The 43,238-nt window shown below is 71.3% G+C and carries 42 protein-coding genes, 2 tRNA genes, 1 other RNA gene and 1 pseudogene (1 of these 46 cut by a window edge); 25 read left to right on the plus strand and 21 right to left on the minus strand.

From position 1 onward, the window contains the following. From ABD901_RS36415 to ABD901_RS36430, 4 genes are all read left to right on the plus strand, one after another. Positions 1-325: the 3' portion of a hypothetical protein gene (locus tag ABD901_RS36415; RefSeq protein WP_345134150.1), read on the plus strand. 155 nt of this gene lie to the left of the window's left edge; the window shows 325 of its 480 coding nt (coding positions 156-480); its start codon lies beyond the left edge, outside the window; its stop codon occupies positions 323-325. 101 nt (positions 326-426) lie between these two features. Further along, a complete protein-coding gene (locus tag ABD901_RS36420) occupies positions 427-1,353 on the plus strand; it encodes a peptidoglycan-binding protein (RefSeq protein ID WP_345134153.1) in 927 nt (308 codons plus the stop codon). After that, positions 1,350-2,000 carry an ABC transporter ATP-binding protein gene (locus ABD901_RS36425; RefSeq protein ID WP_345134156.1) on the plus strand — a complete coding sequence of 217 codons (651 nt, stop codon included), beginning with the start codon at positions 1,350-1,352 and terminating at the stop codon, positions 1,998-2,000. Before ABD901_RS36420 ends, ABD901_RS36425 begins: the two co-directional genes overlap by 4 nt. Then, a complete protein-coding gene (locus tag ABD901_RS36430; protein ID WP_345134159.1) occupies positions 1,997-3,163 on the plus strand; it encodes an ABC transporter permease in 1,167 nt (388 codons plus the stop codon). The genes ABD901_RS36425 and ABD901_RS36430 overlap by 4 nt, the downstream gene beginning before the upstream one ends. Before the next feature lie 160 nt (positions 3,164-3,323). Here ABD901_RS36430 and deoD read toward each other — a convergent pair whose 3' ends face one another. Then, the gene (gene deoD, locus ABD901_RS36435; RefSeq protein WP_345134161.1) at positions 3,324-4,031 is read right to left on the minus strand and encodes a purine-nucleoside phosphorylase; all 708 of its coding nucleotides are present in this window, start codon (positions 4,029-4,031) and stop codon (positions 3,324-3,326) included. Between the two features lie 67 nt (positions 4,032-4,098). Here deoD and ABD901_RS36440 point away from each other — a divergent pair. The 3 genes from ABD901_RS36440 to ABD901_RS36450 all read left to right on the plus strand — a co-directional run bounded on the left by ABD901_RS36440 (position 4,099) and on the right by ABD901_RS36450 (position 5,446). Then, positions 4,099-4,185: transfer RNA gene (locus ABD901_RS36440), tRNA-Ser, on the plus strand. Positions 4,186-4,603: 418 nt separating this feature from the next. After that, positions 4,604-5,074 (plus strand): DUF6232 family protein, encoded by a 471-nt coding sequence (locus ABD901_RS36445; protein WP_345134163.1) that lies wholly within the window; start codon positions 4,604-4,606, stop codon positions 5,072-5,074. Positions 5,075-5,242: 168 nt separating this feature from the next. Then, a complete protein-coding gene (locus tag ABD901_RS36450) occupies positions 5,243-5,446 on the plus strand; it encodes a DUF397 domain-containing protein (RefSeq protein ID WP_345134166.1) in 204 nt (67 codons plus the stop codon). Positions 5,447-5,450: 4 nt separating this feature from the next. Here the strand turns inward: ABD901_RS36450 and ABD901_RS36455 are convergent, their stop codons facing one another. The 4 genes from ABD901_RS36455 to ABD901_RS36470 all read right to left on the minus strand — a co-directional run bounded on the left by ABD901_RS36455 (position 5,451) and on the right by ABD901_RS36470 (position 7,724). Continuing rightward, positions 5,451-5,651 (minus strand): DUF397 domain-containing protein, encoded by a 201-nt coding sequence (locus ABD901_RS36455; protein ID WP_345134169.1) that lies wholly within the window; start codon positions 5,649-5,651, stop codon positions 5,451-5,453. Between the two features lie 70 nt (positions 5,652-5,721). After that, entirely contained in the window at positions 5,722-6,618 is an 897-nt protein-coding gene (locus ABD901_RS36460) for a helix-turn-helix domain-containing protein (protein WP_345134172.1), read from the minus strand. 285 nt (positions 6,619-6,903) lie between these two features. Next, entirely contained in the window at positions 6,904-7,188 is a 285-nt protein-coding gene (locus tag ABD901_RS36465; protein WP_345134175.1) for a hypothetical protein, read from the minus strand. A 263-nt stretch (positions 7,189-7,451) separates the two neighbouring features. Beyond that, positions 7,452-7,724 (minus strand): hypothetical protein, encoded by a 273-nt coding sequence (locus ABD901_RS36470; protein ID WP_345134178.1) that lies wholly within the window; start codon positions 7,722-7,724, stop codon positions 7,452-7,454. Positions 7,725-7,857: 133 nt separating this feature from the next. Between ABD901_RS36470 and ABD901_RS36475 the strand changes: the two genes are divergently transcribed. Then, the gene (locus tag ABD901_RS36475) at positions 7,858-8,394 is read left to right on the plus strand and encodes a dihydrofolate reductase family protein (RefSeq protein WP_345134181.1); all 537 of its coding nucleotides are present in this window, start codon (positions 7,858-7,860) and stop codon (positions 8,392-8,394) included. An 81-nt stretch (positions 8,395-8,475) separates the two neighbouring features. On the opposite strand, the gene ABD901_RS36480 is transcribed toward ABD901_RS36475, so the two are convergent. After that, a tRNA-Ser gene (locus tag ABD901_RS36480) sits at positions 8,476-8,560 on the minus strand. A 54-nt stretch (positions 8,561-8,614) separates the two neighbouring features. Here ABD901_RS36480 and ffs point away from each other — a divergent pair. The 4 genes from ffs to recR all read left to right on the plus strand — a co-directional run bounded on the left by ffs (position 8,615) and on the right by recR (position 13,410). Continuing rightward, an RNA gene (ffs, locus tag ABD901_RS36485) (signal recognition particle sRNA small type) lies at positions 8,615-8,708 on the plus strand. A gap of 91 nt (positions 8,709-8,799) precedes the next feature. After that, positions 8,800-12,057 (plus strand): DNA polymerase III subunit gamma and tau, encoded by a 3,258-nt coding sequence (locus ABD901_RS36490; protein ID WP_425556766.1) that lies wholly within the window; start codon positions 8,800-8,802, stop codon positions 12,055-12,057. Positions 12,058-12,483: 426 nt separating this feature from the next. Then, the gene (locus ABD901_RS36495) at positions 12,484-12,804 is read left to right on the plus strand and encodes a YbaB/EbfC family nucleoid-associated protein (RefSeq protein ID WP_345134242.1); all 321 of its coding nucleotides are present in this window, start codon (positions 12,484-12,486) and stop codon (positions 12,802-12,804) included. Positions 12,805-12,816: 12 nt separating this feature from the next. Next, on the plus strand, positions 12,817-13,410 hold the full coding sequence (recR, locus tag ABD901_RS36500; RefSeq protein ID WP_345134184.1) for a recombination mediator RecR: 594 nt from the start codon (positions 12,817-12,819) through the stop codon (positions 13,408-13,410). Here recR and ABD901_RS36505 read toward each other — a convergent pair. The 4 genes from ABD901_RS36505 to ABD901_RS36520 form a co-directional block, all read right to left on the minus strand. Then, positions 13,407-13,613, minus strand: coding sequence for a hypothetical protein (locus tag ABD901_RS36505; RefSeq protein WP_380137789.1), 207 nt, complete (start codon positions 13,611-13,613; stop codon positions 13,407-13,409). The genes recR and ABD901_RS36505 overlap by 4 nt on opposite strands. 176 nt (positions 13,614-13,789) lie before the next feature. Beyond that, on the minus strand, positions 13,790-14,485 hold the full coding sequence (locus ABD901_RS36510) for an HNH endonuclease family protein (protein WP_345134188.1): 696 nt from the start codon (positions 14,483-14,485) through the stop codon (positions 13,790-13,792). A gap of 84 nt (positions 14,486-14,569) precedes the next feature. Continuing rightward, complete coding sequence (gene leuA, locus ABD901_RS36515; protein ID WP_345134191.1) at positions 14,570-16,276, minus strand: 2-isopropylmalate synthase; 1,707 nt, start codon at positions 16,274-16,276, stop codon at positions 14,570-14,572. A 204-nt stretch (positions 16,277-16,480) separates the two neighbouring features. After that, complete coding sequence (locus ABD901_RS36520; protein WP_345134194.1) at positions 16,481-17,254, minus strand: hypothetical protein; 774 nt, start codon at positions 17,252-17,254, stop codon at positions 16,481-16,483. A 142-nt stretch (positions 17,255-17,396) separates the two neighbouring features. On the opposite strand from ABD901_RS36520, the gene ABD901_RS36525 reads away from it, so the two are divergent. The 4 genes from ABD901_RS36525 to ABD901_RS36540 all read left to right on the plus strand — a co-directional run bounded on the left by ABD901_RS36525 (position 17,397) and on the right by ABD901_RS36540 (position 22,193). Continuing rightward, a complete protein-coding gene (locus ABD901_RS36525; RefSeq protein WP_345134244.1) occupies positions 17,397-18,662 on the plus strand; it encodes an aspartate kinase in 1,266 nt (421 codons plus the stop codon). Between the two features lie 11 nt (positions 18,663-18,673). Continuing rightward, entirely contained in the window at positions 18,674-19,735 is a 1,062-nt protein-coding gene (locus tag ABD901_RS36530; protein ID WP_345134197.1) for an aspartate-semialdehyde dehydrogenase, read from the plus strand. Between the two features lie 381 nt (positions 19,736-20,116). Further along, the gene (locus ABD901_RS36535) at positions 20,117-21,631 is read left to right on the plus strand and encodes a DHA2 family efflux MFS transporter permease subunit (protein ID WP_345134199.1); all 1,515 of its coding nucleotides are present in this window, start codon (positions 20,117-20,119) and stop codon (positions 21,629-21,631) included. After that, positions 21,609-22,193, plus strand: coding sequence for an acyl-CoA-like ligand-binding transcription factor (locus ABD901_RS36540; RefSeq protein WP_345134201.1), 585 nt, complete (start codon positions 21,609-21,611; stop codon positions 22,191-22,193). The genes ABD901_RS36535 and ABD901_RS36540 overlap by 23 nt, the downstream gene beginning before the upstream one ends. 6 nt (positions 22,194-22,199) lie before the next feature. Here ABD901_RS36540 and ABD901_RS36545 read toward each other — a convergent pair whose 3' ends face one another. The 4 genes from ABD901_RS36545 to ABD901_RS36560 form a co-directional block, all read right to left on the minus strand. Next, positions 22,200-23,891 carry an FtsX-like permease family protein gene (locus tag ABD901_RS36545; RefSeq protein ID WP_345134205.1) on the minus strand — a complete coding sequence of 564 codons (1,692 nt, stop codon included), beginning with the start codon at positions 23,889-23,891 and terminating at the stop codon, positions 22,200-22,202. Further along, on the minus strand, positions 23,888-24,523 hold the full coding sequence (locus tag ABD901_RS36550; protein ID WP_345134207.1) for a hypothetical protein: 636 nt from the start codon (positions 24,521-24,523) through the stop codon (positions 23,888-23,890). The genes ABD901_RS36545 and ABD901_RS36550 overlap by 4 nt, the downstream gene beginning before the upstream one ends. A 381-nt stretch (positions 24,524-24,904) precedes the next feature. Then, positions 24,905-25,069, minus strand: coding sequence for a hypothetical protein (locus ABD901_RS36555; RefSeq protein ID WP_345134209.1), 165 nt, complete (start codon positions 25,067-25,069; stop codon positions 24,905-24,907). A gap of 11 nt (positions 25,070-25,080) precedes the next feature. Next, positions 25,081-26,721, minus strand: a complete 1,641-nt coding sequence (locus ABD901_RS36560; protein WP_345134211.1) for a DNA repair helicase XPB — start codon at positions 26,719-26,721, stop codon at positions 25,081-25,083. Positions 26,722-26,987: 266 nt separating this feature from the next. Here ABD901_RS36560 and ABD901_RS36565 point away from each other — a divergent pair, with 266 nt between their 5' ends. Both ABD901_RS36565 and ABD901_RS36570 read left to right on the plus strand, forming a co-directional pair. Beyond that, positions 26,988-27,182: a hypothetical protein gene (locus ABD901_RS36565; protein WP_345134213.1), complete on the plus strand. Its 195-nt coding sequence runs from the start codon at positions 26,988-26,990 to the stop codon at positions 27,180-27,182. Further along, positions 27,179-27,406 (plus strand): hypothetical protein, encoded by a 228-nt coding sequence (locus tag ABD901_RS36570; RefSeq protein WP_345134214.1) that lies wholly within the window; start codon positions 27,179-27,181, stop codon positions 27,404-27,406. The genes ABD901_RS36565 and ABD901_RS36570 overlap by 4 nt, the downstream gene beginning before the upstream one ends. On the opposite strand, the gene ABD901_RS36575 is transcribed toward ABD901_RS36570, so the two are convergent. Both ABD901_RS36575 and ABD901_RS36580 read right to left on the minus strand, forming a co-directional pair. Next, positions 27,403-29,772 (minus strand): helicase-associated domain-containing protein, encoded by a 2,370-nt coding sequence (locus ABD901_RS36575; protein ID WP_345134215.1) that lies wholly within the window; start codon positions 29,770-29,772, stop codon positions 27,403-27,405. The genes ABD901_RS36570 and ABD901_RS36575 overlap by 4 nt on opposite strands. Positions 29,773-29,849: 77 nt before the next feature. Next, positions 29,850-31,493, minus strand: a complete 1,644-nt coding sequence (locus ABD901_RS36580) for a glycosyl hydrolase family 18 protein (RefSeq protein WP_345134217.1) — start codon at positions 31,491-31,493, stop codon at positions 29,850-29,852. A gap of 174 nt (positions 31,494-31,667) precedes the next feature. On the opposite strand from ABD901_RS36580, the gene ABD901_RS36585 reads away from it, so the two are divergent. Continuing rightward, the gene (locus ABD901_RS36585) at positions 31,668-32,267 is read left to right on the plus strand and encodes an HAD family hydrolase (RefSeq protein ID WP_425556767.1); all 600 of its coding nucleotides are present in this window, start codon (positions 31,668-31,670) and stop codon (positions 32,265-32,267) included. A 71-nt stretch (positions 32,268-32,338) separates the two neighbouring features. Continuing rightward, on the plus strand, positions 32,339-32,737 hold the full coding sequence (locus ABD901_RS36590; RefSeq protein ID WP_345134221.1) for a cold-shock protein: 399 nt from the start codon (positions 32,339-32,341) through the stop codon (positions 32,735-32,737). Positions 32,738-32,809: 72 nt separating this feature from the next. On the opposite strand, the gene ABD901_RS36595 is transcribed toward ABD901_RS36590, so the two are convergent. From ABD901_RS36595 to ABD901_RS36605, 3 genes and pseudogenes are all read right to left on the minus strand, one after another. After that, complete coding sequence (locus ABD901_RS36595) at positions 32,810-33,628, minus strand: 1,4-dihydroxy-6-naphtoate synthase (protein ID WP_345134222.1); 819 nt, start codon at positions 33,626-33,628, stop codon at positions 32,810-32,812. A gap of 127 nt (positions 33,629-33,755) precedes the next feature. Then, positions 33,756-34,448: a futalosine hydrolase gene (locus ABD901_RS36600; protein WP_345134223.1), complete on the minus strand. Its 693-nt coding sequence runs from the start codon at positions 34,446-34,448 to the stop codon at positions 33,756-33,758. A gap of 980 nt (positions 34,449-35,428) precedes the next feature. Continuing rightward, positions 35,429-36,940, minus strand: a pseudogene (locus tag ABD901_RS36605) (MFS transporter); the annotation flags it as partial. A gap of 71 nt (positions 36,941-37,011) precedes the next feature. Between ABD901_RS36605 and ABD901_RS36610 the strand changes: the two are divergent. Continuing rightward, positions 37,012-37,863, plus strand: coding sequence for a DUF3027 domain-containing protein (locus ABD901_RS36610; RefSeq protein ID WP_345134225.1), 852 nt, complete (start codon positions 37,012-37,014; stop codon positions 37,861-37,863). Next, positions 37,850-38,551: a helix-turn-helix domain-containing protein gene (locus ABD901_RS36615; RefSeq protein WP_345134228.1), complete on the plus strand. Its 702-nt coding sequence runs from the start codon at positions 37,850-37,852 to the stop codon at positions 38,549-38,551. The genes ABD901_RS36610 and ABD901_RS36615 overlap by 14 nt, the downstream gene beginning before the upstream one ends. A gap of 203 nt (positions 38,552-38,754) precedes the next feature. On the opposite strand, the gene ABD901_RS36620 is transcribed toward ABD901_RS36615, so the two are convergent. Continuing rightward, a complete protein-coding gene (locus ABD901_RS36620; RefSeq protein ID WP_345134230.1) occupies positions 38,755-39,147 on the minus strand; it encodes a VOC family protein in 393 nt (130 codons plus the stop codon). A 60-nt stretch (positions 39,148-39,207) separates the two neighbouring features. Further along, positions 39,208-39,447, minus strand: a complete 240-nt coding sequence (locus tag ABD901_RS36625; RefSeq protein WP_345134245.1) for a DUF2530 domain-containing protein — start codon at positions 39,445-39,447, stop codon at positions 39,208-39,210. Positions 39,448-39,579: 132 nt separating this feature from the next. Between ABD901_RS36625 and ABD901_RS36630 the strand changes: the two genes are divergently transcribed. Genes ABD901_RS36630 through ABD901_RS36640 form a run of 3 tightly spaced genes read left to right on the plus strand, consistent with a single transcriptional unit; the run spans position 39,580 to position 42,216 of the window. Beyond that, positions 39,580-40,020 (plus strand): MarR family winged helix-turn-helix transcriptional regulator, encoded by a 441-nt coding sequence (locus ABD901_RS36630; RefSeq protein ID WP_345134248.1) that lies wholly within the window; start codon positions 39,580-39,582, stop codon positions 40,018-40,020. After that, on the plus strand, positions 40,017-41,321 hold the full coding sequence (locus ABD901_RS36635) for an MFS transporter (RefSeq protein ID WP_345134232.1): 1,305 nt from the start codon (positions 40,017-40,019) through the stop codon (positions 41,319-41,321). The genes ABD901_RS36630 and ABD901_RS36635 overlap by 4 nt, the downstream gene beginning before the upstream one ends. Before the next feature lie 34 nt (positions 41,322-41,355). After that, positions 41,356-42,216, plus strand: coding sequence for a maleylpyruvate isomerase N-terminal domain-containing protein (locus ABD901_RS36640; protein WP_345134234.1), 861 nt, complete (start codon positions 41,356-41,358; stop codon positions 42,214-42,216). Positions 42,217-43,238 lie beyond the last annotated feature (1,022 nt).

Below are 43,238 nucleotides of genomic sequence, written 5' to 3' on the forward strand. Positions count from 1 at the left end.
CGAGCACGGCGTCGACGTGCCCGATCCCGGGCCGGACGGCAATCTGCAGTTCGACGCGGGGGCCGCCGGCGACCGCAACAAGGCCGTGGCGGCGGCGTCGGCGTGCCAGCGGTACCTGCCGAACGGTGGCGAGCTGCAGAACCTCTCGCCGGAGCAGCTCGAGCAGGCGCGGGCCTTCGCCAAGTGCATGCGCGAGCACGGCATCGACATGCCGGACCCCGATCCGAACACCGGGTTGTCGGCGATCCTGAAGGGCGGCATCGACTTCAACAGCCCGGAGTTCCAGGCCGCCACGCAGGCCTGCAAGGGCGTGGTGCAGCGGTGAGGCGCTGGCTGGCGGTCGTTGCCGCGGCGGCCGTCTTAGGGGCTTTGGGCGTTTATCTCGGATTCAATCGGTCATCCGCACCAGCTGCGGCGCCCGCGCCGGTGCACACGGCGAAGATCACGAAGGGCACGCTGACCGCGACCGAGGACGTCGACGGCACGCTCGGCTTCGGCGACCCGGTGACCGTCAACGGCCGCATCCAGGGCACCGTCACCGCCCTGCCGGCCGAGGGTGCGACGGTCAAGCGGGGCGAGGCGATGTACCGCGTGGACGGCCGCCCGGTCGTGCTCTTCTACGCGACGGCGCCGTTCTACCGCCCGCTGCGCCCCGGCGACGAGGGCGCCGACGTGACCGCGTTCGAGGCCAACCTCGCGGCGCTCGGCTACAAGGGCTTCACCGCCGACGACGAGTACACGGGCGCCACCGCCGACGCCGTGCGCGACTGGCAGCACGACCTGGGCCTGGAGGAGACCGGAACGGTCGAGCTCGGCCGGATCGTGGTCGCGCCCGACGCGGTCCGCATCGGAGAGGTCAAGGCCCACCTGGGCGACGGCGCGGCCGCACCGATCCTGCAGTGGACCGGTTCGACGCGACTGGTGACGGTACAGCTGGACGTGACCGAGCAGCGCCTCGCCGCGGTCGGCGCCGCCGCCTCGGTCAAGCTGCCCGACGACACCGTGGTCGAGGGCAAGATCTCGGCCATCGGCGCCGTCGCGACGGCCACCGTGGTGAACAACCAGACCAAGGTCACCGTCGACGTCACGGTCACCGTCGCCGACCAGGCGAAGCTGGGCACCTACGACGCCGCCCCGGTGACCGTCACCCTCGTGTCGCAGCAGCGCGCCAACGTCCTCGTCGTGCCCGTGAGCGCCCTGGTGGCGCTGGCCGAGGGCGGGTACGGCCTGCAGTTGGTCACCGACGGCGTTACGCGCACGGTCGCCGTGCAGACCGGGCTGTTCGCCTCCGGCAAGGTCGAGGTCGCCGGCCCCGACCTCGCCGAGGGCCTGACCGTCGGGGTGGCCGGATGATCGAGCTGTCGAGCGTCTGCAAGGTGTACCCCGGCGGCGTGAAGGCCCTCGACGACGTCTCCCTGCGCGTAAAGCCCGGCTCCCTGGTCGCGATCGTCGGCCCGTCCGGCTCCGGCAAGTCGACGCTGTTGCATCTCATCGGCGCGCTGGACGTCCCGACGAGCGGCACCGTGCGCATCGACGGCCGGGATGTGGCGGCGCTGTCGGACGCCGGCCTGTCCCGCCTGCGCGCCACCACGATCGGGTTTGTCTTCCAGCAGTTCCACCTCGCCGCCGGCATGTCCGCCCTGGACAACGTCGCCGACGGCCTGCTGTACGCCGGCGTCGCCCTCGCCGAGCGCCGCCGCCGCGCCGCCGAGGCCCTCGAGCGCGTCGGCCTGGCCCATCGCCTGTCCCACCGCCCCAACCAGCTCTCCGGCGGCGAGCGCCAGCGGGTGGCGATCGCCCGCGCCGTGCTCGGCGACCCGCCGCTGTTGCTGGCCGACGAGCCGACCGGCAACCTCGACAGCGTCGCCGGCGCCGGCGTCATGACCCTCCTGCGCTCCCTGCACGCGGCCGGCACCACGGTCGTCGTCATCACACACGACCGCGACATCGCCGCCTCCCTGCCGGCGCGCTTCGCGCTGCGCGACGGGCGGCTGGTATGAAACCGGCCGACATCCTGCGCCTGGGCGCCATCGGCCTGCGCACGCGCCCGCTGCGGGTGGTGCTCTCCGCCCTCGGCATTGCGATCGGCATCGCCGCGATGATGTCCGTGGTCGGCATCTCCGCCTCCAGCCGCGCCCAGGTCGACCGCCAGCTCGCGGCGCTGGGCACCAACCTGCTCACCGTCGGCCCCGGCAAGTCGTTCTTCGGCGACGATGCTCATCTGCCCGACGACGCCGAGGCGATGGTCGCGCGCATCGCCCCGGTCACCGACGTCTCCGCGACGGGCCGGGTGCCGAGCGCGCACGTGTACCGCACCGACCGCATCCCCGCCGCGGAGTCCGGCGGCATCGCGGTCCTGGCGGCCCGCCCCGACCTGCCGTCCACCGTCGGCATGACCGTGCACGCCGGCACCTGGCTCACCGCGCCGACCTACCCCACGGTCGTCCTCGGCTCCCGGGCCGCGTCGATCCTGGGCCTCACCGACGGCGGCCTGGGCCTGAACGTCTGGCTCGGCAACCATTGGTTCACGGTTGTCGGCATTCTGGATCCGGTACCCCTGGCGCCCGAGCTCGACAGCGCGGCCTTGATCGGCTGGCCGGCCGCGTCGGACGTCCTCGGCTTCGACGGTCACCCGACCACGATCTACAGCCGCTCCCGCGACGACGCCGTGTCCCAGGTCGCCGACGTCCTGGCCGCGACCGCCAACCCGGAGTCCCCGAACGAGGTCCAGGTCTCCCGCCCGTCCGACGCACTGGCCGCGAAGCAGGCCACGGACCAGGCGTACACCGGCCTCCTACTCGGCCTGGGCGCCGTGGCGTTGCTGGTCGGCGGCGTGGGCGTGGCCAACACGATGGTCATCTCGGTCCTGGAGCGCCGATCCGAAATAGGCCTGCGCCGCGCCCTGGGCGCAACCCGCTCACACGTCCGCCTGCAGTTCCTGTCGGAGTCTCTCCTGCTGGCCACGCTGGGCGGCTCGGGCGGCGTCCTGCTGGGCCTTCTGGTCACGGAGGTGTACGCCGCACTGCGCGACTGGCCGGCGGTGCTCCCGCTATGGGCTCTGGCAGGCGGTTTGGCGGCCACTCTGGTGATCGGCGCCGTGGCCGGCCTGTACCCGGCAATGCGGGCCGCGCGTCTCTCTCCTACGGCGGCTCTTGCGTCGTGATGTACGGCGCTTTCGGCGTCGTGATGTACGGCGCTCGTCGTCGTGGCGTTCGGCGCTCTCGGCGTCGTGGTGTTTGGTGATCCGATAAGTCGGGCACTCCGTGCCACGACTTATCGGATTTATACCTTATTTCGCGTTTGTCTGATTCTTGGTCTGATACTCAGGCGATGATCGTCTGGAGCGCGACCTCGACCATCTGGCCGAACGTCTGCTCCCGCTCCTGCGCCGTGGTCCGCTCACCCGTCTTGATGTGATCGGAGACCGTGAGCAGGGTCAGCGCCTTCGCCCCGAACCGAGCCGCGATCGTGTACAGCGCCGCGGACTCCATCTCGACGGCCAGCACCCCGTAGTCGGCGAGCCGGTCGTACAGGTCGGGCCGGTCGGTGTAGAACGCGTCGGCGGCCAGGATCGGCCCGACCCGCATCGCGATCCCCTTGGCCGCGGCCACGTCGACAGCGGTCCGCAACAGACCGAAGTCCGCAACGGGCGCGTAGTCGATCAGCCCGTCGAACCGCTGCCGGTTCATCATCGAGTCGGTGCTGGACCCGATCGCCGCCACGACGTCGCGCAGCTTGAGCGAGTCCTGGATGGCCCCACAACTCCCGACCCGGATCAGCGCGTTCACGCCGTAGTCGTTGATCAGTTCGTGCGCATAGATACTGGCCGAAGGCATCCCCATCCCCGTCCCCTGGACGGAGACCTCGACGCCGTCGAAGGTGCCCGTGAACCCGAGCATGTTGCGCACGGTGGAGTAGCAGCGGGCATCCTTGAGGTACGTCTCGGCGATCCACTTGGCCCGCAGCGGATCCCCCGGCAACAGGACCCGCGAGGCAATCTGACCCGGCTCGGCGCCGATGTGCGTGCTCATACCCCAGATCCTGCCAAACCCCGAGCCCCCGCGCGGACGGGGTTAGGGGTCGGGTAATCTCTTCGGCGGTGGCGTGTCCGAGTGGCCTAAGGAGCACGCCTCGAAAGCGTGTGAGGGGGTAACTCCTCCCGGGGTTCGAATCCCCGCGCCACCGCACTCGGCCAGCTCGAACGCCCGGCCCGTCCCCGTGACGGCTCCCGGGCGTTCGGCGTTTCCGGCCCGGACTTCGCGGAGCGTCTGGTTGACCCCCTCTGCAGCCGCAGCGCCGTGCCCGCCGTTTCGTCGCGAGGTGGGCGCCCTTCGCCGGGCTGCTGGCCGAGCGGCAGCGCCTGTAGGTATTGGCTGCATTCGACGCAGCTCGCCCCGGCGCCAAACGATCTTCGGGCGCGAAAATTCCATTTGCGGGGGCGTGGGGTGTTCGGTGACGCTAACGTACGTCACCAGCGGGAACGTTCCCAATCCGGCAGTGGCACGGCCGGTGGGAGTTGCGCAGGTTGCGATATGGCACCTTGTGGCCTGGCGATCTGTGACGCAGCCGACTCATACTGATGACGAGGCTAAGGGGGGAACCGATGCCTAGCGTCTTCTACAAGCGTCACGGCGTCGTCATCACCGACGATGTCTATGCCGTGTGGGGCGCCGAGCCGCAGGTCTACGACCTGGAGGGGCTCGAGGATCTACGTGTCGAGTACGACGGGCGACCGACCCGGATCGTCCTGCTCGTTGCCGGCGCGCTCGTCACCGTGGGGGCGGTGGCCGCACTGTCCGTGGCCGAGGGGGCCGGGCAGTACGTCATCACCGCGGCCGTATTGTCCGTTCCGCTCACCGGTCGTGCCATCCGGATCTTCACGCCGGTCGCGTGGCATCTGTGCGCGCGGTACGCCGGCGCCGGTGTCACGCTATTCACATCGACCAACGCCTTATCCGTTATGCGCGTTCGCCGGAGTCTGATGCGCGCGTTCGCGGCCAGCGCCGCGAGCGTCGAGCGTCTGGACCGCTCCGGCTACGCCGAGGCCTACGGGAGGCTGAACTCCCAGCTCTGAGGACGAGCCTCGAACCTGCCCGCGGAACGGTCGTTCCGCGGGCAGTAGCCGTTGCCCGGTTTGCCAGGAATGTGCATTCATGGGCCAACTTTGCATACTCACGTGTCGTGCCAGCGACCGCTAACTATGCTGAGGGTCACGTCCTAGGGTTTGAAGGAGGTCAACCCGATGGCCGAGGAGAGTGCCCCGCTAGCCTGGCGCAAGGCGGCAGGCTGCGGCAACACAACGTGCGTCGAGGTCGCGATCACCGCTGATGGTGTCCTTGTTCGTGACTCGGAAGACCTCAGCGGTGCGCGCCTGAAATTCCATTCCGCGGACTGGCGTGCATTCATAGCGGGGTTGCGCATCGAAACCCTCACTCCGCCGCGCTGAACGACTACTGGAGGTCGAACCGGCCGGCTTTGATGCCGTCGACGAACGCGCCCCACGTGTTGCGGTCGAACGAAAGCACGGAACCGTCTGGATTTTTGGCGTCGCGCACAGCGATGCCTTCCAGGGCGAGGTCGGCGACCTCGACACAGCTCTGTGTGCCGCAGTAGGTGCTTTTGCGCCAGCCAGGCGTGACCGCTCTGTGCATTTTTCACCCTCTCTGAAAGGGGAGGCGGCCCGGGATTGAGCCGGCCTCCTAGCGGTCTTCGGATGCCCTCTTAGTCCGAAGAACCCTGCGCGGCCGGCAGGCTGCGCGCGGTAGCGGCCGCGGCGATCCTGCGTGCCGAATCCTCTTCGCCGATCGAGCTCTCCCACATGCGATCCCAACCCTCGCGATGGCGCGCGATCCGGATCGGGTCGTCGACTATCTCGTCTACTGGGCCGCTCTCTCGGTACAGCACCGCATGACTGTTTTCTTCGTCCGACAGGTACAGCAGGTCGTAATGACCGAACGGGGCGTAGGGGCTTTCCAACGGGTGGATTCGGGCGATAACCCATCCGTCTTCTATCGCCGCGCTGATCTCGGCCAGCTGCTCGCGTAGGGTTTCCAGTCCACCGACGCGGCGCAGCAGCACCGACTCGTCGAACAATACGTACATGGTAGGCCGCGGATTGCGCTCCCGGATCATCTTCCGGCGCTCGATCCGAATCGCCGCGCGCGCAGCGATCGTCTGCTCGGGGAAATCCTCCGAGAACTGCTGCATCGTGGCGAGGGCGTACTTCTCGGTCTGCAGCCAGCCGGGGATCACGGCGGGCGCGAAGCTCAGGATGGTGGACGCCTCGGCCTCGAAGCTGATCTGCTGGCGCATCGCGTGGGTCAGCAGTCCCTGGTACCGCTTGTCGTCCCACCATTGCCGCCGCTGCTTGGACGCCTTCGCGGCCTGGACGAGCTCGTCGATCACGGCGCGGTCCTTGACGCCGAGGTACGCCAGCAGCGGGCGAAGGTCGTACTGCGAGATCGTGACCTCGCCGGACTCGATCCGCATCACCTTGGAGAGCGACCAGTCCATGGCCTCGGCCACCTGGCTCTGCGTGTCACCCTTGGCGTTGCGGGCATCCTTGATCGCCAGCCGAACCTTCCGGCGAGCGACGGCGGGCGTGTCACCCGGACTCATAGCGTCGTCGTGTCCCTCGTTGGACCTGATGTCTACGTGCCGTTGCCCTACTTGCCGTATCGCTGGTCAGACGTACCCCTACCCGCCGGTAGACGGTGCGGGGTTGCAGACATGTACAAAACGCCGCGGACCGGCTGCCCGAGTTGTCTTGGAATAAGCCGGTCGTTCGGGTGGTTCTCGGACGGGGGTAACTATAAGGCCTATCTGCCATACGGCAGTCCGGGATATGGCGCATTCGCCGGATCGTTACCTACCAGTCGGTAGACAAACGACCCGGCGTGTTGCTCAGCCCGACGTCGCGTAACGCCGCTGCTGTTCGCGCCACTCCAGAGCGCGGATCAGGGCGCGACGGACCTGACCGAAGATCCTCGGGTCCGAGCTGTGGAAGAGGCGCACGTCGTGGAGTCCGTACTGTGCGCGGATCTCCTGCGCGGCCCGGGTGCGCCCGGCGCGAGGGTGCTCCAGGACGTACACCCCCTCCAGGAAATCGATCCGGTACTGCACATAGGCGGGCCGGAGGACCTCGAAGTGCTCGGCGGTGACGACCAGGTCGCGACTTCGGTAGAACATTCGCATCTCCCTTTCCCCCTCGGTCTTGCGGGAGGGGTCGACGATGCGGTAGGGATTACTTCAGGTATCGATGCTGCCCCTCCGCGTAGCCGGAGTGGCGGCCGCAACTCAAACAGCGCCCGGTTGCCGCCGGGCGCTGTTGCGTGTCCGCCACTCGCCCCCTCGTGGCTTTACTTCCTTCGATGGTCGCATGGCTGCATGTCCGTGCGCTAGCTGACAACCTGCCATATCGCAGGTTGCCGCACCGCCGCTGCCGATCTTCGTCAGATGGGCAGCGGGTGTCCGCGCTGCTCAAGGGCGCGGATCAGGGCCCGGCGGACGGTTCCGAACCGCCTGCGGTCGGTGGTGAAGTAGATGCGGACGTCCGCTGTGTCGTAGCGCGCGCGGATCTCGTGCCCCACCCGGAAGCCGGCCCCCCGACCGTGCCGGACGATGTACGGCGCCTGGATCGCATCGAGGCGGAACCGCACGGGCTCCGGGTGCAGGACGACCACGTGCGTGCTGGTGATCAGTAGGTCCTCGCTCCTGTAGAACATCGCCGCCCCCTCAAACAGCGTGTCGGTACGCCGATGGTCGCACGGTCGGGCACGCTGATAGAAGCGTCAACCTGCGATAACGCAGATGGCGACATGACGTTTGGCTTTCCGATTGGTGGAGTCGGGGTACCGCATGAGAAACGTCGTTGCCGGGCTCGCAATCTCGCTGGATGGGGTCGTCGAGCGACCCTCCGCATGGTCGCGCTTCGACGCCGAGATGGGCGCGATGATCACCGAGGGGCTGGCGGGCGCGGACGCGGTGCTGATCGGCACTTCGACGTACCGTGAATTCTGCGAGATCTGGCCCGGCCAGCCGGACTCGGTCGCGATGGCCGCGTTTCTCAACGCGGCTCCCAAGTACGTGGTGACCTCGACGCTGACCGAGTTTCCCTGGCGGAACTCGAGCCGGCTGGAGGGTGACCTGCGCGGCGGCGTCGAGCGGCTGCGGGCAATGCCGGGCGGGGACATCCTGGTGCCGGGCAGTCCGCGGCTGGTCCGGTCGCTGCTCGGCCTCGGGCTCCTGGACCGGCTGAACCTCATGATCCATCCGGTCGTGGTCGGATCCGGGCTGCGGCTCTTCGACGGGCTCGCGGGTCTTCGGCTGGCGCTGAGAGACGTGCGTCACCTCAGGGCGAGCGGAGCGGTCGCGCTGGCCTACGGCCGGGAGTGACGCGCTCGCCACGGAGTCCAATCGACACGAACGCCGGGCGCCCCTGGCGGGGTCTGCCCGGCGTTTTGCCTGGTGAGCGAGCGGAGGATACGAGATTCGAACTCGTGAGGGTTTTATCCCAACACGCTTTCCAAGCGTGCGCCCTAGGCCTCTAGGCGAATCCTCCGTGCGCCAGGATACCCATCGCTCGCCAGGTTCGTGCACCGGGTATTGTGGTGTCCAAGCCACTCGTGCGGCGGCACCTCATGAACCTCCCCAGGGCCGGAAGGCAGCAAGGATAAGTGAGCTCTACCGGGTGCACGAGTGGCCTTCTTGCATCCGGCGCCCGCCCACGTGACGCCTGCCGAAAAGTGTCGGTGGTCCGGAGTACGGTGGTCCCGGCTCTAGTCGAACGGAGGACCGCAGGTGGCGCTCGCGCTCTACCGCAAGTATCGGCCTCGCACGTTCGCCGAGGTCATCGGGCAGGAACACGTCACCGAGCCGCTGTCGCAGGCGCTGCGCTCCGGCCGGCTCAACCATGCATACCTCTTCTCCGGGCCGCGCGGCTGCGGCAAGACCAGCAGTGCCCGCATCCTGGCCCGGTCGCTCAACTGCGAGCGCGGACCGACCCCCGAGCCGTGCGGTGAGTGCCAGTCCTGCCGCGACCTGGCGCCCGACGGCGCCGGCTCCATCGACGTCATCGAGATCGACGCGGCGAGCCACGGTGGCGTCGACGACGCCCGCGACCTACGTGAGCGAGCGTTCTTCGCCCCGGTTTCGAGCCGCTTCAAGGTGTACGTCATCGACGAGGCGCACATGGTGTCCTCGGCCGGCTTCAACGCGCTGCTCAAGCTCGTCGAGGAGCCGCCGGAGTATGTCAAGTTCGTGTTCGCCACGACGGAGCCGGAGAAGGTCCTCGGGACGATCAAGTCCCGCACCCACCACTATCCGTTCCGTCTCATCCCGCCGGGCGTCCTGCGGCCCTATCTCGAGCAGCTCACGGCCGCCGAGGGCGTCAAGGTCGAGCCCGCCGTCTTCCCCCTGGTCGTCCGCGCGGGCGCCGGCTCGGCCCGCGACACCCTCTCCGTGCTCGACCAGCTCATCTCCGGCGCCGGCGATGAGGGCGTCACCTACACCCGCGCGGTGGCCCTGCTCGGCGTCACCGACGTGGCCCTCATTGACGAGATGTGCGACGCGCTGGCCGCCGACGACGGCCGCGGCGCCTATGGCGTCATCGACCGCGTCGTCGAGGCCGGCCACGACCCCCGCCGCTTCGCCTCCGACCTGCTCGAGCGCCTCCGCGACCTGATCGTCCTGCAACAGGTCCCCGACGCCGTCACCAAGGGCCTGCTCGACGCCCCGCACGACCAGCTCGACAAGATGGGCGCCCAGGCGACGCAGCTCGGCCAGGCCACTCTGTCCCGCTACGCCGACATCGTGCACGACGGCCTCACCGAGATGCGCGGCACGACCGCCCCGCGCCTGCTGCTCGAGCTCATCACCGCCCGCATGCTCCTGCCCGGCGCCGACGCCTCGAGCTCGGCCCTGCTGCAGCGCCTCGAGCGTATGGAGCGCCGCCTCCAGGCCGGCGGCGTCCCCGCCGCGTCCGAGCCGATGCCGGCCGCGACCGCACCGACTTACGCACCCGCACCCGTGCGCGGCTCGACCGACGGCGGCAACCGCGGCCTCGACTACATCCGCGGCACCGCCACGGCACCCCCCGCGGCGGCCGCGGCCCCACCGCCCCAGCCACCCGGCGCCTGGGACGAGGCGCCGGCGCCCCAGGCCGACCCGGCGCCCGCCGCGCCGCCTGAGGCTCCCGCAGCGCCTCCAGCTCCTGCGGTGGCGCCCGCGCCGTCGGCGCAGCCGGCGTCCACCCAGGCGTATGACCCGCCCGCACCCGCCCCGGCGCCCCCCGCCCCGATGCCGTCTACTCCGGCGCCGCGACCGCAGGGCGGCGGAGGAGGCCTCGACGCCGACGCGATGCGCCGCGCCTGGCCCGACGTCCTGGCCCTAGTCAACGACAAGAGCAAGAAGACCGGCGCGATCCTGCGCGACGCGACCGTCCAGGACGTCGAGGACGGCATGCTGGTGCTCGGCTTCAAGTACGCCACGCACGCCAACATGCTCAACGCCGGCCCCGAGGTCCTGCTGAGCGCCCTGCAGGAGCTCTTCGGCGGCCGCTGGCAGGTCCGCTGCGAGGTCGGCGGCCAGCCGGGCGGCGGTGGCGGCGGCAACCGCCCCGCGCCCCCGAAGCCCACACCGCAGCCGTCCGGCCCGTCCGGCGGCCCGGCCCCGGCCCCGTCCGGCGTGGACCCGTCCGGCGTCGACTCGGCCGGGCCGGCAGGGCAGCACCGGGCGGCGCCCCAGCAGGCTCGCGCCGACCAGGACCTGGCGCAAGCGCCCCATGCGATGGCCCAGACCTCCGTTCCCGCAGCCACCCACTCACCCGACATTGCGGCACGGGCCGGCCAACAGCCCGCGGCCGTCCGGTCGGCCGGCGGTGCGACGGCGGTGGCGGTGCAGGCTTCGCCGGCTCAGGATGACGACTGGCCGGCGCCCGCGGTGCCCGGCGGCGCTGCGGCCGCGTCGGCGTCGATTTCCACAGTCGTTGAGGACGATGGCTGGCCCGAGATGGTGACGCCGGGCCACGCCGCACAGGCAGCCGCAGCCGCAGCGTCTTCGACCAACGGCGGACATGGGGCGGCGTTCGACAACCATGCCCCGACCGGTCTGACACAGGCCGGCACTACCACCTCGACAGGCACAACGGCGGGCACTGCTCTGGCCGGCGCGGCGGGCGCTTCCCTAGCCGGCGCGGCGGGCACTGCTCTGGCCGGCGCGGCGGGCACTGCCGTAGCTGGCGCGACGGCCGGCTGGGCGGCGAACGGCTCGGCAATGGACTCGTCGGCCGGCTCGGCTGGTCCGGCGGGTTCCGCAGCCGGGTTGGCGAGTGCTTCGGCCGGAAGGCCGAGTTCGCCGGCTGGGTCGGCGAGTGCTTCGGCCGGAAGGCCTAGTTCGCCGGCTGGGTCGGCGGGTTCGCCGGCTGGGTTTGCGGGCTCCCACGCCGGATCATACGCGGATGCGCTTCCCAGCCAGCCCACGCCCGACGCCGCCTGGGCCGCGGGCTCGGCGGCGGCCGCGATGTCGAGTTCGACGATGGCCACGCCCGGCGGCGCAGCGGGCACCGACACGAACGCGCGGAACGCGAACTCCGCCCGTCCCCGGCAGGGCGCTTCGAGCGCCGTCGAACGGGCCCGCGAGGCCGCCAGTCGAGCGGCCGCTTCGGCGAACGGCGCCCGGCGCGGCACGACAGCGGGATCGGGCCCCGGCGGCGTCAACGGTAGCGGCCCGGCGCCGGCCGGCGTAGGCGCCGCGAACGCCGGCGGACGCGCGGGCGCCGGAGGCGGCCCGGGTGGTCCGGGTGGCCCGGGCGGGGTCAACGGCGGGCGTTTCGCGGGCGCCGGCTCGGCCGAGTCGGCGTGGGAGGGGACGGGCGCGGATGAGCCGCCGTTCGACCCCGACTACGACACGCCGGTCACCGACCCGCGGTTCCCGGGCCTGGACCCGGGCGACGAGCTGCTGGACGACGCGACCGAGGTGCGCGAGACGAGCGAGGAAGCGGCGCTGCGTCTGCTCATCGAGACTTTCGGCGCCGAGAAGATCGGCGAGACCACCGCCTAGCCCAGCGCGCCTGCTCCCGCGTCCTTTACCCGCGGGCGCTCGCCCTGCAGCAGCCGTGGCGTGGACGTCCACGCTGATCTCGCCCGATCGGAATCAGCCAAGCAGGCCGATCCCGTAGACACCCTCGGGTCATTCGCATCGCAACCACGACCGTCAACGAGTGCCTGGAACCTTCAGGAAGAGCTCTTGACGGCACGCTGTCACGGACGAGCGCAGAGCACCTGATCGACTCCCGGGCACGCCGCCGTAGATTTTGAGGGGGTTCGGGTGGAGCGGAGCTCCCCCGGGCGAGCGCAGCGAGCTAGCAGGCACAGCTCCCCCGGGCGAGCGCAGCGAGCTAGCAGACACAGCCTAAGCTGGTCGGAAGCGTACGGCGAACAAACAGACACTAAGGAGCGCCCTGTGCGGCCCGGTGGACAGCCCAACCTGCAGCAGATGATGAAGCAGGCGCAGAAGATGCAGCAGCAGATGGTCGCCGCGCAGGCGGAGTTGGCCGAGGCCGAGCTTACCGGGACTGCCGGGGGCGGGCTGGTGACGGCGACCGTCAAGGGGACCGGCGAGGTGGTTGCCATCAAGATCGATCCCCAGGCCGTCGACCCGGAGGACGTGGAGACGCTGGAGGATCTGATCGTCGCGGCTGTGCACAACGCGGCGCAGGCGGCGCGGGATCTCACCGAGCAGAAGATGGGCCCGCTGACCGCGGGGCTCGGGGGCCTGGGCGGCGGGCTCGGGCTGCCCGGCTTCTAGCGGGCGTCCGGCGTGTACGAAGGCGCCATTCAAGATCTTATCGACGAGCTCGGGCGGCTGCCTGGGGTCGGGCCGAAGAGTGCGCAGCGGATCGCGTTCCATGTGCTGTCGGCCGACCCCACGGACGTCAAGAGGCTCGCGCAGGCCTTGCAGCGGGTGAAGGAGCTCGTGCGGTTCTGCACGCGGTGCTTCAACGTCGCCGAGGCCGAGCTGTGCCGCATCTGCCGGGACCCGCGGCGCAGCGACGAGGTGTTCTGCGTGGTCGAGGAGCCCAAGGACGTCGTGGCGATCGAGCGCACCGGCGAGTTCCGGGGGCGCTACCACGTGCTCGGCGGGGCGATCAACCCGCTCGAGGGGATCGGGCCGGACAACCTGCGCATCCGCGAGCTCATGAGCCGGCTCGCGGACGGGACGTGCAAGGAGCTCATCCTGGCCACCGACCCCAACACCGAGGGCGAGGCCACCGCGACCTACCTGGCGCTGCTGGTCAAGCCGATGGGGCTCAACGTCACGCGGCTGGCGAGCGGGCTGCCGGTCGGCGGCGACCTGGAGTACGCCGACGAAATCACCCTGGGAAGGGCCTTCGAAGGCCGTCGAGCCGTTTAGCCCTCGGGGCGGTTGAGGATCCCGGCGACGACGGCGTGCACGGCGGCGAGGTCGGCCGGGTCCTTCAGGCTGCCCGTGGCACCCGTCACGGTGTACCACTCCTCGGCTTCTTTGTATTGGACCTTCACGACGAAGGACCCGTCGGCGCCGATCTCCGAGCGCAGCGTGAGGTCCCCGGTGACGACGCCGACCTCGTCGGTCATCACCCCACCGGGGCCGGCAACGATATCCGTGGTCGGCGGGGCCGCAACAACCGGCGGGGCCGGAGCATCAGGCGGGGCCGGAACGCCCGGTGCGGCCGGGACGTCCGGCGGGGCCGGAACGGCGGGAGTCTGCGCAGGAGCGGGTGTCGTCTCCGCCATTCCGGGCCCCTCCAAAATCACTTGCAGGTCGCGAGCATGTCGGCCAGCGCCGTCTTCTCCGCCTGCGTGACGGACAGCTTGTAGAACGTCTTCACGGTGATCCAGTTGTTCGCATACGTGCACCAGTACGCGTGCGACGGCGGCTTCCACGTCGACGGGTCCTGGTCGCCCTTTGCCCGGTTCGACTGCAGGCTAACCGCGAACAGCTGCGGGCGGGTCAGGTCGTTGGCGAAATCCTTGCGCTGCTCGTCCGTCCACTTTGCAGCGCCGGAGCGCCACGCCGCGGCGAGCGGGACCATGTGGTCGATGTCGAGGGCCTGCGGGTCGGTGAGGTCCTTGTCGTCGTACACGCTGTGCCACGAGCCCGCCGTGATCTTGCAGTCGGCGGTGGCCTTCACGTTCTTGCCGTCTCGCTTGAGTACGACGTCGCGCGTGTCGCAGCCGTTCCCCTGGCCGATCCAGTGCGTGAACTTCTCGCGGCTGTAGCCGGACATCGATCCGGCCGTGGCGACGGTCAGCGAGTTCAGGGCCGCGGTGCCGCCGCTGCCGCCGTTGTTGCCGCCGCCACCGCCGTTGGTGGGGCCGGCCGCGGCGCCCGAGGCGGGCTGTGCCTCGCCGGGCGTGTTGGAGACGTCGCAGCTGCCGGCGCCGGTGAGCACCGTGGCGAGCGCGAGGGCTATGAGGACGGCTTTGCCGTTGTGGAGGGGGCGCACGCACTTACTGTGCGGCATCGGCGCCCGTCTCGCTCGGAAGACCCGCCCGTGTTGATCCTCACGGGCGGGTCCGGTTCCCGACTCTCAGCCGCGGTTGGCGGCGCTCAGCACGGCGCGCAGGGACGCCGTCACGATGTTCGCGTCGATGCCGACGCCCCAGTACGTGGTGCCGTCGACGGAGCACTCGACGTACGCCGCGGCCTGGGCACCCTCGCCGGAGGTCAGCGCGTGCTCGGCGTAGTCCAGGACGCGCACGTCGACGCCGACGTCGCCCAGGGCGTGCACGAACGCGTCGATCGGGCCGTTGCCGGTCGCGGTCACCGTGCGGGCCTCGCCGCCGACGGTGATGTCCGCGCTCAGCGAGACCTTGCCGTCGGCCGTGGCGGCCTCGTAGCTCACCAGCGCGAACCGGCGGTCGCTGAAGTACTCGCCGGAGAAGATCTCCCACATCTGCTGCGGGCCGACCTCGCCGCCCTCGTCGTCGGTGTGCCGCTGCACGACGCCGGAGAACTCGATCTGCAGCCGGCGGGGCAGGTCGAGGTGGTGCTCGGTCTTCATGACGTAGGCGACGCCGCCCTTGCCGGACTGCGAGTTGACGCGGATGACCGCCTCGTAGGAGCGGCCCAGGTCCTTCGGGTCTACCGGCAGGTACGGCACGCCCCAGGTGAACTGGTCGACCGGCACGCCCGCCTTGGCGGCGTCGCGCTCCAGCCACTCGAAGCCCTTCTTGATGGCGTCCTGGTGCGAGCCGGAGAAGGCGGTGTACACCAGGTCGCCCGCATACGGGTGCCGCTCGTGGACGGGCAGCTGGTTGCAGTACTCCACGGTGCGCTTGATCTCGTCGATGTCGGAGAAGTCGATCTGCGGGTCGATGCCCTGCGAGAACAGGTTCAGCCCCAGGGTGACCAGGTCGACGTTGCCGGTGCGCTCGCCGTTGCCGAACAGGCAGCCCTCGACCCGGTCGGCGCCGGCCAGCAGGCCCAGCTCGGCGGCGGCCACCGCGGTGCCGCGGTCGTTGTGCGGGTGCAGCGACAGCACGACCGACTCGCGCCGGGGCAGGTTGCGCGACATCCACTCGATCGAGTCCGCGTACACGTTGGGGGTCGCCATCTCCACCGTCGCCGGCAGGTTGACGATCAGCGGGCGGTCCGGCGTGGGCTGCAGCACCTCGATGACCGCGCTGCACACCTCCAGCGCGTAGTCCAGCTCCGTGCCGGTGTAGGACTCGGGGGAGTACTCGTAGAAGATCTCGGTGTCGGGCGTGATCGCCTCGGCGTACTTCTGGCACAGCCGCGCGCCCGTCGTGGCGATGTCGGTGATCCCGGCCCGGTCCAGGCCGAACACCACGCGGCGCTGCAGCGTCGAGGTCGAGTTGTAGAAGTGCACGATGGCCCGGCGGGCACCGACCAGCGACTGGAACGTGCGCTCGATCAGGTTGTCCCGGCACTGGGTCAGCACCTGGATCGTGACGTCCTCGGGGATCTGGTCCTGCTCGATCAGCGTGCGCACGAAGTCGAAGTCGGTCTGCGAGGCGGCCGGGAAGCCGACCTCGATCTCCTTGTAGCCCATGCGTACCAGCAGGTTGAACATCCGCCGCTTGCGCTCGACCGACATCGGGTCGATCAGCGCCTGGTTGCCGTCGCGCAGGTCCACCGCACACCAGCGGGGCGCGACCTCGACCTCTTTGCCCGGCCACTGCCGGTCGGTCAGCGGGATCGGAAACTGTTCAGAGAAGGGCCGGTAGCGGTGGATGGGCATCCGGCTAGCGTTCTGACGGGCGATTTCGGACATGCTCGTTCATAGCTCCTGGGTAGACGCGCGACGCGCGGGAAAGGTCTGGGCCAAAGTCAGACCGGCAGGAGCGCAGACGCGCCTGTCATCCCCGCGACGAGGTGCCGGCCTGGTGGGCCTCGTCGCGGCGACGAAGAAGAAGCGTCTGCCACATGTCAGCCGCCACAGTACGCCCCCGACCGCCCTTCGCGAAGCCGGTCCCGCTCAGTGAGAGGGCTTCACCGATGGGGTGCCCGACGCCTTGGCGCTGGGCGGGGGCGGCGGCGGGGCGGTCGTGGGGAGCGGCGAGCCGTCCACCACCTGGCCGGGCAGCGAGATCGTCGAGGGTGCCGCCATCACCTCGCCGGTCAGCATCAGCTGGCCGAACGGCAGCTTCGCCGCGGCGAGGATGCCGTTGTCGCTGTAGCAGAACGTGCCCGGGTCGATCGGCGGCGCGAGCGCGGTGGTGCCCGGCTCCACCGCAAAGCAGGGCGCCGACGTGCCGGCCAGCGGGTCGGCGGGCACGACGGCCAGCGGGATCTGCCGGTCCAGCAGGACGTCGAGCCACGTCACGAAGAGGTACTGGACGCGGGGGTCGATCGCCGCCGGCAGCCGCTTGCCGCTCGCGGCGACCTTGATGCAGCCGTTGGCCGGGTTGATCGGGCACTGGTACTGCCCGTCGGGCCGGTTCGCGATCGCCACGTCCGCCGTGCCGCCCAGCGCGCCGCCCTGGATGTCGACCCGCCAGGAGCGGTCGGCGGCGATCGTGACCAGGATCGAGCGGGGCGGCTTGCCGGTTGCGGTCAGCGTGTACGCGGCCACGTAGCGCTGGTCCTTCGCCACCGCCACCCGTGCGGCGAGCAGGTTGCGCGGGTCGGGCTGGGCCGGCGCCGGGGTCGCGGTGGCAGTGTCCTGCGGCTGCGCCCCGCCGGGCGATCCGCAGGCGGCGACGAGCACGCCGGTCAGCACGGCCAGGGCCGTGCCGGTGGTCACAGTCATCGCATGAGTCCCGCCCCGTCGCCCTCGCACCCGCGTATTCTCGCCCGGCGGGGCGGCCGGATCGTGGAACGCCACTCCCTAGCGGCATCCCATCCCGGTACGCTCGGCTGCGTTGACCTCGCCTTGGAAGGAGCTCGACGGCGTGGCGCTGATCGTGCAGAAGTATGGCGGTTCGTCCGTCGCCAACGCCGAGCGCATCAAGCGCGTCGCCGAGCGGATCGTCGACACGCGCAAGGCCGGCAATGAGGTCGTCGTGGTGGTGTCCGCCATGGGCGACACGACCGACGAGCTGCTCGACCTCGCCTCGCAGGTCAGCCCGGTCCCGGCGGGCCGCGAGCTCGACATGCTGCTCACCGCGGGCGAGCGCATCTCGATGGCGCTGCTGGCGATGGCGATCAACAACCTCGGGTACGAGGCCCGCTCCTACACCGGCAGCCAGGCCGGCGTGATCACCACGTCGACGCATGGGCGGGCCCGGATCATAGACGTCACCCCGGGCCGGCTGCGCAGCGCGCTCGACGAGGGCGCGATCGCGATCGTGGCCGGGTTCCAGGGCGTCTCCCAGGACACCAAGGACATCACTACCCTGGGCCGGGGCGGCTCGGACACCACCGCCGTCGCGCTCGCCGCGGCGCTGCACTCCGACGTCTGCGAGATCTACACCGACGTCGACGGCATCTTCACCGCCGACCCGCGGGTGGCCAAGAACGCCCGGCACATCAAGCAGATCACCTACGAGGAGATGCTCGAGCTGGCCGCGTGCGGCGCCAAGGTGCTGCACTTGCGCAGCGTCGAGTACGCGCGGCGCTTCTCGCTGCCGATCCACGTCCGTTCCTCGTACTCAACCGCAAACGGCACCATGGTCACCGGATCGATGGAGGACCTTTCCGTGGAGCAAGCGCTCATCACCGGCGTCGCGCACGACCGCAGCGAGGCGAAGATCACCATCGTCGGCGTGCCCGACCAGCCCGGTGTCGCCGCGCGGATCTTCCAGACCGTGGCGGCCGCGGAGACCAACATCGACATGATCGTGCAGAACGTCTCGACCGAGAGCACGGGCCGCACGGACATCTCGTTCACGCTGCCGAAGACCGACGGCGCGGCGGCCAAGGCGGCGCTGGAGCGGATCAAGTCCACGATCGACTTCAAGGCGATCCTGTTCGACGACCACGTCGGCAAGGTCTCGCTCATCGGCGCCGGCATGCGCTCCAACCCGGGCGTCGCGGCCAAGCTCTTCGCCGCCCTCGCCGAGGCCGGGGTGAACATCGAGATGATCTCCACGTCGGAGATCCGGGTCTCGGTCGTGTGCCGCGATACCGACCTCGACGTGGCCGTCCGGGCGATCCACGACGCGTTCGAGCTCGGCGGAGATGAGGAAGCCGTGGTGTACGCGGGGACGGGAAGGTAGGTTCGTCCATCATGGGCGATCTACCGAGCCTCGCCGTTGTCGGTGCCACCGGAGCGGTCGGCTCCGTGATGTGCGAGCTGCTCTCGTCCCGCAAGAACATGTGGGGCGAGATCCGGCTCGTGGCCTCCAAGCGCTCCGCGGGCCGCAAGCTCCTCGTGCGCGGGGAGGAGACCCTCGTGCACGAGCTCGCACCCGAGGTCTTCGACGGCATCGACGTGGCCATGTTCGACGTGCCCGACGAGGTCTCGGCCGAGTGGGCGCCGATCGCGGTGTCGCGCGGCGCGATCGCCGTGGACAACTCCGGCGCCTTCCGCATGGACCCGGACGTGCCGCTCGTGGTGCCCGAGATCAACCCCGAGCAGGTGCGCAACCGCCCCAAGGGCATGATCGCCAACGCCAACTGCACCACGCTGACCATGATCGTGGCGCTGGCGCCGCTGCACCGGGAGTACGGCCTGAAGGAGCTCGTCCTGGCCTCCTACCAGGCGGTCTCCGGCGCCGGCAAGGACGGCGTCGACACCCTGCACGACCAGCTCAAGCGGGTCAGCGGCGACCGCAACCTGGGCTCGCGCTCCGGCAACGTGCGCCAGGCCGTCGGCGACGATCTCGGCCCCTTCCCCGCCCCGCTCGCGCTCAACGTGGTCCCGTGGGCCGGCTCCCTGCGCGACGGCGGCTGGTCGTCGGAGGAGCTCAAGCTCCGCAACGAGTCCCGCAAGATCCTCGGCCTGCCCGACCTCAAGGTCTCCGCCACCTGCGTGCGCGTCCCCGTGGTCACCGGCCACTCGGTCGCCGTCCACGCCGTCTTCGGCGTCGAGGTCGACGCGGAGGGCGCCCGCGAGGTCCTGCGCCACGCTCCGGGCGTGATCCTGGTCGACGACCCGGCGGCGGGCGAGTTCCCGATGCCGATCGACGCGGTCGGCACCGACCCGTCGTGGGTCGGGCGCATCCGCCGCTCGGTCGACGATCCGCGGGCGCTGGACTTCTTCGTGACCGGCGACAACCTGCGCAAGGGCGCCGCTTTGAACACCGCCCAGATCGCCGAGCTGCTTTCCGCGGAACTCCAGGCCGCGTAACTTTTTTTATTCTTCGGTACCCCGGCGGCGCCCACTTTCGACACCACCGCGCCCCGTGGCCGGACTCTTACACAGGCGCCCTGACCTCATTCTTGGCACCGCGGACCTGGCAGGGAGACGCGCCAGCGTCGACCGGTGACTGGTGGGAACAACGGTCGTCAGTTGCGCGGACCCGAGTCGATGAACAAATCAGCACGACGGCCCGCAACGGCGTCTAGACCGCTCGCAACCGATTTATCTCCTGTCAGGGTATAAATCCGACATGTCGTGCCACGGAGTGCCCGACATGTCGGATGCCGGGCGCCGGGCCGTCGCTGGCCGTGGAAGTGTGAAGCTCATCTCGATTGACAGCAGCACCCAAGTGATAGCTACTCTCAAAATATGGATGCTGTCACTTCCAGCCCGCGTCGGTGGTGGGCGCTCATCGCGATCGTGCTCAGCGTGCTCACGGTCGGCTTCGACACGACGATCCTCAACGTCGCACTGCCCACGCTCGCGACGGCGCTCAACGCCGGCAGCGACGACCTGCAGTGGATCGTCAACGCATACGTGCTGGTGTTCGCCGGGCTGCTGCTGCCGATGGGCGCGCTCGGCGACCGCTACGGGCGAAAGCGGCTGCTCATGACCGGGCTGCTGCTGTTCGCCGGCTCGTCGCTGATCGCGGTGTTCGCGAGCAGCGCCGGGCAGGTCATCGCGGCGCGGGCGCTCATGGGTGTCGGCGGGGCGATCCTGACGCCGCTCACGATGGCCGTGCTGCCCGTGATGTTCGAGCCGCACGAGCGCGGCAAGGCGATCTCGCTGCTCACCATGGGCATGGGCATCGGGCTGCCGCTCGGGCCGATCATCGGCGGGTACCTGCTCGAGCACTTCTGGTGGGGCTCGATCTTCGTGATCAACGTGCCGGTGGCGCTCATCGCGCTCGTGGCCGTCGGGCTGCTCGTGCCGGAGTCGCGCGCGGCGACGCCGAAGCGGGTCGACCTGCTCGGGGCCGGGCTGTCCACGCTCGGGCTGGTCGGGCTCGTGTACGGCGTGATCGAGGCGCCGACCCGGGGCTGGACGGACGCGCGGGTGCTCGCCACGCTCGTCGGCGGTGCGGTGCTGCTGGCGATCTTCGCGCTCGTCGAGCGGCGCCTGGCGCAGCCGATGATCGACCTGCGGCTGTTCCGCATGCCGCGCTTCGCCTGGGGTACCGCCGCGGGCACCCTGGCCTCGTTCGCGCTCTTCGGCGTGCTGTTCATCCTGCCGCAGTATCTGCAGGCGGTCCGCGGCAACGACGCGCTCGGGGTCGGGCTGCGCCTGCTGCCGCTGATCGGCGGGCTCTTCGTCGGCGCGCCGCTCGGCGAGCGCATCGCGCACCTCACCGTCACCCGCCTGCCGGTCGCCGCCGGGCTGCTGCTGGGCGCCGCCGGGCTCGGGCTGGGCGCGCGCACCGACGTCGGCACCGGCTACGGGTACGTGGCCCTCTGGCTGGCCCTGACCGGCTTCGGCGTCGGCATGGCGCTGACCCCGGCGATGGACGCGGTGCTCGGCTCGCTGCCGCGCGACGAGGCCGGCTCCGGCACGGCGATCACGATGACGCTGCGCCAGGTCGGCGGCGCGTTGGGCGTGGCACTGCTGGGCAGCCTGACCGCGGCGGTCTACCGCGACCGCCTCGACACCGCTCCCGCGGCGGCGAAGGAGTCGATCTCCGCCGCGGTCGCGATCGCCGGGCGCACCGGCGACCAGGTCCTCGCGGCCACGGCCCGGGCAGGGTTCCTCGACGCCATGACCGCCGTCATGTTGGTGTGCGCCGGCATTGCCGTGGTGGGTGCCGTCCTGGTGGCGCTGTTCCTGCCCGGTGCGCAACCGGTCGCCGGTGCGAAAGAATCGGTGGATGAGCTCACCAGGGTTGCGTGAACGCAAGAAGCAGAAGACCCGCTGGGCGATTCAGGCGCACGCGGTGCGCCTGTTCGTCCAGCAGGGTTACGACGCGACCACGGTCGAGCAGATCGCCGAGGCGGCCGAGATCTCGCCGAGCACGTTCTTCCGGTACTTCAAGACCAAGGAAGACGTGGTCATCCAGGACCGCTACGACGAGGTCATGGCCGACGAGATCCGCAAGGCACCGGCCGACCTCCCGCCGCTGGAGGTCGTGCGCCGCGCGATCCTCGTGTCGTTCGAGACGATCGACCCGCAGGAGGTCGAGCAGGTCCTGCAGCGGGCGCGGCTGCAGTTCCAGGTCCCGGCCCTGCGCATGCGCTCCCTGGACAGCATGCAGGACTCGATCCGCTACCTGGCGGTGCCGCTCGCCGAGCGCCTCGGCCGCCCGCCGGACGACTTCCGGTGCCAGGCCTTTATCGGCGCCTGCGTCGGCGCGATGATCAACGGGCTGATGGTCTGGGTCCGCGAGGGCAGCGACCTGCTCCAGGTGCGCGAGCTGATCGACGAGTCGCTGTCGGTGATCGCCGACGGGCCCTGAGCCGCGTCACTCCTCAGCCAGCAGGCGCGTGGTCGGCAGGCGGCGCAGCAGCCGGACCGGCAGGATCGCGGCGGCCGCGGCGACCGCGACGCCGCCGCCGGCCGCCGCCGCGGCGACCACGTAGCCGACCGGGGGCAGGTTGCCGCCGATCGCCGCGGCGATGCCGAGCCCGGCGCCCGCGCCGAGCAGCCCGCCGGCGAGGCCGAGGATCGCCGCCTCGTAGCCGGCCAGCCGCACGAGCCGCGACCCGCCCCAGCCGACCGCCCCGAGCAGGGCGAACTCCGCCGAGCGCTCGCGAATGTTGACGTACAGCACATCGGCGACGGTCGCCGCGCCGAGCAGCATCGTGATCGCCGCGGCGACGTAGTCCGTGCCGCGCACCTGCACGGTGATCGCGTCGCCGAGCAGAGTCCCGGTCACGCTGCCGCGAAACCCGGTCGCGATGACGGCGAGCAGGGTCAGCGCCGCCACCCCGAAGGCCAGGCTGAGCGCCCCCAGCGCCGTGCGGGCCGGCGCGCGCAGCACGTTGGTCCAGGCCAGACCGCCGATCGTGCGTGGCGCCCGGCGCACGCGCACCCGGGCGACGGCCGGCCGGATCGCCGCCGCCGGCGAGGCACGGGTCGCGCGCCAGGCCGGCACCAGGGCGGCCAGCAGCGCGAGCACGAGCGCTGCCGGCGTCGCGGTCAGCAGATACCACGGCCGCAGCGGCACCGACAGCACCAGCGCTGCGACCGAGGCGAGCACCGTGCCGGCCACGCCGGCGGCCAGCCCGACCGCCGCCGACTCGCCCAGGACCAGCCCGAACAGCCGCCGGCGCGGCCAGCCGAGGCAGGCCAGCACGCCGAGCTCGCCCTGCCGGGTGCGCACCGCCGCGCCGGTCGCGTTCGCCACCGCGAGCACGCAGGTCACCAGTACCAGCACCGCCAGCAACAGGCTCTTGCGGTCGATCGCCGCGACGACCACGGTCGCGACCCCCGGCTGCAGCCACAGCCGGTCGACCCGCATCGCCGGCCGCCCGTGCACGCCCGCAGGCAGGTCGTCGGCGACGGCGGCCGCCGAGCCGCCGACCGCGACGTCGACCCGCAGCCCGGTCTGCTGGCGGATCATGTCGGCGACCGCCCGCACCCGCTCCTTGGACAGGTCGTCGAGGCCGAGGTCGCCCGCCGGCCCGGCACTCCAGAAGACCGGCACGTCGGCGCCGCCCGGATCGTCGAACGCCCGCGGCCGGTCGCCACCGGCGATCCCCCATGTCGCCTGCGGCGTCAGGTCGGGCTCGGCGGTGAGCCGCGTTAGGATCTGCCGGTACGCGTCCTCCTCCGACACCTTGACCGTGCCCACGTTCGTGCCCGGGTCGGCCTCGTAGCCGTCGATGAGGTTGTCGAACCGGACCCCTTCGGCCACGCCGTCGGCCTGCGCCCCGACGAGCCGGTCGACGCTTACCGTCGCCCCTTGGTCGATCGCCGGCCGCGACGCCATCAGCACCGGCAGCACGTTGGGCGGCGCCTGCCCGCCCAGGTACTGCCCGGACAGCACCGCCGTGTCCAGCCCGCTGAGCCGCGCCTCCTGCTCGGGGTCGACCGCCGCCATCAGCATCGGCACCGCAACCAGCACATTGAGCCGCGGCCGTTCGCTCGCGTTGCCGGTCGAGGCCGGATCGCTCGACCAGCACTGCGCCATGGTCCGGTACGAGATGCTCAACAGCTCCTCGCCCCGCCGATCTCGTGCGTCACCCCAGAGCACACGGTGACCCGCCGCCCGTCGCCCCCGACCTCCTCCAGCCGCGACGCGCGGGGCATGTCGGCACCGCCGTAGTTGCGCCAGTACTCGACCCGATCGCCCGGCACGAAGTCGAGCCGGTCGGTGGTGATGTACAGATAGGAGCCCGCGTCCCCGGCGTGACTGAGCCCGCCGTCCCACTCCCAGGTAGGCCGAACCCGCAGCACCTGCCGCCGCAGCCGCCCGTCCACGAACGGCGTGAGGTCGATCGGCACGGCGGCGACCTGCTGTACGTACCCGACCGTCGCCAACGGCGCCGCAACCTCCACACCCGGCACCGCCTGCACTTTGCGCCACTGCGCCACGGTGATCCCGCCATCGCCGTGCATGGCAGCATCGAACGAGACCCGCGGATCGCCACCTTCCGGCACCGGCCGCACCAGCAGGTCGTACACGGGCCGGAAGTTCGCCCGCACCGTCCCCTGCGCCTGCAGCTGCGCCCCACGCGCGGCCGACCCGAGCAGCGCAAAACTCCCGACGGCGATGGCCACGGCAGCCAGCGTCGCCGCCACCCGCCCCGCCCGGAACCGTAGATGCGCCCAGATGAACGCCATGGCCGCCCCCGCTCTCCATTGGCTAGGGACAGCCTTCTATGACTGCGGCACTTGTTTCAAGTCTCGAATTCGTCCTCCGGTCGCGCGGTGAGGCTCGTTGGCCCCGGGGCCTCGACGTAGCGTGCGCGGTACCGGCGGCTGACTGCTCTTGATCATGGAGCATCGCGTCGCCGGCGACACGTTCACGGCACGCGCCCGGGGCTGGCCGCCGCGGCGATCGCAGCGCTGGCCTGCCGCCTGGCGGGCCCGGCGGTGCGGGCTGAGCCCGGGCCGGCGCTGCGGCCGGCGCGGCGTTTGCCAGCGGACGTGACCCAGCGCTGGCGAGCACGTCGCGGGTGCTCGGCCTCGGCTTCCGGCCGCCCGCATCGTCGGCATGAGCGGTCACCGGTGCTCGCCACCGCAGCCGATGCCGCAGTCCGCGAGCCGCGCCAGGCCCGTGGTCACCGACCTGGTCAGCCTGGTCGGCGCGGCCAACAGCTCCGCCTCCGAGGTGGCTCCACCGGCCGGCATCGCCGAGCGCGGGTGCGGGTGCGCCGCGCTCAGCAAGCCCCGATCACTCAGGCCAGGACGTCGTCCGCGTCGGTGATCGTGTAGGCATACCCCTGCTCGGCCAGGAACCGCTGGCGGTGCGCCGCGTACTCCGTGTCGATCGTGTCCCGGGCGACGACGGTGTAGAAGTGTGCCTGCCGCCCGTCGGACTTGGGCCGCAGGACGCGCCCGAGCCGCTGCGCCTCCTCCTGCCGCGACCCGAACGTCCCTGACACCTGCACCGCGACCGCCGCCTCCGGCAGGTCGATCGAGAAGTTGCCGACCTTCGAGATCACCAGCGTCTTGAGCTCGCCGTTGCGGAAGGCGTCGAAGAGCCGCTCCCGCTCCTTGTTGGTCGTCGAGCCCTGCACGATCGGCGCCTCGAGGAACTCCCCGAGCTGGTGCAGCTGGTCGATATACCCACCGATGACGAGGATCTGGTCGTCCTTGTGCCGGTCGACCAGCGCCCGCACCACCGGCAGCTTCGTGCGCGCGGTGGCCGCCACCCGGTAGCGCTCCTCGGGCTCGGCGACCGCGTAGGCCATCCGCTCGGCGTCGGTCAGCGTCACCCGGACCTCGACGCACTCGGCCGGTGCGATCCAGCCCTGCGCCTCGATGTCCTTCCACGGCGCGTCGTAGCGCTTCGGGCCGATCAGCGAGAACACGTCGCCCTCGCGGCCGTCCTCGCGCACCAGCGTGGCGGTCAGCCCCAGCCGCCGCCGGGCCTGCAGGTCGGCGGTGAACCGGAAGATCGGCGCCGGCAGCAGGTGGACCTCGTCGTAGACGACCAGGCCCCAGTCGCGGGCGTTGAACAGGTCCAGGTGCGCGAACGTGCCGTTGCGGCGGGTGGTGAGCACCTGGTAGGTCGCGATCGTGACCGGCCGGATCTCCTTGCGCTCCCCGGAATACTCACCGATCTCGGACTCGGTGAGGCTGGTGCGCGCCAGCAGCTCGCGCTTCCACTGCCGTCCGGCGACGGTGTTGGTGACCAGGATCAGCGTTGTCGCCTGCGCCTCGGCCATCGCAGCCGCGCCCACCAGCGTCTTGCCGGCGCCACATGGCAGCACGACGACGCCGGAGCCGCCGGCCCAGAACGACTCGACCGCCTCCCGCTGATAGGAGCGCAGCACCCAGCCGTCCTCGGCCAGGCTGATCGGGTGCGCCTCGCCGTCGACGTAGCCGGCCAGGTCCTCGGCCGGCCAGCCCAGCTTCAGCAGCGCCTGCTTGAGCCGCCCGCGCTCGGAGGAGTGCACGATGACCGTGTCGGCGTCGATCTGCCCGCCGAGCATGCCGGCCAGCTTCTTGCTCTTGGAGACCTCGACCAGCACCGCCCGGTCCGAGGCGCGCAGGACCAGGCCGTGGACCGGGTCGTTGAGCAGCTGGAGCCGCCCGTAGCGGTCCATGGTCTCGGCGATGTCGACGAGCAGCGCGTGCGGCACCGGATAGCGCGAGTAGCGCAGCAGCGAGTCGACCACGCCCTCGGCGTCGTGGCCCGCGGCGCGCGCGTTCCACAGCCCCAGCGGGGTCAGACGATATGTGTGCACGTGCTCGGGCGAGCGCTCCAGCTCGGCGAACGGAGCGATGGCCATGCGGCACGCCTGCGCGTCGGGGTGGTCGACCTCGAGCAGCAGGGTCTTGTCGGACTGGACGATCAGTGGACCTTCTGGCACCGGACCAGTGTCGCATGAGGGTGTGACACTTCCCGGATAGTGGGAAGGATTCACGGCCATGCAACCGGTCGGCCCACGGGGTGCGTTCTCTGGATTGACGGTCTCGCGGCCGTCGCCGCGGAGCCGGGCGCACGCGTTCGGGACCGCCCCGACGGGATGGGCGGTCGAATCAGTTCGGGGGCGGACGCGTCGTCCGATCCGGGCTCTGCGGTATATCGGGTATTTCACCTGAGTCGACGCGCAGCGTCCCGGCCTACCATCGATGTATGCGTCCGAGGGCGACCTTGACGTTTGGCGGGCTCGCCGCACTGGCGGTGGCGGTCGGCTGGTTCCTGCTCTCCAGCCAGGTGGCGCACACCGACGTGGAGACCGCGGTCAGCGAGTCGCTGGGCGCCACTCTCGTCTGCATGCTGGTGATGTCGATCATCGGCTCGATCCGGCGCAGCGGTAAGCACGAATGAGCGACCTCGACCATGCGCCGGAGCGGCCGGCCCTGCCGGAGGCGTTCTCGCCGCTGGCCAAGCTCGGCCTGAGCGTCGTCGCAGGCGCCGCCGTGACCTGGTTCTTCGTCTCCTGGCTGGTGCTGGGCAGCCCGCTGACCGACGCGATCGGCGAGACCGCCGGCTCCCTCGCCGTCCTCCTGCTGGTCATCTCGATCATCGGCATGGCCCGCTCCGACGACTAGATGTCGGACTCCGGCACCGCACCCGTGATGCGATGCAGCGCGAACGTGTGCAGCATCTCCGTGCGCTCGTCCTCCGCCCGCAGGTAGCCCGAGCCCATCGACACCGGCCGGACCAGCCGCGACGCCGTCGCGCCGTGCGCGTCGACGTAGCCGACCCAGACCCGGGTCTTGTCCCGCAGCGCCTGCTGCAGCACCTCGAGGGCCTCGGTGTGCGCGGCGCCGCTCGCCCCGTTGGCGCGCACGGTCACCGGCGCCCGCCGGGCCACCCGCGCGGCGGCGTCGCCCCGGCGGATCTGCTCGATGACGCCGGCCAGCCTCGGCGCCGACAGCCGCACGCTCGCTGTCGGGTCCTCCACCCCGCGCGCCGCCCACGTCGGGCGCGGCGAGCCTCGGCGGGCCTTTGGCCGGCTCAGCACCGCGGCGCCGGTCGCGTCCTCCTGCACCGGCGGATACCCCGCCTCGCGCAGTGCCTCCAGCAGGCGGGAGGGCGTATGGCGGCAGGCCAGCACGGTCGGCGCCAGCCGGCGCAGGCCCAGCGGCTGCAGCCGCCGGTCGGCGAGCACCTCCGCGATCACCGACTCGTCGTCGCTGCGCACGTAGGAGTTGGCCGATCCGATCCGCATGCCGCCGTGGCGGCGGGCCACGTCGTCGATCAGGTACGCCAGCGTCTGCGGCACCGGCGTGCGCGAGCGCCGCGCCAGCAGCGCGTGCAGGTCGCCGGCGGAATACCCGGCGTCGAGGCTGCGCCGGACGGTGTCGGCATTGATCCGATACACACTCGCCGACTCCTGCAACCCCAGCAGCTCCAGCTCGCCGGCCAGGGTCGGCTCCGGCGGCCCGGGCACGATGACCGACAGGTCGGCTTGGAGCAGCACGTGGTCGACCGGCGTCGGCAGCAGCGCGTCGAGCGCAGTCGCGGAGCCGGGCAGCGCAAACCCCTCCGGCGATGCGATGCCCAGCGGGTCGTCCGGGTCGGCGCCGTCGGCCGTCAGCTCGGCCAGCAGCAGCCGGCCGTATGCGGTCAGCCCGTCGAAGCCGGTCAGCCCGAGGAACGCGGCCTCGGCGAGGCTGGCCTCGATGCCGGCCGTCGCGCCCCGGTTGATGCGCCGCGGCGCCCGCCAGGCCAGCGTCTCCACCACCGCGCCCCGCGCCGCGGTCTGGCCGGGCGCCAGGTCGGCGAGCACCTGCAGCGCGGCCCGGCGCTGCACCGGCGCGCCCGGGCGGGACAGCTCCGGCGCGAGCGCGTTGATCGGCCGGTCGCGCTCGTCGCGCTGCCCGACCAGCGCCGGCGCGCGGGTCATGGTGAGCCAGGCGATCGCGAGCCGGTGCCAGCGGGCCGCGATGCCGAACGCCCGCCAGGCGTCGTACGCCAGCGTGGGCAGGAAGACGCTCTCGATCCGCTTGTTGTCGATGATCTCCTCGCCGATCAGCCCGGCCGCCGTGACGACCTCGGCCAGCAGAGCGGCCTGCTGCTCCTCGACCCCGACCAGCTTGGCGTAGCGGCGCAGCTCGCGCACGCCGAGGCCGCCGGAGCGCAGCACGGCCGGCGGGTCCTGGCCGATCGCCTCGACCAGCGCCTCGGCGTTGCGGACCAGCTCCAGCACCTGCCCGGCGCCGGCGCGGTCGAGCTGCGCGGGCTCGCGCTGCGGTGTCTCCATCGGCGGCGGGTCGGGGTGCAGCTGCCCCAGCGGCCCGGCGTCGCGGCGCAGCACCAGCGACACCTCGACCGGCAGCTCCACCGAGTCGCGGCCGACGGCGACCAGCAGGTGCCGGTCGAGCAGCCAGCGGATCGGCGAGTCGGACTCCGGCTGCAGGCTGGCCGCGGCGACCGTGCCGACCGGCGGCCCGGCGGCGAGCCGGTCGAGCACCGCGCGGGCCGCGGGAGGCGCGGCCAGCAGCGTGCGGCGCAGCCCGGCTGCGTCGGCGGCCAGCGCGCCCGCGACCGGGTCGAGCTCCTCGGCGGGCCGGCCGAGGCCCGCCGGATAGGGCGAGCAGACCTCGTCCACCGCCCCGACGATGCGCAGCCCCGAGTCCGGCCCGAAGACCAGGGCGTAGGCGCGCAGCCGGTCGATCGCGGCCCGCACCCGGGCCGCCTCCACCCCCGACTGCGCGGTGAGCGCCAGCACCGCCTCGACCGACGAGGAGTGGCCCACCCGCGTGTACCGCAAAGCGTCGAGGATCTCCAGCGTGAACTGGTCGAGCGCGTCCAGCGCGCGGGCGACGGCAACCCGCGACTGGGCTCGGTGCGCCAGGGCGGAGAAGTCCGACGGCGGGGGGATGACCAGGTCGGGGCGCAGCCGGATGAGCGCCGCCAGCTCGTCGTCGGGCAGGGCGCGTAATTGGTCGGCCAGCGAAGTCGTCGTCATCTCGCCTCATACGCTATCCGGAGCGTATGACAAAAGAGGGCGGGCCCGTCGGCCCGCCCTCGATTGCTTACGGTGTGTTACTTGAGACCCCCGCTGACCGCGGTGATCAGCTCACCGCCCGTGGTGTCGCCGGAGAGCTCCCACACGAAGGCGCCGCCGAGGCTCTGCTGCTTGGCGTAGGCCATCTTGCCGGAGATCGTCGCCGGGGTGTCGTAGCTCCACCAGTTGTTGCCGCACAGCGCGTAGGCCGTGCCGCCGATGGTGCTCGTGGCCGGGCAGGTGTTCTTCAGGACCTTGTAGTCCTCGATGCCCGTCTCGTAGGTGCCGGGCGCGCCGCCGGTGGCCGAGCCGCCGGGGGCGGCCTGGGTGACGCCCGTCCAGCCGCGGCCGTAGAAGCCGATGCCGAGCAGGATCTTGTTCGACGGGATGCCCTTGCTCTTGAGCTTCTGGACCGCCGCGTCCGAGCAGAAGCCGGCCTGCGGGATGCCCGAGTAGCACGTCAGCGGCGAGTGCGGGGCGGTCGGGCCCTGCGCGTTGAAGGCGCCGAAGTAGTCGTACGTCATCGGGTCGATCCAGTCGAGGTTCGAGATCGCGCCGGCGTAGTCGGTCAGGTCGATCTTGCCGCCGTTGGAGCCGTCGGCCGTGATGGCCGCCGTCACCAGCGCGCTCGAGCCGAACTTGGCGCGCAGCGCGGCCACGACGCTCTTGAAGGCGTTCGGGCCGCTGGAGTCGCACTGCAGGCCACAGGCGTTCGGGTACTCCCAGTCGATGTCGATGCCGTCGAACACGCCGGCCCACCGCGGGTCGTTGACCAGGTTGTAGCAGGAGTTGGCGAACGCGGTCGGGTTCTGCGCGGCCTGCGTGAAGCCGGCCGACCAGGTCCAGCCGCCGAACGACCAGATGACCTTCAGGCCCGGGTGCTTCGCCTTGAGCTTCTTGAGCTGGTTGAAGTTGCCCCGAAGCGGCTGGTCCCAGGTGTCCGCGACGCCGTCGACCGACTGGTCGGCGGTGTACGCCTTGTCGTAGTCGGCGTAGCTGTCGCCGATCGAGCACTGCCCGCCGGTCGTGTTGCCGAACGCGTACAGGATGTGGGTCAGCTTCGAGGCCGAGCCGCTGGTCTCGATGTTCTTGACCTGGTAGTTACGGCCGTAGACGCCCCACTCGGTGAAGTACGCGACGACCTTCTTGCTGCCCGTCGACGGCGGCGTGGAGCTGGTCGGCGGGTTGGAGGTCGGCGGCTTCGACGTGGGCGGCTGGCTCGTCGGCGGGTTCGACGTCGGCGGCTTGGTCGTGGTCGGCGGCGCGGTGGTGGGGGTGCCGCCGCTACAGCTCACGCCGTTGATCGTGCAGTTCAGCGGCGGCTTGGCGCCGGCGCCGTTCATGCCCCAGCTGAAGCTCGCGCCAGCGGCCAGCGTCGGCGCCCAGGACTTGTTCTTGGCGACGTAGTGCTGGCCCGTGTGGGTCACGTCGGCGTCCCAGAAGCTGGTGATCGAACCGCCCGCGGGCAGGTCGAACTCGAGCGTCCAACCATTGATCGTGCTGGCCGTGCCGTTGCTGATCTTGTAGGTGGCGCCCCAGCCCGTGCCCCAGTCCTGGTCGACCGTGAACGTGGCGGAAAGGCTCCCGGCGGCGTTGGCCGACGTGGTGACGATGGGGACCACGGCCCCGGCAACCGCCAGTGCGGCGGCGACGATGAGGCCGTTGCGGACGGATCGTTTCATCGCGTCTCCTGGATGGTCTCTTAGGAAACTTTCCTAAAAGTATTCGCGACGGTAGTGGTCAAGGTCTCATCCCGTCAATAGGAGATGACCGTGTTTCTCGATGGCATACCTACTGTGACCTGGGCATCCTTAAAGGTGTCTCAACAACCGGTTGTCATTGGCTTTGACCTTGACATGACGCTCCTCGACACCCGGCCCGGCATCGCCGCAGCGTGGCGCGCGCTCACGGCGAGCACCGGCGTGCACGTCGACGCCGATCTCGCGGTCAGCCGGCTGGGCCCGCCGCTACGGCAGGAGATGTCCGAGTGGTTCCCTCCCGATCGGATCGAGGAGGCCGTCGGGATCTATCGCGCGCTCTACCCGGACCACGCCGTGCCGCCGACGGTGGCCCTGCCAGGAGCATTCGAAGCCCTGGATGCGGTACGCCATGTGCCCGCCCAAATCGTTGTCATCACCTCGAAACTGGGGCGACTCGCCGAGCTCCACCTAGCGCATTTGGGCATTTCGGTCGATCGCGTGTACGGCGACGTCTTCCACGACGGCAAGGCCCGCGTCCTGCGGGACATCGGCGCCGCCCTCTATGTCGGCGACCACGTGGCCGACATGCAGGCCGCGGTGCTGGCCGGCGTACCGGCGGTCGGCGTCACCTCCGGCCCGTGTTCGGAGGCCGAACTCCGCGCGGCCGGCGCGACCGTCGTGTTCGAGGATCTGCGCCCGTTTCCGGCATTTCTCGAAGGCATGATCTCGGTTGGCCGGGCCGTTTCCGGTGACTAGCCTTGGTGTGCAATCCCGGCGACCGCGAGGCGCGGCCACGGGACGGGTCCGACACTGGGGAGCAGGGCAGCGTGCCGACGGGTCGAGTGAAGTGGTACGACCAGGAGAAGGGTTTCGGGTTCCTCACCAGCGATGACGGGGGAGACGTCTTCGTGCACAAGGCGGCCCTGCCGTCGGGCGTGGGTGAGCTGAAAACCGGTCAACGGGTCGAGTTCGGGGTGGTCGAGAGCCGCAAGGGCAGCCAGGCGCTGCAGGTCAAGCTGCTCGACGCGCCGCCGTCCGTCGTCGAGGCCCGCGCGGTGGCGAGCCGCCGCCCGCCCGAGGAACTCCACGGCCTGATCGAGGACATGATCAAGGTGCTGGAGGCCAAGATCCAGCCCGACCTGCAGCGCGGCCGCTTCCCGGACCGCAAGACCGCGCGCACGGTCGCCGAAGCCGTCCACCTGGTGGCCCGCGAGCTCGAGGTCTGAACCTGGTGCTTCGAGAGGCCCGCCCGCTTCGTTGCGGACGGGCCTCTTCGGCGTATCTCTACCCGGACGTGATCAGCTGACCCTGAGCGGCGTCGCTGGCACCAGTCCTTCGGCCGCCGCCCGATTCAGCAGCGCGTCGACCGCCGCATGCCCGTCCGGCCCGAGTGAGGCCGTGAACTCGTTGACGTACAACGCGATGTGCTGGTCGACGACCGACTGCTCCATCTCCTGCGCGTGCTCGAGCACGAAGTCGCGGCTGGCGCGCGGGTTCTCCCAGGCCAGCCGGACCGACTCCTTGATCCACGCGGTCGCCTGCTCCGGGTCCACCCGATCCCGGTGCGCGATGATCGCCCCGAGCGGAATCGGCAGCCCGGTGTCGTTCTCCCACCACTCCCCGAGATCGACGAGCGCCCGCAGCCCGTACCGCTGGAACGTGAACCGCGCCTCGTGAATCACCAGCCCGGCGTCGAACTTCCCCGCCGCAACGGCCGGCATGATCTCGCTGAACGGCACGACGGTGACGCTGGCCGGCGGCTCCTCCGCCGCCCAGAGCCGCATCAGCAGGTAGGCGGTCGTCCGATCCCCCGGAACCGCAACGCTCTTCCCCCCGAGCGACCGCACGCCCGGATCGTTCACCAGCACGAGCGGCCCGCACCCACGCCCGAGCGCCCCGCCACAGGGCAGCAACGTGTACTGGTCGAGCAACCACGGCAACGCCGCGTAACTCACTTTGACGAGGTCGAACTCCCCGTTCAGCGCAGCGGTGTTCGTGACGTCGACATCGGCGAACGTCACATCAAACCCCGGCGCCCCGGCCACGAGCCCGTGCGTGAGCGCGTGGAAGACGAACGTGTCGTTGGGACACGGCGAAAAGGCGAGCGAAAGCGTCACAAGCCCCAACCTAGACCTCCGCGCGGAGCCCGCACCCCGAGTAATGAATCCCCTGGTGTGACTGTGTTCATAGCTCGCTGCGCTCGCCCGGGGGAGCTTCGACCCCCTGTGTTCGTCGGTACGACCGTCAGCGCTCCCCGAGCGCCTGAAACGCCTCACGCAGCGTGGCCAACGCCTGCGGAATCCGCCACGCGGCCCGATCCCGCGGCCCCACGGCGTTGGAGATCGTCCGAATCTCCCCGAACGCCGTGCCACTCCACAACCGCGCCGCGGTAGCCACCCCGAACCCCTCCATGGCTTCGGCGACGGCGTCGGGATGCCGCTTCTCGACGAGTTCCTTGGACCGCGCAGTCCCGGTAACGGTGCTGACGGTCAGCACGGGCCCCCCGACGGCTTCGGGCAGCGCGATCCGAAGCAGCCGAAGCACATCCGCATCGGCGTCGAGTCGCGCCGTGCCGAACCCGAGCTCGTCGACGCTCTGGAACCCGTCCTCCCCTTCGGCCCCAAGATCGGCCGCCACCGACTCGGTGGCCACCACGAGCCCCCCGATCTCGACCCGCCCCGCAAACCCACCGGCAATCCCCGCCGACAACACCACCCCGAACGGCTTGTGGGCAGCCGCAGCGGCACTCATACACCGCGCGGTGACGGCCGCCGCCGCGGCGGGCCCCACCCCACAGGCAACGACCACGACGGGCGCGCCCGCTTCGAGCGCATCACTCGCCTGTTCACCGATCCCAAGCCCCTCGAGCACTTCGGCCCGCTCGACGTCGACGGCGGTGACGATCAACGCCCGCTCGAACTCCAGAAGTCCACTCATCCCAGCTCACCCTCCACTCCACCAGCGTGCCGCACGGTCGCGCACCCCGAGCCAACACCGTCCTCGTTGTCACCCTCCAGCCCCCACGCCGAAGCCCCCGAACCGGCCACCGGCGCGGCCGGCCGGCTCCGATCAGGTCGGGTGACGCCGGTCGAGGACGCCCACGCAGCCGCGTTCTGCCCACCGCAGGCAGTCCTCGGGCCCGCACGGCCCCCACCCACGGCCTCGGAAGCCGCCCGCCGAGCCCACCGGGCGGCCGGTGTCGCCGCCGACAGCCCACGCGTACGTGGCGTGGCGTGGCCAGCCACCGCGAGCGCGACACGAACAGATAGCTGCGGCCGCCTTCCCCGCGACGCCGAGCCCGCACCGGCCGGCTGCAGCCTCGAAAACCGGCCGCACCGGCTGGCCGTGGCCTCGGAAGCCGGCCGCAGGGGTGCGGCCGCAGTATCCGAAGCCGGTCGCAGAGGTGCGCGGCCGGCCGGCCCGGCGCCGGGTTGAGCTTGCTGCCGGGTCGGTCAGCGCCCGTCGTCGTCGAGCCGGGCCGTGGGGTCCGCGCCCGAGGGTCGATACAACGTGTAGCCAGGCGGCGCCAACGGCGAAGCCCCATCCTCAACGTCGACCGCCGGCATCTTCCGGGTCGCCGTCGGCGCAGTGCCGGATCCGCCGCCGCCATCGGCCGCGCTGCCGGCGTCCGGCGCCGTGCCCGCAGGCTCGGCCCGCCGTCGCCGCCACCCGAACCGCCGGCGCTCGCCCTCGTCGCCGCCCGCCGCCTTGCGCGGCGGAACCGTCGGAGCTGCAGCCTGCCGCGGCACGGTGGTCGCATCTCCGGCCGGCATCCGAGCGGTCGGCGCACCCTGCCGCCCGCCCGCGCCACCGCGTGCCGAACCGCCCGCCGCAGACCCGGCCGACCCGGCGTGACCAGCCGAGCCCGTCGCCCCGCTCGACCTACCGGAACCGGCCGAGCCGGACCCTGCGGCGCCGGAGCCCGAAGGGCCGGACCCCGCGGCGCCGGAGCCCGACGAGCCAGACCCCGCAGAGCGAGAGTCCGCCGTAGAGCGAGAGCCTGCCGTCGAGCCGGAGCCCGCCGTTGAGCCGGCGGCCGGGGTGGAGACCGTGGTGGCGTCGGGGTCGGCAGCGTCCGGCGGCGCGCCGTGCAGCCTCTCCTTGCGCAGGACCACGGCCGAGTACAGCGCCCGGACCGCCCCAAGCGTCATGAACGTGGCGGCGATCAGCAGCCCCCACGAGCCGCCGAACGGTATGAGCCCGACCGCGCCGCCCAACACCCACGCGACCATCAGCAGGGTCTCCGAGTGCGCGAAGGCGCTCGCCCGGACCTGCTCGTCGACGCGCTCCTGGATCGAGGCGTCCACGGCGAGCTTGGCCAGGCCGCTCGCGATCGCCGTGACCAGGCAGAGCAGCGCCACCGTGCCGAGCGAGTCGCGATCGGCGGCGAGGACGGCCACGAACGCGGTGAGCACGATGCCGATCGCCTGCAGCAGCGCTGGGCGGTGGATGCGCAGGCGCGTGCCGATCGCGGTGGCCAGGAAGGAGCCGACCCCGAGCGCGCCCGCCGCGACGACGACCGCCGCCTGCTCGGAGAGCTGCCAGGCGGCGAGCTTGACCGGGAGCGTGCCCTCCTTGATGGCGAATGCGAGGTACAACGTCAGGAAGCCGAACAGCGCCCGCAGCGTGGCACTGCCGAGCAGCGCGGCCACGATCACGCGCCCGCTGAGGACCTTCACCCCGCGCCGGGCCAGCGGCTGCAGGATGCGCGGCATGGTCTCCGGCGGGTCGGAGTCGGCGCGCGGCGGCAACCGCAGTGCGGTCACCATCCCCCACAGGAAGATCAGGATCGACACCCGCAGCGGCCATTGCGCCCCGAAGCGCCCGGCCAGCAGTCCGATCGGCAGGACGATGGCGCCCGCGAACGTGCCGAAAACCGACGCCCGCGCGCCCGCCTCCGACAGCCCGAGGCCGGCCGGCAGCAGGCGCGGCACGGCGGCGCTGCGGGCCACGCCGTAGGCCCGGGAGAGCACGAGCATGCCGAACGCCGCCGGATACAGCGCCCAGCCCGTGAGGTGCTCGGAGAGGAGGAACGCCAGGAACGCACGCCCGAGCATGGTCACCGCGAGCGCATATCGCCGCCCGTGCCGAAACCGGTCGAGCACCGGCCCGACCACCGGCGCCAGCAGGGCGAACGGCAGCATGGTGATGAACAGGTAGAGCGCCACGTGGCCGCGTGCCTCCCCGGCCGGGACCGAGAAGAAGATCGTCCCGGCGAGGCCCAGCGCCACCAGGGTGTCGCCCGCGCAGGACGCCGCATGCAGGTCGAGCAGGCGCAGCATCCCCGTCTCGCCGCCCGCCCCGCGCTCGCGAACGCGCAGCAGGTTGCGCCCGAGGAACCGGCCCGCCCTCGTCGTGCCGACGGTGGCGACCCGTGCCGCGCGCACGGTGGTGACCACTGTCTGCGCCACTCCTCGAATCACCGACATGCCACCATCCTGAACCATCGGTACGACAGTTTCGGGCCACGCCGGGGCCGCCGTGCTCGACGGGCGTGGCGATGAGCAAGAATGGATCCGTGACTGCCTCGACTGCACCCGCGCGCGGAAGCGGCCGCGCCGCCAAGCCCGACCAGGTCCTCGCGGACGCCGTCGAGGTCGCGCGACAGGGTCTGGACGTCGTCGACCCCGACCACATCGGGGCGCACCTGGGCGCCGTCACCGAAGGTGATCGGCTCGTCACGCACTTCTTCGAGTGTGGCCTGCCCGGATACCGCGGCTGGCGCTGGGCCGTCACCGTCACCCGCATTCCGCGCAGCAAGCAGGTCACGATCTGCGAGTCGACCCTGCTGCCCGGTCCGGACGCGCTGCGCGCGCCCGAGTGGGTGCCCTGGCAGGAGCGCCTCCAGCCCGGCGACCTCGGCGTCGGCGACCTGCTGCCGACCCCGCCGGACGACCCGCGCCTCGCGCCCGGCTACGTGCAGTCCGACGACCCCGCGATCGAAGAGGTCAACTGGGAGCTCGGGCTCGGCCGCGCCCGCGTGATGTCGCGCGACGGGCGCCTGGACGTGGCCCAGCGCTGGTACGACGGCGAGCGCGGCCCCAACGCACCGATCTCCGTCGCCGCGCCCTCCTCGGCACGTTGCGGCTCGTGCGGGTTCTACCTGCAGCTCGCCGGCTCGCTGCGCCAGGCGTTCGGCGTGTGCGGCAACGAGTACGCGCCCGACGACGCCCAGGTCGTCTCGGTCGACCACGGCTGCGGAGCGCACTCTGAGGTCCTGGTCGAGCAGGTCCAGACCGTCGAGGAGCTGCCGACCGTGTTCGACGACAGCGAGGTCGAGGCGGTCGCCGTGAGCCACACGCACGGCTCGGTCGACGCCGACGAACCGGCCGAACCCTATGGGCACGGCTGACCACGACTACACAGAGCGACCGTCCCGTATACCCGGAGCGGTCGTCTGGCGCCGGGGCACCCACCGCCCCGTCGCGAGCCGTATCCTTCCCGATGGCTGCATGGACGTCATCCATCGCGACGGCGAGCTGTTCGTCGCCGGACCGGACACGACCGCCCACGTCTCGCTGAGCGCCACCGGCGAGCGGCTCACGGCGGTCAGGTTCGGCCCCGGCACCGGGCCCGCCTTCCTGCGGGTGCCGGCCAGCGAGCTGCGGAATCTTCGGGTACCACTTCAGGATCTTTGGCCTTTGTCACGAGTCCGTCGCCTGACGGCGGCGCTCGACGCTGCCCCCGACCGGGCGGCCGCTCTCGAGGCGGCCCTGCTCGCCGTGGACCGCGCCGACGACCCGCTCGTGCCGCACCTGCTCGCCCACGTGCGAGCCGGAGATCCGGTGGCGGCGATCGCGTCGGAGATCGGCCTCAGCGAGCGGCAGCTGCACCGCCGCGGGCTCGCGCTCTACGGCTACGGCCTCAAGACGCTGGAGCGCATCCTGCGGCTCAACGGCGCGCTGGACCTGGCACGCCGCGGTATGGCGTATGCGACGGTGGCGGCGAAGGCGGGATACGCCGACCAGGCCCACCTCGCCCGCGACGTCAAGGCGCTGACTGGCGTCCCGATTTCGGAGTTGCTGAAAACCCGGAACTGAATGCATGGCTCGGGTCCGCGCAACTGACGACCGTTGTTCCCACCAGACACCGCTGCGGGCCTGGCGGCCCTCCGCTGCCACGCCCGCGGTGCCAAGAGCAACGCCGGCCGAGCGCGCGAAGAGGGGCGGAAAGCGGGCCTGGCGGCCCTTCGCTGGTGCCAAGGGCGGCGCCGGCCGCTCGCGCGAGCGGCGGCGGAAACGCGCTACGACAGCATCGCGTAGAGGTCGACGCCGTTGCCGTCCGGATCGTGCATGACGGCGTACCGCATGCCCCAGAAAGCGTCCCAGGGAGCCTTGTGGCCGTCGTATCCGGCCTCGACGAGTTCGGCATAGACCCGATCCACGTCGCCCGGCGAGTCGCACTCGAAGGCGAGCGCCATCCGCGCGCTGCCGGAGGCCGGCGTCCACGAGGGGTCGAACGAGTGGATCGTCTCGACCGTGTCCCACGTGAGCTTCATGCCGCCCGGCAGCACGCACTCGACGTGCGGGCTCTTGTCCTCCGACTCGGGCACGTCCAGCCCGAGCCGGCGATAGAAGGCGAGCGAACTGGGCATGTCGGCCACGACGATGCCAACCACATTGAGTCGAAGTGCCATGTGCCCAAGCTATGACCCCGCGCCCGGCGGCGTCTTGAACGAATCGGACGCGCGCGGTCGCTAGGATGCGGCGGCCGCGTCCGTTCTGGGCGATTCGGCCGCGGCCCGCTCGCGGCGCCGACGCCGGTTCCGGTCGTGGACGACCATCGTGAGCAGCCCCGGAATGCCCCACAGCGCACCCGCGATCGCGATGCCGAACCAGCTCCCGTGCCCGTTGCGCGCCAGCTCGTCGCGGAACGGCAGCATGATCAGTGCCGCGATGATCCACAGCGCGATGCCCACGATGGCGAACGGCACCATCGGCGGGTCGAGCGGCTTGGGCGGGGTGCTCACGCCGATCACGGTACTCGCCCGCCGCCGCCCGCCGCAGCGGCCCGGGTGATCGACGGCACAGGTCGTTAGCCATGCTCATTAGGTAAGCTAACTAACGTGATGGTCCGCGTACCCAAGCTCGCAGCCGCCCAGCTCGCGGCGGCTCTCCGCGACAGCATCACCCGGCTGAACCGGCGCCTGCGCCAGGCCAGGCCGATCGGCGATCTCACGATCACCCAGCTGTCCGCGCTGACGAGCCTCGAGCTCGGCGGCGCGCTCACGCCGCGCGAGCTCGCCGAGATCGAGCGCGTGCAGCCGCCGACCCTCACCAAGATCGTCGCCAAGCTGGAGGAACGCGGTCTCGTCCAGCGCTCACCGCACCCGACCGACGGCCGCCAGGTCATCCTCGCCGCCAGCGAGACCGGCCGCGCCGTCGTCGCCGAGCACCGCCGCACCCGCGACGAGTGGCTCGCCAAGCAGCTCATGGCCCTCACGCCCGAAGAGCGCGAGGTGCTGACCAAGGCCGCCGAGATATTGGGGAGGATCGGACGCAGCGCATGACCGGTACCACGTTCGGCTCTTTGCGGGTTCGCAACTATCGATTGTTCTCCATCGGCCAGCTCGTCAAGCTCCTCGGCACCTGGATGCTCTTCACCGCGCAGGACTGGCTCGTCCTGCAGCTGTCCGGCAACTCGGCCTCCGCGCTCGGCGTCGTCACCGCACTGCAGTTCACGCCGGTGCTGCTGCTCACGCTGTACGGCGGCCAGCTGGCCGACCGATTCGACAAGCGCCACCTGCTACTCCTGGCGAACGCGGCCTCGGCGGTCGTGGCCACCCTCCTCGGCGTCCTGGTCGTCGCCGGCGTGGCCAACCTCTGGTGGGTCTTCGTCACCGCCGCCCTCTTCGGCGTGATCAGCGCGATCGAGACCCCGGTGCGCCAGTCCTTCGTCTCCGAGCTCGTCGGCAAGGACCTGCTGCCCAACGCGCTGTCGCTGTCGTCGGCGACGTTCAACAGCGCCCGCATCGTCGGCCCCGCGATCGCCGGGCTCATCATCGCCGCGCTGCACGACCGGACCGGACCGATCTTCCTGATCACCGCGCTGCTGTGCACGGCACCGTTGTTCTGCATCGCCCGCATGCACCCCGCCGAGCTGTTCCGGGCCGAGCGCACGGCCGTGGCCGCGAGCGAGGCGCGGACGGTGGACGGCCTGCGGTACGTCTGGCGGCGCCCCGACCTGAGCCTGGCCATCCTGCTGGTGCTCGTCGTGGGCCTGTTCGGGTTCAACTTTCAGCTGACCCTCGCCGTGCTCGCTCGGGTCGAGTTCCACGTCGACGCGAAGTACTTCGGCCTGCTCACCACCGCCATCGCCCTCGGCGCGCTGGCCGGCGCCCTGGCGAGCTCGCGGCGGCGCAGCCGCCCGTCGGTGTACCTGGTGCTGACGGCCGCCATCCTGTTCGCCGGCTTCGAGACGCTCGTCGGCTTCGCCCCGTCGTTCATGATCGCGGTGATCCTGCTCGTGCCGACCGGCTTCTTCATGATCTACTTCGCACAGGCCGCCAACCAGCGCGTCCAGCTCGGCACCGACGCCGCGTTCCGGGGCCGCGTGATGGCCCTGTACGTCCTGGTCTTCCTCGGCAGCACCCCCATCGGCTCGCTGATCATCGGCTGGTGCGCCGAGCGCTTCGGCCCGCGCTCGGGCCTGTGGAGCGGCGGCCTGATCTCACTCGTGGCGGCGGTGGCCATGGGCGTGCTCCAGCTGCGCCGCGCGGGCGGCCGCATCCACGTGGGCCTGCGTCCGCGCCTGCACGTGCGGGTGCACGAGACGGTGGGTGTCCCCGCGGTACGCCCGGCCGTGCGCTGATTTTTTGTCGTACCCGTGTGGTTGAGTCACGGGTATGGAGCGATCGCGTCTGCTGCAGTGCCTGGCCGCCGACTACATGCGCCTGCGCGAGGTGGCCGGCACCGGCCTCAACGCCCAAGTGCCCAGCTGCCCCGGCTGGACCGTGTCCGACCTCGTCCGTCACGTCGGCCAGGTGTACTTGCACAAGGCACTGGTCATGCAGACCGGCGCCTGGCCCGATCCCTGGCCGCCGAAGGACACGGTCACCGAGGACCCGATCGCGCTGCTCGACCGCTCATACGGCGCCCTGACACATGAGTTCTCCCGCCGTGGCGACACCGATCGCGCCCTCACCTGGCACGACCCCGACCAGACCGTGAAGTTCTGGATCCGCCGCATGGCCCAGGAGTCGGTCATCCACCGCCTGGACGCCGAGCTGGCCCACGACCTCGAGTCGGCACCCATCCCCGTCGACCTGGCCGTCGACGGCATCGACGAGGTCCTGCGCGTGATGGTCGACTACGGCTCCCACGCCTGGCACGAGGACCTCACCGACCTGCTCGCCACCGCAAAGGGCCGCACCGTCCGCGTCCAGGCACCCCTCACGCCCTCGCCGGCCGACCCAGCGGCATCGGCGGACGGCTCGCCCGCCCCCGCGACCACCCCCGCCTGGCTGGTCCGCATCGACCCCGAGGGCGCCACGGTCACCGCTCTGGCCTCACCGGCCGCATCCGCCGCAGCGGCCACACAGACCACTCCCGACGCAGTGGTAACGGGCTCTCCGGCCGACCTCTTGCGGTGGCTGTGGTCACGCGAATCAACCCCAACGACCGATGCGCATCCGCCGATCCGGGTGGATGGTGACGAGGAGGCCATCAATGAGCTTCAAGCTCTTTTGAGGGCCTTGACGCAGTAGCCGACCCGGCGAAGACCGAGCAAGGCCGTCCCGCGGCAGGCCACGGCGATGGCCCGCCACCCCGGCCCGGCCGATCCGGCCCCCGCCGCCGACGGTTTCGTCAGCGCAGGACCCGGAGCAACCGACCGCTCGTCCTCCGCCGGTTCACCCCAACCGAATACACGGGCCCCAGGACCGGACCCGGCAGCGCTGGCGGGCGCGGCCGGCACGAGGCCCTCGGCCCAGCCGGCGGCCGGACGCCCCCGGCCCGAGGCACACGCTGGCGGGCGTGACCTCGGGACGAGCGTTCTTCGCCCCGGCGGGTGCGGCCGGGCAGGCGGCGGCGAGGGGGCGCCGCCTGCCCGGCCCCATCACCGAGCACCACCACGCCGCGCCCCGCACTGCACCGGCCTGGCCCGCACCGCCCCGGCTCGGCCTGGCCCCCGGCCCGCACCGGCCTACCACGCACTGCCCCGCACCGGCCTGGCCCGTCCGCACCGGCCTGGCCCGCGCCGCACGGCCCGCCCCGCACCGCCCCTGCCCCGCACCGCCCCGTCCCGGCCCGCCCCGGCCTTGTCCGTGCCAACCGCGCCGTCGTCGTTGGTCGTGCGTCGCGTGCCGGTTGCACCGCCAGCGTGCAACCCGATCGATGAGCCTGGGCCGACCCGTTTCAGCCTGCCGGCCAGGCGTTCCACCTGCCGGCGGGGCGTTCCGATTGAAGCTGCTCGACGTGCCGCCGCTTGTCGCCGAGGCTCGCGCCGTGGCGAGCCGTTCGCTCGAAAACTGCACGGGCTGATGGAGGACATGCGCAGGCTGGGGTCGTCTCGCGTACACCCGCCACGTGATGAGCACAGAGCAACTGTTCGCAATTGGGGTGCATCGATGCGGGTTTTGAGGGGGTTCGGGTGGAGCGGAGGGGCCTTGACCCCTGATCTTGGACACGGGGTTTACGCGGCTCGGGTGAGCGTAGTCGATGCTGTGTGGGTGGTGTTCTCGTAGTTGATCGGGGATTGGTGTCCGAGCCGGGAGTGGCGGCGGACGGT

The sequence above is a fragment of the Dactylosporangium darangshiense genome, from assembly GCF_039537565.1.
In the GTDB taxonomy this organism is placed as follows: domain Bacteria; phylum Actinomycetota; class Actinomycetes; order Mycobacteriales; family Micromonosporaceae; genus Dactylosporangium; species Dactylosporangium darangshiense.

Excerpts from the sequence above, each read along its gene's own strand:
- ABD901_RS36465 (WP_345134175.1), bottom strand. The coding sequence starts at position 7,188 with ATGTTCTACCGAAGTCGCGACCTGGTCGTCACCGCCGAGCACTTCGAG.
- ABD901_RS36505 (WP_380137789.1), bottom strand. The coding sequence starts at position 13,613 with ATGACCGACGAGGTCGGCGTCGTCACCGGGGACCTCACGCTGCGCTCG.
- ABD901_RS36425 (WP_345134156.1), top strand. The coding sequence starts at position 1,350 with ATGATCGAGCTGTCGAGCGTCTGCAAGGTGTACCCCGGCGGCGTGAAG.
- ABD901_RS36520 (WP_345134194.1), bottom strand. The coding sequence starts at position 17,254 with ATGACTGTGACCACCGGCACGGCCCTGGCCGTGCTGACCGGCGTGCTC.
- ABD901_RS36610 (WP_345134225.1), top strand. The coding sequence starts at position 37,012 with ATGAGCAAGAATGGATCCGTGACTGCCTCGACTGCACCCGCGCGCGGA.
- ABD901_RS36585 (WP_425556767.1), top strand. The coding sequence starts at position 31,668 with ATGACGCTCCTCGACACCCGGCCCGGCATCGCCGCAGCGTGGCGCGCG.
- ABD901_RS36565 (WP_345134213.1), top strand. The coding sequence starts at position 26,988 with ATGCGTCCGAGGGCGACCTTGACGTTTGGCGGGCTCGCCGCACTGGCG.
- ABD901_RS36430 (WP_345134159.1), top strand. The coding sequence starts at position 1,997 with ATGAAACCGGCCGACATCCTGCGCCTGGGCGCCATCGGCCTGCGCACG.
- ABD901_RS36620 (WP_345134230.1), bottom strand. The coding sequence starts at position 39,147 with ATGGCACTTCGACTCAATGTGGTTGGCATCGTCGTGGCCGACATGCCC.
- ABD901_RS36455 (WP_345134169.1), bottom strand. The coding sequence starts at position 5,651 with ATGCACAGAGCGGTCACGCCTGGCTGGCGCAAAAGCACCTACTGCGGC.
- ABD901_RS36580 (WP_345134217.1), bottom strand. The coding sequence starts at position 31,493 with ATGAAACGATCCGTCCGCAACGGCCTCATCGTCGCCGCCGCACTGGCG.
- ABD901_RS36475 (WP_345134181.1), top strand. The coding sequence starts at position 7,858 with ATGAGAAACGTCGTTGCCGGGCTCGCAATCTCGCTGGATGGGGTCGTC.
- ABD901_RS36450 (WP_345134166.1), top strand. The coding sequence starts at position 5,243 with ATGGCCGAGGAGAGTGCCCCGCTAGCCTGGCGCAAGGCGGCAGGCTGC.
- ABD901_RS36445 (WP_345134163.1), top strand. The coding sequence starts at position 4,604 with ATGCCTAGCGTCTTCTACAAGCGTCACGGCGTCGTCATCACCGACGAT.
- ABD901_RS36635 (WP_345134232.1), top strand. The coding sequence starts at position 40,017 with ATGACCGGTACCACGTTCGGCTCTTTGCGGGTTCGCAACTATCGATTG.
- deoD (WP_345134161.1), bottom strand. The coding sequence starts at position 4,031 with ATGAGCACGCACATCGGCGCCGAGCCGGGTCAGATTGCCTCGCGGGTC.
- ABD901_RS36530 (WP_345134197.1), top strand. The coding sequence starts at position 18,674 with ATGGGCGATCTACCGAGCCTCGCCGTTGTCGGTGCCACCGGAGCGGTC.
- leuA (WP_345134191.1), bottom strand. The coding sequence starts at position 16,276 with ATGTCCGAAATCGCCCGTCAGAACGCTAGCCGGATGCCCATCCACCGC.
- ABD901_RS36615 (WP_345134228.1), top strand. The coding sequence starts at position 37,850 with ATGGGCACGGCTGACCACGACTACACAGAGCGACCGTCCCGTATACCC.
- ABD901_RS36460 (WP_345134172.1), bottom strand. The coding sequence starts at position 6,618 with ATGAGTCCGGGTGACACGCCCGCCGTCGCTCGCCGGAAGGTTCGGCTG.
- ABD901_RS36575 (WP_345134215.1), bottom strand. The coding sequence starts at position 29,772 with ATGACGACGACTTCGCTGGCCGACCAATTACGCGCCCTGCCCGACGAC.
- ABD901_RS36625 (WP_345134245.1), bottom strand. The coding sequence starts at position 39,447 with ATGGTGCCGTTCGCCATCGTGGGCATCGCGCTGTGGATCATCGCGGCA.
- ABD901_RS36550 (WP_345134207.1), bottom strand. The coding sequence starts at position 24,523 with ATGGCGTTCATCTGGGCGCATCTACGGTTCCGGGCGGGGCGGGTGGCG.
- ABD901_RS36540 (WP_345134201.1), top strand. The coding sequence starts at position 21,609 with ATGAGCTCACCAGGGTTGCGTGAACGCAAGAAGCAGAAGACCCGCTGG.
- ABD901_RS36630 (WP_345134248.1), top strand. The coding sequence starts at position 39,580 with ATGGTCCGCGTACCCAAGCTCGCAGCCGCCCAGCTCGCGGCGGCTCTC.
- ABD901_RS36600 (WP_345134223.1), bottom strand. The coding sequence starts at position 34,448 with ATGAGTGGACTTCTGGAGTTCGAGCGGGCGTTGATCGTCACCGCCGTC.
- ABD901_RS36570 (WP_345134214.1), top strand. The coding sequence starts at position 27,179 with ATGAGCGACCTCGACCATGCGCCGGAGCGGCCGGCCCTGCCGGAGGCG.
- ABD901_RS36640 (WP_345134234.1), top strand. The coding sequence starts at position 41,356 with ATGGAGCGATCGCGTCTGCTGCAGTGCCTGGCCGCCGACTACATGCGC.
- ABD901_RS36535 (WP_345134199.1), top strand. The coding sequence starts at position 20,117 with ATGGATGCTGTCACTTCCAGCCCGCGTCGGTGGTGGGCGCTCATCGCG.
- ABD901_RS36470 (WP_345134178.1), bottom strand. The coding sequence starts at position 7,724 with ATGTTCTACAGGAGCGAGGACCTACTGATCACCAGCACGCACGTGGTC.